42 protein-coding genes (1 of these 42 cut by a window edge) are annotated in these 55,264 nt (G+C 39.7%); 30 read left to right on the plus strand and 12 right to left on the minus strand.

Going from position 1 to position 55,264, the window contains the following annotated elements; translation table 11 throughout:
* The 5 genes from H514_RS0101990 to H514_RS0102010 all read left to right on the plus strand — a co-directional run.
* On the plus strand, nt 1–524 hold the 3' portion of the coding sequence (locus tag H514_RS0101990) for an exo-beta-N-acetylmuramidase NamZ family protein (RefSeq protein WP_027445430.1). The gene continues 628 nt to the left of window position 1, outside the view; 524 of the gene's 1,152 nt are visible here — the last part of the coding sequence; the start codon falls outside the window, past its left edge; it ends in the stop codon at nt 522–524.
* A gap of 9 nt (nt 525–533) precedes the next feature.
* The gene (murQ, locus tag H514_RS0101995) at nt 534–1,436 is read left to right on the plus strand and encodes an N-acetylmuramic acid 6-phosphate etherase (protein ID WP_027445431.1); all 903 of its coding nucleotides are present in this window, start codon (nt 534–536) and stop codon (nt 1,434–1,436) included.
* Between the two features lie 216 nt (nt 1,437–1,652).
* Nucleotides 1,653–2,945 carry an ABC transporter substrate-binding protein gene (locus H514_RS0102000; protein WP_051254987.1) on the plus strand — a complete coding sequence of 431 codons (1,293 nt, stop codon included), beginning with the start codon at nt 1,653–1,655 and terminating at the stop codon, nt 2,943–2,945.
* 134 nt (nt 2,946–3,079) lie between these two features.
* On the plus strand, nt 3,080–3,958 hold the full coding sequence (locus tag H514_RS22305) for a carbohydrate ABC transporter permease (RefSeq protein ID WP_036841680.1): 879 nt from the start codon (nt 3,080–3,082) through the stop codon (nt 3,956–3,958).
* A 6-nt stretch (nt 3,959–3,964) separates the two neighbouring features.
* A complete protein-coding gene (locus H514_RS0102010) occupies nt 3,965–4,900 on the plus strand; it encodes a carbohydrate ABC transporter permease (RefSeq protein WP_231566547.1) in 936 nt (311 codons plus the stop codon).
* A gap of 89 nt (nt 4,901–4,989) precedes the next feature.
* Here H514_RS0102010 and H514_RS25335 read toward each other — a convergent pair whose 3' ends face one another.
* Nucleotides 4,990–6,192 (minus strand): SEC-C metal-binding domain-containing protein, encoded by a 1,203-nt coding sequence (locus H514_RS25335; RefSeq protein WP_051254988.1) that lies wholly within the window; start codon nt 6,190–6,192, stop codon nt 4,990–4,992.
* 169 nt (nt 6,193–6,361) lie between these two features.
* Between H514_RS25335 and H514_RS0102020 the strand changes: the two genes are divergently transcribed.
* Nucleotides 6,362–7,708, plus strand: coding sequence for a DUF2252 domain-containing protein (locus H514_RS0102020; protein WP_027445434.1), 1,347 nt, complete (start codon nt 6,362–6,364; stop codon nt 7,706–7,708).
* A 20-nt stretch (nt 7,709–7,728) separates the two neighbouring features.
* Here H514_RS0102020 and H514_RS24530 read toward each other — a convergent pair whose 3' ends face one another.
* Together H514_RS24530 and H514_RS0102030 are read right to left on the minus strand one after the other, a co-directional pair.
* Nucleotides 7,729–8,451 carry a hypothetical protein gene (locus H514_RS24530; RefSeq protein ID WP_154657297.1) on the minus strand — a complete coding sequence of 241 codons (723 nt, stop codon included), beginning with the start codon at nt 8,449–8,451 and terminating at the stop codon, nt 7,729–7,731.
* A 75-nt stretch (nt 8,452–8,526) separates the two neighbouring features.
* Nucleotides 8,527–11,721 (minus strand): DEAD/DEAH box helicase, encoded by a 3,195-nt coding sequence (locus H514_RS0102030; protein WP_027445436.1) that lies wholly within the window; start codon nt 11,719–11,721, stop codon nt 8,527–8,529.
* A 324-nt stretch (nt 11,722–12,045) separates the two neighbouring features.
* Between H514_RS0102030 and H514_RS0102035 the strand changes: the two genes are divergently transcribed.
* The 9 genes from H514_RS0102035 (at nt 12,046) to H514_RS0102075 (ending at nt 21,656) form a co-directional block, all read left to right on the plus strand.
* Entirely contained in the window at nt 12,046–13,038 is a 993-nt protein-coding gene (locus H514_RS0102035; protein WP_027445437.1) for an ABC transporter ATP-binding protein, read from the plus strand.
* Nucleotides 13,035–14,024 (plus strand): ABC transporter ATP-binding protein, encoded by a 990-nt coding sequence (locus H514_RS0102040; RefSeq protein ID WP_027445438.1) that lies wholly within the window; start codon nt 13,035–13,037, stop codon nt 14,022–14,024. Before H514_RS0102035 ends, H514_RS0102040 begins: the two co-directional genes overlap by 4 nt.
* Nucleotides 14,025–14,087: 63 nt before the next feature.
* On the plus strand, nt 14,088–15,755 hold the full coding sequence (locus H514_RS0102045) for an ABC transporter substrate-binding protein (protein WP_036843433.1): 1,668 nt from the start codon (nt 14,088–14,090) through the stop codon (nt 15,753–15,755).
* A 183-nt stretch (nt 15,756–15,938) separates the two neighbouring features.
* The gene (locus H514_RS0102050; RefSeq protein WP_027445440.1) at nt 15,939–16,943 is read left to right on the plus strand and encodes an ABC transporter permease; all 1,005 of its coding nucleotides are present in this window, start codon (nt 15,939–15,941) and stop codon (nt 16,941–16,943) included.
* A 17-nt stretch (nt 16,944–16,960) separates the two neighbouring features.
* A complete protein-coding gene (gene nikC / locus H514_RS0102055; protein WP_154657298.1) occupies nt 16,961–17,866 on the plus strand; it encodes a nickel transporter permease in 906 nt (301 codons plus the stop codon).
* A gap of 102 nt (nt 17,867–17,968) precedes the next feature.
* Nucleotides 17,969–18,559 carry a DUF6305 family protein gene (locus H514_RS0102060; RefSeq protein WP_027445442.1) on the plus strand — a complete coding sequence of 197 codons (591 nt, stop codon included), beginning with the start codon at nt 17,969–17,971 and terminating at the stop codon, nt 18,557–18,559.
* A 17-nt stretch (nt 18,560–18,576) separates the two neighbouring features.
* Entirely contained in the window at nt 18,577–19,947 is a 1,371-nt protein-coding gene (locus H514_RS0102065; RefSeq protein WP_027445443.1) for a sensor histidine kinase, read from the plus strand.
* Entirely contained in the window at nt 19,931–20,533 is a 603-nt protein-coding gene (locus H514_RS0102070) for a response regulator (RefSeq protein ID WP_036843436.1), read from the plus strand. The genes H514_RS0102065 and H514_RS0102070 overlap by 17 nt, the downstream gene beginning before the upstream one ends.
* A gap of 88 nt (nt 20,534–20,621) precedes the next feature.
* Complete coding sequence (locus H514_RS0102075) at nt 20,622–21,656, plus strand: hypothetical protein (protein ID WP_027445445.1); 1,035 nt, start codon at nt 20,622–20,624, stop codon at nt 21,654–21,656.
* A 68-nt stretch (nt 21,657–21,724) separates the two neighbouring features.
* On the opposite strand, the gene H514_RS0102080 is transcribed toward H514_RS0102075, so the two are convergent.
* From H514_RS0102080 to H514_RS0102090, 3 genes are all read right to left on the minus strand, one after another.
* Nucleotides 21,725–22,060, minus strand: a complete 336-nt coding sequence (locus tag H514_RS0102080; RefSeq protein WP_027445446.1) for a hypothetical protein — start codon at nt 22,058–22,060, stop codon at nt 21,725–21,727.
* A gap of 38 nt (nt 22,061–22,098) precedes the next feature.
* Complete coding sequence (locus H514_RS0102085; protein WP_027445447.1) at nt 22,099–23,880, minus strand: glycoside hydrolase family 66 protein; 1,782 nt, start codon at nt 23,878–23,880, stop codon at nt 22,099–22,101.
* 277 nt (nt 23,881–24,157) lie between these two features.
* Nucleotides 24,158–25,576, minus strand: a complete 1,419-nt coding sequence (locus H514_RS0102090) for an APC family permease (protein WP_027445448.1) — start codon at nt 25,574–25,576, stop codon at nt 24,158–24,160.
* A gap of 279 nt (nt 25,577–25,855) precedes the next feature.
* Here H514_RS0102090 and H514_RS0102095 point away from each other — a divergent pair, with 279 nt between their 5' ends.
* The 6 genes from H514_RS0102095 to H514_RS0102120 all read left to right on the plus strand — a co-directional run bounded on the left by H514_RS0102095 (nt 25,856) and on the right by H514_RS0102120 (nt 30,986).
* The gene (locus H514_RS0102095; protein ID WP_027445449.1) at nt 25,856–26,515 is read left to right on the plus strand and encodes a hypothetical protein; all 660 of its coding nucleotides are present in this window, start codon (nt 25,856–25,858) and stop codon (nt 26,513–26,515) included.
* 42 nt (nt 26,516–26,557) lie between these two features.
* Entirely contained in the window at nt 26,558–27,859 is a 1,302-nt protein-coding gene (locus H514_RS0102100) for an efflux RND transporter periplasmic adaptor subunit (RefSeq protein ID WP_154657299.1), read from the plus strand.
* Nucleotides 27,860–27,945: 86 nt separating this feature from the next.
* Nucleotides 27,946–28,548, plus strand: coding sequence for a pyroglutamyl-peptidase I (locus H514_RS0102105; RefSeq protein WP_027445451.1), 603 nt, complete (start codon nt 27,946–27,948; stop codon nt 28,546–28,548).
* Between the two features lie 14 nt (nt 28,549–28,562).
* Nucleotides 28,563–29,297, plus strand: coding sequence for a 5-oxoprolinase subunit PxpB (pxpB, locus tag H514_RS0102110; protein WP_036842721.1), 735 nt, complete (start codon nt 28,563–28,565; stop codon nt 29,295–29,297).
* Between the two features lie 2 nt (nt 29,298–29,299).
* Nucleotides 29,300–30,061 carry a LamB/YcsF family protein gene (locus H514_RS0102115; protein ID WP_027445453.1) on the plus strand — a complete coding sequence of 254 codons (762 nt, stop codon included), beginning with the start codon at nt 29,300–29,302 and terminating at the stop codon, nt 30,059–30,061.
* Nucleotide 30,062: 1 nt separating this feature from the next.
* Nucleotides 30,063–30,986, plus strand: a complete 924-nt coding sequence (locus tag H514_RS0102120; RefSeq protein ID WP_027445454.1) for a 5-oxoprolinase subunit C family protein — start codon at nt 30,063–30,065, stop codon at nt 30,984–30,986.
* Between the two features lie 375 nt (nt 30,987–31,361).
* On the opposite strand, the gene galU is transcribed toward H514_RS0102120, so the two are convergent.
* A complete protein-coding gene (gene galU, locus H514_RS0102130; RefSeq protein ID WP_027445456.1) occupies nt 31,362–32,243 on the minus strand; it encodes a UTP--glucose-1-phosphate uridylyltransferase GalU in 882 nt (293 codons plus the stop codon).
* 118 nt (nt 32,244–32,361) lie between these two features.
* Here galU and H514_RS0102135 point away from each other — a divergent pair, with 118 nt between their 5' ends.
* From H514_RS0102135 to H514_RS0102160, 6 genes are all read left to right on the plus strand, one after another.
* Nucleotides 32,362–32,904, plus strand: coding sequence for a VanZ family protein (locus H514_RS0102135; protein ID WP_231566618.1), 543 nt, complete (start codon nt 32,362–32,364; stop codon nt 32,902–32,904).
* A 56-nt stretch (nt 32,905–32,960) separates the two neighbouring features.
* Nucleotides 32,961–33,098 carry a hypothetical protein gene (locus H514_RS24535; RefSeq protein ID WP_154657300.1) on the plus strand — a complete coding sequence of 46 codons (138 nt, stop codon included), beginning with the start codon at nt 32,961–32,963 and terminating at the stop codon, nt 33,096–33,098.
* A gap of 302 nt (nt 33,099–33,400) precedes the next feature.
* Complete coding sequence (locus H514_RS0102145) at nt 33,401–35,989, plus strand: phosphodiester glycosidase family protein (RefSeq protein ID WP_027445458.1); 2,589 nt, start codon at nt 33,401–33,403, stop codon at nt 35,987–35,989.
* Nucleotides 35,990–36,672: 683 nt separating this feature from the next.
* Nucleotides 36,673–37,362 carry an Ig-like domain-containing protein gene (locus tag H514_RS0102150; protein ID WP_027445459.1) on the plus strand — a complete coding sequence of 230 codons (690 nt, stop codon included), beginning with the start codon at nt 36,673–36,675 and terminating at the stop codon, nt 37,360–37,362.
* A gap of 19 nt (nt 37,363–37,381) precedes the next feature.
* The gene (locus tag H514_RS0102155; RefSeq protein WP_027445460.1) at nt 37,382–38,860 is read left to right on the plus strand and encodes a putative Ig domain-containing protein; all 1,479 of its coding nucleotides are present in this window, start codon (nt 37,382–37,384) and stop codon (nt 38,858–38,860) included.
* A gap of 16 nt (nt 38,861–38,876) precedes the next feature.
* The gene (locus H514_RS0102160; RefSeq protein ID WP_027445461.1) at nt 38,877–41,120 is read left to right on the plus strand and encodes an Ig-like domain-containing domain; all 2,244 of its coding nucleotides are present in this window, start codon (nt 38,877–38,879) and stop codon (nt 41,118–41,120) included.
* A 96-nt stretch (nt 41,121–41,216) separates the two neighbouring features.
* Here H514_RS0102160 and H514_RS23845 read toward each other — a convergent pair whose 3' ends face one another.
* The 3 genes from H514_RS23845 to H514_RS0102180 all read right to left on the minus strand — a co-directional run bounded on the left by H514_RS23845 (nt 41,217) and on the right by H514_RS0102180 (nt 47,700).
* Nucleotides 41,217–43,784, minus strand: a complete 2,568-nt coding sequence (locus H514_RS23845) for an RCC1 domain-containing protein (protein ID WP_051254990.1) — start codon at nt 43,782–43,784, stop codon at nt 41,217–41,219.
* A 12-nt stretch (nt 43,785–43,796) separates the two neighbouring features.
* Complete coding sequence (locus H514_RS0102175) at nt 43,797–46,211, minus strand: leucine-rich repeat domain-containing protein (protein ID WP_027445462.1); 2,415 nt, start codon at nt 46,209–46,211, stop codon at nt 43,797–43,799.
* A gap of 130 nt (nt 46,212–46,341) precedes the next feature.
* Nucleotides 46,342–47,700: a S41 family peptidase gene (locus H514_RS0102180; RefSeq protein ID WP_027445463.1), complete on the minus strand. Its 1,359-nt coding sequence runs from the start codon at nt 47,698–47,700 to the stop codon at nt 46,342–46,344.
* A gap of 276 nt (nt 47,701–47,976) precedes the next feature.
* Between H514_RS0102180 and H514_RS0102185 the strand changes: the two genes are divergently transcribed.
* The gene (locus H514_RS0102185; RefSeq protein WP_027445464.1) at nt 47,977–48,219 is read left to right on the plus strand and encodes a hypothetical protein; all 243 of its coding nucleotides are present in this window, start codon (nt 47,977–47,979) and stop codon (nt 48,217–48,219) included.
* A 64-nt stretch (nt 48,220–48,283) separates the two neighbouring features.
* Here the strand turns inward: H514_RS0102185 and H514_RS0102190 are convergent, their stop codons facing one another.
* Nucleotides 48,284–49,192, minus strand: coding sequence for an accessory Sec system S-layer assembly protein (locus H514_RS0102190; protein WP_027445465.1), 909 nt, complete (start codon nt 49,190–49,192; stop codon nt 48,284–48,286).
* Nucleotides 49,193–49,205: 13 nt separating this feature from the next.
* Nucleotides 49,206–51,572 (minus strand): accessory Sec system translocase SecA2, encoded by a 2,367-nt coding sequence (gene secA2 / locus H514_RS0102195; protein WP_027445466.1) that lies wholly within the window; start codon nt 51,570–51,572, stop codon nt 49,206–49,208.
* Nucleotides 51,573–51,900: 328 nt separating this feature from the next.
* On the opposite strand from secA2, the gene H514_RS23850 reads away from it, so the two are divergent.
* Both H514_RS23850 and H514_RS0102205 read left to right on the plus strand, forming a co-directional pair.
* The gene (locus tag H514_RS23850; RefSeq protein ID WP_051254991.1) at nt 51,901–53,124 is read left to right on the plus strand and encodes an N-acetylmuramoyl-L-alanine amidase; all 1,224 of its coding nucleotides are present in this window, start codon (nt 51,901–51,903) and stop codon (nt 53,122–53,124) included.
* 665 nt (nt 53,125–53,789) lie between these two features.
* Nucleotides 53,790–54,839 (plus strand): glycosyltransferase family 4 protein, encoded by a 1,050-nt coding sequence (locus tag H514_RS0102205; RefSeq protein WP_027445467.1) that lies wholly within the window; start codon nt 53,790–53,792, stop codon nt 54,837–54,839.
* Nucleotides 54,840–55,264: the final 425 nt, after the last annotated feature.

A 55,264-nucleotide genomic window follows, 5' to 3' on the forward strand; every position in this document is an offset into this window, starting at 1 on the left:
TTTTATGGGTACCTCCATCTCCAAATGTTACAAGTGAGGAAATGTGTTTATTGTATCCAGGAACCTGTTTGATAGAAGGTACAAATCTATCAGAAGGTAGAGGGACAACTCGTCCATTTGAATATATTGGGGCCCCTTTTATAAATGGGATGCATCTTGCGAAGGAGTTAAATAAAGCTCGTCTTCCTGGTGTAATTGCACGTCCAGTTTCTTTTAAACCCACCTTTCATAAGTTTGAAGATGAGCAATGTGAAGGTGTGCAACTTCATATCACGAATAGAAACGAGTTAAAAAGTCTTGAAGTAGGCGTACAACTTTTGGTTACAATTTCCTGGTTGTATCAAGAAGCCTTTCGCTTTGAAAAATATGAGGAACACAAGCATTACTTTTTTGACTTACTTGCTGGGACAAAATCGTTACGAAAGAGCATCTTAGCAGGAGAAGTGAATGACTATCTAGAGGAATTGGACAAGCAAAGCTTAGCTTTTAAAAAGCAACGAGAACCATACTTACTTTATAACTAGGATGATTGCATGGAGAAGTTATCAACATTAACGACCGAAATGAGTAATGACAAGACAACCAATTTAGACCAAATGTCGACTAGAGAAATGTTAACGGTTATGAATGAAGAGGATCAAAAAGTTGCATTAGCTGTACAAGATGAAATTGAGCCCATTGAAAAAACGGTTGAAGTTATTCATGAAGCATTCTTGAATGGAGGTAAACTCTTCTACATTGGTGCAGGAACTAGTGGTCGAATTGGCTTTTTAGATGCAGCTGAATGCCCGCCTACTTTTAGCTCACCTCCAGAACTTATTCAAGCTGTTATTGCTGGTGGTTATGGGGCAATGAAGGAAGCTGTTGAGGGAGCTGAGGATAACGAGGAACAAGGAGCAAAAGACTTATTGGATAGAGGGTTGGGGCCAAACGATGTAGTGATTGGGATTGCAGCCAGTGGTCGAACTCCTTATGTTATAGGTGCTCTTAAGTACGCTCAATCCATTGGTGCTAAAACGGTTAGCTTAACGAGTAACGAACAAGCTTTGATAAGTCAGTATGCGGATATTCAAATCGAAGTCATTACGGGTCCTGAAGTATTAACAGGTTCCACTCGTTTAAAAGCAGCTACAGCACATAAGCTTGTGTTAAACATGATTTCTACTACTGTCATGATGAAAGCGGGGAAAGTCTATCAAAATTTGATGGTAGATCTTAATGTCAGTAACCACAAGCTTATGGAGAGGGCTAAGTCTATTATCTCAAGTGTTACAGGTGCTTCTCGAGAAGTTTCTGCAGAGGCCTTAAATTATGCTGATCTAGAAGTGAAAACAGCTATAGTAATGATTCAGACAAACACTACAGCTGAAGTGGCCAGAAATCTTTTAGGCCAAAATAAAGGTTTTGTGCGTATGGCTATTCAGTCTTCAAAATGAAGTGACATTTTGAAATTAAATTTCAATAATTATGTTTGACTTTTAAAATTTAGTTTAATATACTCAATACAAATAGAAAATTAAGTCACTATTATCGTTCATTTAAGACTATGTAAAACTTAAAAATGAAAGGGGTTTCATTGGGGCGGAGAAGCTTTACTGCTTTGGTTTTGTGAATGTACTTTCAGAAAATAATAAAAAAGGGGAATGTTGAATATGAAGAATATCAAGTTATTTTCGATCATGATGCTTGTGACAGTACTGTTGCTCGCCGCATGTAGTGAAGATTCATCTAATGAATCTAGTTCCGATAATAATGATGGTGGGAAAAAAGAAATTGAATTCTGGACAATGCAACTTAAGCCAACTTTTACAGATTACATAGAAGGTGTAATTTCAGACTTTGAAAAAGAAAATCCAAATATCAGTATTAAATGGGTGGACGTTCCAGCTGCGGACTTAGAGAAAAAGATTCTTTCTGCTGTAAGTTCAAACACAGCTCCTGATGTTGTTAACCTTAACCCTACATTTGGATCGAAAATCGCTGCTCTTGATGGTTTGGTAAACATGGATGAAGCTCTATCAGATGAGCAGAAAAGTCGTTATGTACAAGGAGCTTGGAAAGCCAACCAATTAAACGGTAACACATTTGCAATTCCTTGGTATCTAAACACAGAAGTGACGCTTAATAATAAAGCAATCTATGAGGAAGCGGGTCTAGACCCAAATAAGCCTCCTAAAACATATGAAAAAGCGATGGAATACGCTAAGACTGTTAAAGAAGAAACAGGTAAATACGGTTACTACCCATCCCTTGACTTATCTTTAGTTCTACAACACATGGTGAAAATGGGAGCAGATCTTACAAATGAAGAAGGAACAAAAGCTGCTTTCAATACCCAAGAAGGGCTAAATACTTTTAAATATTTTACGGAACTATATAAAAATGATCTCATTCCACGTGAAGCATTAACAGGTGATCAGCGTGAAACAATTGATATGTATTCTTCCGGTCAAGTTGGGTTCTTCGCTGGATCTAACTTTATCACACAAATTAAGAAGAATGCTCCAGATGTTTACGATCAAACATTTGCCTCTCAATCTATCACAGGTAAATCTGGTAAAGTAACGTTAAGTGTACAAAACGTTGTTGTTCCTAACCAAACGAAGCATCAGGATGCAGCCGTTAAGTTTGCTTTATTCCTAACAAATGCTAAGAATCAACTGGCATTTACAAAACTAGTGCCGATCTTGCCTTCTGCTAAATCAGCACTTGATGACCCATACTTTAGTGAATTGCCTGAAGATGCAACAGCAACTGATCAAGTAAGAATTACAGCGGCTAATCAATTAGATAAAGCAGAAGTACTTATACCACCGATGGAAAACTACAATAAGCTGAAAGATGCAATGCACGATGCAATTTCCGCAGCGATGCTTGAGGAAATGTCTCCACAAGAAGCTTTAGATCAAGCTGAAAAAGAATGGAATAAAATTTTAAGTGAATAAAGGAGGAGGGGGGATATTCCCTCCTTTTTCTATTAATAGGGACAAATCAGAGAGGTTTAATATTCTGGAAGAGTAGCACCTTACTTGTAACGTACTAATAATTAACTTTCACCAAGGGAAGAAGGAGAGCGTATATGAATCGATTAAAATTTACGCCATACTTATTTTTGCTTCCGGGTTGTATCATTCTCGGGGCCTTCATCTTTTACCCTATGCTACAAGCTATATGGTTAAGCCTTACCGACTATAATATGGTTCAACAAAACCCGAATTTCGTAGGCTTTGATAACTATGTGAGATTGTTCCAAGATGATTTGTTCTGGAAGGTGTTAGGGCAAACCATCCTATATCTTGTTATTGTTGTACCGGGGCTCGTTTTTCTGCCAATCTTTTTAGCAATTCTAGTAAACCAGCAGATTAAAGGAATCTCATTCTTTCGTTCAGCCTATTATCTGCCCGTGGTAACATCTATGGTTGTTGTAGGGATCGCGTGGAAATGGATGTATGCGGAACAAGGGATACTAAATTATGTACTAGATATAATGGGGGTTATTGATGAACCTGTTCATTGGCTTACACAAACATCTACTGCTATTTTTGCTGTTATGGTAGTTACCGTATGGAAAGGTATGGGTTACTACATGGTTATATATTTAGCAGGTTTACAAGCTATACCTGATGACTTATATGAAGCAGCTCGCATTGATGGAGCTAGTAAGTGGAGGCAGATCATACACATTACCATACCATTATTAATGCCTTCTATTATGATCGTATCCATTATGTCTTCTATAGCAGCCATGAAGGTATTTGAGGAGATTTATGTTATGACAGGTGGTGGCCCATTAAACAGTTCATCAACGCTTGTTTTCTATATCTATGAACAGGCCTTTGATAACCTTGAGATGGGTTATGCTAGTGCTGCAGGTGTAATCTTATTCCTTATTACACTAATATTCTCGATTATCAACATTACCTTCATGAATAAAAAAGAAGAAGCAATGAAGGGGTGATAGTGAATGAAAAATGTTGAGGAAATTGAAAAGAACACAAATCCTAATGTCAGAACTCCAAATCCAAATAACCCTAAAAAAGATCCAACGATGCTCACGAAAAAGAAAAGGATTAAACCCAAAGAAGTTTTTCAAAAAGTGTTAACATATAGTATTTTAATTTTCGTTACAATCCTAATGGTAGGACCGTTTCTTTGGTTGCTATCAACATCACTAAAATCAGCTGATGCGAATATATTCCAATACCCTCCTAAGCTCATACCTGAGAATCCAACATTTAAATATTATGGAGAGGTTATGGAGTACTTCCCATTCGCAAGGTACTTATTAAACAGTACGATTGTAGCAGTGTTAACAGTTGGTTTTAATATGTTATTTTGCTCGCTGGCAGCTTATCCTTTAGCTCGTATGAATTTTAGAGGGAAAAATCTTGTGTTTATCTTAATCATTAGTACGATGATGATTCCGTTCCAACTACTCATGATCCCGATTTATATTCTTGCGCTAAATCTAGGATTGCAAAACACGTATATGGGACTGGTTCTACCGCATGCCACAACAGCATTTGGAATCTTCATAATGCGACAGGCCTTTCTCACAATTCCATACACATTAGATGAATCAGCTCGAATGGACGGAGCTAATACATTTCAAATCTGGTGGAGAATATTAATGCCACTTGTAAAACCATCCCTCGTTACCATGGCGATATTCACGTTTATGATGGCATGGGGAGATTTTCTGTGGCCATTAATTATAACAAATGATCAGAGTATGTACACGCTTCCACTAGGAGTTCAAGCTTTACAAGGAAGCTTCGCAGGAAACTGGAGAACGATAGCTGCAGGTTCAATCATTTCGATCATTCCAATCATTACTGTATTCGCAATCCTTCAGCGTCAGTTTATATCAGGTGCTATGAAGGGTGCTGTAAAAGGTTAATTAACAAATTATTCTCTCCTAAATTGTTATTAAAAAGCTGTTCCTAAGGTGGATCGTTATGATCTCCTTTTGGAACAGCCTTTTATATACTACTTCCCACAACACTTCTTATATTTCTTCCCACTCCCACAAGGGCAGGGTTCATTACGTCCAACTTTCGTGCTCTTTATAGGTTGCGTAGCCTGATTATTGGCTTTTTGTTTCTTAAACTCCTCAAACTTTGCTTGGATTTCTCTGTGCATCTGCTCCTCTTTTTCTGGAGCGTTTTCTTTATCTAGAAGGTCTTTCCATTCATCGAGTTTTGGATGATCAATTTTATTGATGACAAGGTTCGGGTATAACACTTCTTCTAGTAAAAGCATTTGTGTATCATAACCCGTCTCGATGAGTTGTTCTACTTTTGGAATGCCTTTAGTGGATAATTGGAAACATAGTGATTCAGCAATTGACGTTTTCGCCATAACTCCACTTACTTGGTCAAAACCGGATAAAAGTGCTTCTTCTGCTTTTTCTGTTTTGATCGCTTCTATAACACCTATGGGATGGAACCCTTTCGTGATAAGGGGCTGAACGTGTTCAACCACTTCATCTGTGCCTATTCGCTTCAATGCTTCAGCGATTAGCTCGACCGCATAATCTTCATCATTCTCATCATGGATTAAAGGTGCAATGTCTGGAATCAATTCTGTACAATTCGCTATTCCAGCAGCATACAGGTGGAGAAGACCATTAATATCAAACTCATCCTCTTGAATACAATCACGCACAGTTTCTGCGATCTCGGAATTCGATAAGATATTTCGTTGGACCATGTTTTCAATAACTTTCTTTCCGTACTGGAACTTCGTATCGTCGTATTCTTTTTCTAAGGCGTATGCAATGATTTCGAGGTTTTCATGCATCTCTTCTTCACTTTTATCAGGTAGTTTCGCATATACATTAATCATTTCAGGTGCAAAAAGTTCTTCTAGCTCTGAACGGAATGTGTGAAAGTGCTTAGCGCTAGATTGTAATACACGAGCTTTATACCAATCGTAATTCGCATCATCTTTCTTCATCCGTTCTAGCAAAGCTTTGAATCCTTTTTCGCCTATCGGAATGTTTTTCGTTCGAGGAATAATATTATTAAATATAGCTTTCGGTTCATTACGGTCGTTAGCTTCTAGCGCTAGAAAGAATGTCTCTTCATTACCAAGGTGTCCTTCATCAATCATACGAAGAACAAAATTTTGTACATGTGGATCGTTACTCAAGATATAAGGGTGAATTTTCTCTAAAAATGTTTGAGTCATTTACATGATCCTTTCTTCAACTAATCTTCTTCTCATTGTGATATATAAGGGGAGAATTAGCAAAGGTGAGAGTAGAAATTGGAAGTTATGTAGAGATAAAAAGGGGAATGGTTCTATAGAATAGAATTACGAAACTAGAACGGATTTTAACATGTCTGGAGGATGGATCATGGCGCAAAACGCTGAAGAACGCATTCATTATACGAAGAGCTATTTACGCAAACAGACGATTCATACGATTTTGGAACAATTCGATGGAACCATTATGGGATTAAGCAAGACGGATCGAAAAGCGAAATATAACAAAATGAAGCAGGATCCGTTTTGCTTTTTCCGAGGCAGTGCGTATCTATTTTACTACGACGTCATGAATATGCCGTTTACGTACCACACATCTGAGGATAAGCCCACGTGGATTATGGGTGACCTTCATTTTGATAACTTTAGTGCGTTTCAAAATGAGAGCGGTGATATCGTTTTTGACGTTGATGATTTTGACGAAGGATATTTAGGATCCTACTTATATGATGTACTGCGTATGGTTGTAAGTATTCGATTATTTGCTGAGCAACAAGGGTTTGAAAAAGAGGCGCAAGAAGAGTTCGTCGAGAAGTTTTGTAAGGCTTATCGCAAACAATTGAAAAAGTTCAATGAAGATGAAGAAGATCCAGTTACGACCCAATTCACAGTCGACAATACGAAAAGTGCTATTAAGAAGGCGTTGAAAAAGTTAGAAAAGCGTAAAGCAACACATGAATTAGATAAACAAACGGTTGTGGATGACGAAGGGAATCGTGCATTTGATCGTGAACACACAAAACTACAGTCCGTTTCGAAAAATGAGTATAGCGAACTTCAAAAGATTTGGAATCAGTACCTTGAAAGTATTGCAGAGGAAAGCTTTCAAGAGGATGAACACTATGAAATTAAAGATATCGTGAAGAAAAAAGGTGCAGGTATCGGCTCTACTGGCTTGAAGCGCTTCTATATTTTAATTGAGGGTCAGCATGATAATGAGCATCATGACGACATCATTTTAGAAGCAAAAGAAGCACGAACGCCAATTCCGGCTTACTTCTTCCCATATGACGAGCAATTTTGGAAGTCTCACAAGCATCAGGGTGAGCGCGTAATTACGACCCAACAAGCGATGCACCATATGGCCGATCCTTATCTAGGTTACTTTACGATGAAAGGTCGCGACTACTACGTGCGTGAACGTTCTCCTTATGAAAAAGACTTGAAGGAAAAGCATTTAGAAGACTTCAAATCCGTAAAGCAAACCGTAAAAACCATGGGCAAAATCGCTGCCAAAATTCACGCCCGTGCCGATGTGGATCTGGAGCATGGTATTCTGAGTTATCACAGTGAAGAAGAGATTCTAAATGTGATCGGTGATGATAAAGAAGGTTTCATTAAGGAGATGCAAGTTTGGTCTGGATTTTATAAAGAACGAGTGGAAGAAGACCATGCTCTGTTTAATGAATGGTTGAAAGAGTATTTTTATAGTAAGTAAGGAGGGAACCACCTTGGCGTTCAAGGTGGTTTTTTACGTGAGAAAAGCGAAAGCAGCTGTGACCCAGGGAAAGCAGCATCGACCCGAGGGAAAGCAGCACCGACCCGAGGGAAAACAGCATCAACCCGAGGGAAAGCAGCACCAACCCGAGGGAAAGCAGCATCGACCCGAGGGAAAGCAGCACCAACCCGAGGGAAAGCAGCACCGACCCGAGGGAAAACAGCATCAACCCGAGGGAAAGCAGCACCAACCCGAGGGAAAGCAGCATCGACCCGAGGGAAAGCAGCACCAACCCGAGGGAAAGCAGCACCGACCCGAGGGAAAACAGCATCAACCCGAGGGAAAAGAGCACCAACCCGAGGGAAAGCAGCTCCAACCCGAGGGAAAGCAGTGCGTACCCGAGGGAAAGCAGCTCGAACCCGAGCAAAAGCAGTGCGAACCCGAGCGAAAGCAGCTCGAACCCGAGCGAAAGCAGCTCGAACCCGAGGGAAAGCAGCTCGAACCCGAGCGAAAGCAGCGTCGACCCGAGCAAAAGCAGCTCGTACCCGAGCGAAAGCAGCTCGAACCCGAGCGAAAGCAGCTCGAACCCGAGGGAAAGCAGCTCGAACCCGAGGGAAAGCAGCTCGAACCCGAGCGAAAGCAGTGCGAACCCGAGCGAAAGCAGCGTCGACCCGAGCGAAAACAGCACCGACCCAAAAGAAAAAGCCCCCAACCCGAGAAACATCCCGAATCGAAAGCTTCAACCTAAATCTACAACGACAATATCTCCTTAATATCCTCCTCGGAAAGAGAATTCAAGTTCGTCTGACCTGACTTAATCAAGTTATCAAACAAGTTCTGCTTCTTCTCCTGCAAGGCTTGAATCTTTTCTTCAATTGTGTACCTTGGGCAATCATCTTCACAACCTGAACGGAATTCTTTTGACCAATACGGTGTGCACGGTCGGCTGCTTGTTGTTCTACAGCTGGGTTCCACCACAAGTCATACAAAACAACCGTATCGGCGCCTGTTAAGTTAAGGCCAGTTCCGCCGGCTTTTAAGGAAATTAAGAAGATATCTTTTTCCCCTTCGTTAAAGCGGCCGGACATTTCTACGCGCGATTCAGAAGGGGTATTTCCATCAAGATAGAAGTATGTTAATCCTTCTTCCTCCACAACTTTGGCGATCAAGCCGAGCATGGTTGTGAACTGAGAGAAGATGAGCATGCGTTGGCCATTTTCACTCGCTTCTCGAATAAAGGCGCGTAACTCTTCCAACTTACCAGATTCCCCTTCGTAATTCTCCACGAACAAGGAAGGGTGACAGCACAGCTGACGTAAGCGCGTTAAGTCACTCAGAATCTGCATACGGCTCTTTTGGAAGCCTTGTGTTTTCAACTGTGATTTAGTCTTAGCCTGAATCTCGTTCAAGTAACCAACATAGAGCTGACGTTGTTCCTTTGTAAGCTCGGTGTAACGTACGGATTCGATCTTATCAGGCAGTTCTGTTAAAACCTCTTTCTTCGTTCGGCGCAGAACAAACGGTGATATTTTTTTCTGAATGATCCCTTGATCTAGACCTTTAAACGATTTGCGGTCATACAACAACCCTGGCATTACAATCGAAAATAGGGACCATAGCTCTTCAGCACGGTTTTCAACAGGGGTACCTGTTAGACCAAAAGCTTGCTCAGAGCGGATACCGCGAATTGCTTTATACGTTTGCGAAGCATGGTTTTTAAAGGATTGAGCTTCATCTAAAAGAAGTCCTTGGAACACGTATGGCATATACAGGTCTGTATCGCGACGAATTAATGGATACGAAGTGATGCATAAGTCCACACCTTCAAGGTTTTCCATCTGTGCACGGCGCTGTGCCTTCGAACCTGAAATGACACGCACATTCAAGGATGGTGCGAATTTTTCAGCTTCCTTCTTCCAGTTATAAATGAGGGAAGAAGGTGCAACCACAAGATAAGGATGAGCTTCTGGTTTTTCTTTGCGACCAGCCAAAATAAAAGCTAGACCTTGTAGAGTTTTACCAAGTCCCATTTCATCAGCTAAAATACCGCCAAATCCGTGTTTCGCTAGCGCGCGCATCCATTGAAATCCTTGTATCTGATATTCACGTAAGTCAGCCTGTAGTTCATCTGGTGGTGTTTCGTTCGCAATCTCTGGATGCTTGATCGATTCAACAAGATCACGAAACGCTTCACTTTGTGTTACACCTCTGGCTTCATCCATTTGCAGGGCATGGTATTTCGGTAAATGCATGACGCCATCCTGGATATCATTCGACTGAATCTCTAGTTTTTCGAAAAGATTGCGGGCGTCACTCCATGCATCATCCTCCAACTGCAACACTTTTCCGTTATGAAGCTGATGGTAGGAATCTTTTTGCTGTAACGATTTGAAGAGATTCGCAATATCCTCATCGGACAGATCATCAGTAGGGAAGCGCACTTCAAACCATCCATAATTCTCATCTACATCAAATGTTAGTGGAATCTCAGATGGTATATCATTGAACATCTCATCCACTTCTGGGTCTTTAACAACTTCCGCACGCTGTTCAAGCTCAGGCAAAATGTTGTAGAAGAAACGCCCTAAATCTTGCCCGTTCACTAGAGATAACACTTCGCCATTCCAGTGGAAGTTCGCTTGTTCGATCAGGCTCATAATTTGGCGCTCTTTTTTCATGTTACGAGAGATAATTTGGTCCTCTTTGCTACGTCCTTGTTGGAAAGGATGGATGTGCTCATCACCATACCGGAATTGAAGATTTGCCTGAAGCGCCTGCCCATCTTTTTTCAATTCAAGAATCGGCTCACATTGGTGGCGCACCATGTTTTCTGCAATCGAAGAATCAGTCTCAAGTAAGTCATATGCCTCTAAAATAGGGAAAAGTGTTCCGGCCATTTGCTCTATGTGTTCTCGCGTGAAAAACTGATTGTTTCTCGTATATTGTTTCAAGTGGTTAAAAAGCGGAACCACATTTTGGTGTAAGCTTTCATTTAATTTGTACAGTTTGTTGTGCTTGCTAAAGTAGGGTGAATCCCCGACTGTATGCCCGAGAAATCCATTATCCTTGATCGATAGCGTATAATACATTCCTTCTTTAGAGAGGTAGAACTGTTCAGGAAAGCTGTCATGGATAACCTCAAAAGGCATTTCTTTTGATGCTACTTTTACTGTCACAGCATCGCAATTCTCTAATAAAGGAAAAACCTCTTTTATAAAATGGTTCGGTAGTGAAATAGCTTTTCCTGAAGATGAAGGGCTTCGAAAATAGGGATTTTCATCGAACCATTGCTGGCTTTTCACAAGAGGATAAAGCTGATCCATAACAGCCGCATCTTCTTCAGAAATAATTTGTTGACTCGGGTCGTAGGTGAAATTTTGCGTGAAGTAAAGTTGTTTTTGCTGCTTCCACGCATCGATAAAATCTGCTGGATCTTTTACTACATACAGCCGTGACGTACCAGCTTTCATGGATAACTCTACAGTTTCACTACGTCTTGCATCAGAATGTACTTTGCTGAGCTCGAACTGAATATAAAGGGGTTCCTTTGCTGCAGGAACCAAGTTCTCATCATCATTGGTAATCTGATCCATTAGTTGATCGACGAAAGATGAAGCGGTGTTGATTTGATAGCTAGAAGGTTGTGTCAGTTTTGGTTCTTCATTTTCTTGAGCTGATCTATCTTTTTTACTCCATACCGTTGTGTGGTTTGTATAACGTTCAATGGTCTCAAGCATTACGGCGATCATGTGCTTGCAAGGTGTGATGCCATCTGCAAAAGCAGGGCATGAGCAGGAACCTGTTTGATACATCCCACGTTCCGTAAATACCAGCTGCACCTCGTATGCAGTGTTTCGACTTCCTTCAACCTCAGCCACGATATGCGTTCCTTGGCCAGTAGGTCGGTATGTCGAGATATTAGACACAGCCCCGTCCTGGAAATACTGAGCTCCACGCTTATACATCAACCAACCACTACGCTCCAAAACTTCTGATGTAGAAAGATCTATCATAAAGTACGACCCCATTTCACCGAATCTCGTTATTACACAATACTCCTATTTTAACCTATATAGCAGTTGAAACGAAAGGCGAAGGGTAGAGGAGAGATTTGGGAGGACTAACACCCACCACCGATAGAACATGAAATTCTTCCATCTTAATTAAAAAAGCATTACAAGTATTACAAATGTTTTTCTCCTTTTTTACATATTTTTTTGAGAAAAATGAGAAAAAGTTCAAAATTGTCAGATAACGTGTATAATTAAGAGCAACACATTTTCAGTTGATTCAGAAAAGACAGACAATTCAATCCCGTTCTCGTAAGGGGGATACATATGGAACAGGAACCGATACTTCAAGTTGAAAATTTGCATACACATTTCTTCACCAAGTCAGGGGTTGTTAAAGCGGTTGATGGCGTGAGTTTTGACATCAAACCGGGGGAAACTCTTGGGATCGTTGGTGAATCGGGATCAGGTAAAAGTATCACCGCCATGTCCATCATGCGGCTGATCAAGGATCCTCCAGGAAAAATCGTGGATGGAAGAGTTCTTTTTAAAGGAGAGAACCTTCTTGAAAAGTCCAAAAAAGAAATGCGATCCATTCGAGGGAATCAAATTTCAATGGTCTTTCAGGATCCAATGACATCCCTCAATCCGGTTTTTACCGTTGAAAAGCAGATGGTTGAAACCATTCAGACACACCGAAAAGTTTCCAAAAAAGAAGCGATTGACCGTGCCGTTGAACTTCTTGATCTAGTTGGGATTCCATCCGCACGCAGCCGTCTCAAAAGCTACCCACATGAATTCAGTGGGGGGATGAGACAACGTGTAATGATTGCACTTGCTTTATCGTGTGATCCGGAAGTTCTCATTGCAGACGAACCGACAACAGCACTAGACGTAACGATTCAGGCGCAAATTCTTGAATTACTTGAGCGTCTTCAAAAAGAACTTGGTATGGCGATTGTAATGATTACACACGACTTAGGTGTTGTAGCGGAAGTTTGTGATCGAGTTATGGTTATGTACGCCGGGAAACCCGTTGAATTTTCTGAAGTAACCGAGCTATTCGATCATCCGAAGCATCCATATACGTGGGGGCTGATGAGTTCCATCCCACAAATCAAAAATAGACAAGATCGCCTGGAGGCCATTTCAGGTCTTCCGCCAGATTTACGTGATCTGCCGCAGGGTTGTAGCTTTGCACCTCGCTGTAAGCATGCGATGGATAAGTGTCATGAAGTCGACCCAGCGTTTAGAGAACACATACCAGCACACCATGTTCGTTGCTTACTGTATGAAGAGAAAGAAGAGGTGACAACATGAGCAATCTCTTAGAAGTAAAAAATCTAAAAAAGCATTTTCCGATAAAAAAAGGAGCAATTTTCCCGAAGCAAGTTGGAGCTGTTAAAGCTGTTGATGGCGTTTCTTTTCATGTGCGAAAAGGAGAAACACTAGGACTTGTAGGGGAAAGTGGTTGTGGGAAATCCACCACAGGCAGAGCGATATTGAATCTGATTCAGCCATCAGAAGGCGAAGTAATTTATAAAGGCGAGGACATTTCCCATTACAAAGGGGAAAAGCTTCGTAAATTGCGCCAGGATATCCAAATCATTTTCCAGGATCCTTATGCATCCTTAAATCCGCGTATGACGGTGGAGCAGATCATTGCTGAACCGATGAGAGCTTTTGGCACTCCTAAGAAAGAACGAGAGGAAAAGATTGATTACTTACTTGATGTGGTTGGATTAAGTTCATATCACAAACATCGTTATCCACATGAGTTCAGTGGAGGACAGCGTCAACGTATCGGAATTGCTCGAGCTCTTACGCTTGATCCAGAATTAATCATTTGTGATGAGCCAGTATCCGCACTAGACGTGTCTATACAGGCGCAGGTCATCAATTTAATGGAAGACCTGCAAAAAGAATTTGATCTCACATTTATTTTTATCGCCCATGACCTTAGTGTCGTGCACCATATAAGTGATCGCGTAGCGGTTATGTACTTAGGAGAAATTGTTGAGGTTGGGGAAGTAGAAGAGCTTTATGCTAACCCGAAGCATCCTTATACACAAGCTTTACTTTCTGCTATTCCAGAAGCCGATCCACACCTTAAGCGTGATCGCATGGTTCTTGAAGGCGACCTTCCAAGTCCGTCAAACCCTCCAGCAGGGTGTAAGTTCCACACGAGGTGCCCGTTTGCCGAGGAGATTTGTCGGACGGAACATCCTGAGCTGAAAGATGTCTCTACAGGAGATCATCAGGCAGCTTGTCATCTTGTTAAGGAGGTGGTTGGAAGTAACGGATAGCGCATTATCGGTACAGCCAACCAAGAAGAAACACAGATCCATAATCAATAGGGGGTAATTTTCTTGAAAAAACATTTGTTTCGCACGCTTCTAGCACTAAGTTTGCTAGTTGTGCTAGCTCTAGCAGCATGTAGTGGTGAATCAACATCGTCTGAAAATCCAGATGATAGCTCAGACCAGAGCAACGAAGAAGATAACAGCAGCAATAATAACGATGGTAACAGTGATGAAAATGCAAGTGAAGGTTCTGGTAAGGATACATTAGTATTTGGTCGTGGTGCTGACTCCAAGCAGTTAGACCCATCTAAAGTAACAGATGGTGAGTCCATCTACGTTACACAGCAAATTTATGATCAGCTTGTTACGTATGAGCAAGATAGCACAGAGGTAAAACCAGCTCTTGCTACAGATTGGAAAACAAGTGATGACGGCACAGTTTGGACTTTCACTCTACGTGAAGGTGTGAAATTCCACGATGGTACATCTTTTGAAGCGGAAGACGTTGTCTACAACTTCGAACGTTGGACGAAATCTAAAGACTACATTTACTACGGTTATATGTTCGGTGGTCATGAAGATGGCTTGATCGAAAAAGTTGAAGCTGTAGATGAGTACACAGTTAAATTTACATTAAAAGAACCAAACGCTCCATTCATTCAGACTCTAGCAATGCCTCCATTTGGTATCGCAAGTCCTGATGCAATTGAAAAACATGGTGAGAATTACTTCAAGAACCCAGTAGGAACTGGACCATTCAAGTTTGAAAGCTGGACTCGTGGAGACCGCATCGAACTTTCAAGAAACGACGACTTCTGGGGTCAAAAAGCAGGCGTTAAAAACCTAACATTCCGTGTTATTCCGGATAACGGAGCACGTTTCATGGAACTTCAGTCTGGCTCTATTGACTTAATGCTTGGTTTAAACCCACAGGATCTTGAACCAGCTGAAAATGCTGATGGTCTTCAAGTATTCCGTCGTCCTTCTATGAACGTTGGGTACATGGCAATGAACACAGATAAAGAAGGTCCACTAGCTGATAGAAAAGTACGTCAAGCAATTAACCTAGCAGTTGATAAGAAAGAGCTTATTAAGTTGTTCGAAGGTCTTGGAAAGAGCGCGAAGAACCCAATGCCTCCAAGCCTATGGGGTTATAACGATGACATCGATCCATACGGTTACGATGTAGAAAAAGCGAAAACGCTTCTAGCTGAAGCAGGATATGGTGACGGAATTGACATTACGCTTTACACAATGCCAAACCCTCGTCCATACATGCCACAGCCGAAAGTAACAGCACAAGCGATTCAACAAATGTTGAAAGAAGCTAACATCAACGTTGAGATCGTTGAAAACGATTGGGAAACACACCTAGAAGTAACCCAAAATGGTGAGCATGACATGGCACTTCTTGGTTGGACTGGTGACAATGGTGACCCAGATAACTTCCTTTATGTATTACTAGATAAAGATAATGCAAAAGTAGGTTCTGCTGGTAACATTGCATTCTACAAAAACGATGAAGTTCATGATCTACTGAAGAGCGCTCAGTCTGAAATGGAGCAATCCAAACGTGCTGAGAAATACAAAAAGGCTCAAGAGATCATCCATAAAGATGCTCCATGGTTGCCAATTGCGCACACAACTCCACCTCTAGTAGGTAAAGATAATATTAAAGGTTATGTGCCACATGCAACTGGTTCTGAGAAGCTTCACACAATCACTTTTGAATAATAATAGAATTTAGAAATTCATTGGGGGTCTGGTCCCGCAACAAGTGGGATCAGACCTTACATATGTAAACAACTCAAATAGGATAAGCCACTTCACTTTAACAGGGAGAAACCTGCTAGAGTGAAGGTGCTTATCCAACAAACGAGAACAATATCTTACATTTTCTACATAGGAGGGATCACTTTGTTAAATTACATCATTCGTCGCTTAGTCATGTTAATACCAGTATTATTAGGGGTGTCGATATTAACATTTTCCATGATTCATATGATCCCTGGTGATCCAGCGCGAAGCATGCTGGGAACAAAAGCTAATGAAAAGGCTCTTACGGAACTGCGAGAGGAACTTGGGTTGAATGATCCTTACCTTGTGCAATATGGAAAGTTTCTTGGAGATCTGGCGCAAGGGGACTTAGGTACTTCGTTCAAGACCAAGGCGCCTGTTTCAGATGAATTAGAGAGTCGACTGCCTGCCACCATTGAACTAACCCTTTTCGCTATGGCGATTGCGATGGTTGTTGGTGTTTTGGCGGGTGTTATATCAGCAGTTAAACAATATTCATGGTTTGATAATCTTAGTATGACCGGGGCCTTGTTTGGGGTCTCGATACCGATTTTCTGGCTAGGTCTAATGATGATCTGGTTGTTCTCCGTTAAGCTAGGCTGGCTTCCGGCTTCAGGAAGATTATCAAGCGGAGTAGAGATTGAAGCGATCACACACTTTTATTTATTAGATAGTATTCTCACGTTGAACTGGTCAGGGTTTGCAGATGTATTCAAACATTTACTCATGCCAGGTGTTGCACTTGCAACGATCCCGATGGCCATTATAGCTCTTATGACGCGTTCGAGTATGCTTGAAGTCATGAACCAAGACTATATCCGTACAGCAGATGCAAAAGGTTTAGCTACTTACTTAGTTGTCTTTCAGCACGCATTAAAGAATGCCTTCTTACCCGTTTTAACTGTAATTGGGCTTCAATTTGGATTTTTGCTTGGAGGAGCTGTTTTAACAGAGACGATCTTCTCTTGGCCTGGCATTGGACGCTTCGTTTTACAATCCATTCTTGCCAGAGATTACCCAGTTGTGCAAAGTACCATTCTAGTCATTGCGGTTATTTTCGTGTTTGTGAACCTAATTACCGATATCTTATACAAATACATTGATCCACGTATTAGTCTCGATTAGAAAGGGTGTGAGATAGAATGTCAGCACAAATGGATTTAGAGCAAAATTCGAAAGTAAAAGCAAAAAAGCCAAAAAAAGAATCCAGCTTATGGGGAGATGCTCTTTCTCGGATATTAAAGAGTAAAACCTCTTTCATTGGATTAATGATTATATTGTTACTTATAGTTGTTGCAGTCCTAGCACCAGTTCTTGCACCATATCATCCCATTGATGATGGTAGTATTATTGACCGCTATCAACCACCTTCTGCTGAGCACTGGTTGGGAACCGATCAGCTAGGTCGAGATATTTTGAGCCGTATCATTTATGGTGCTCGTATATCGATTAAGATTGGCGTTATAGCTGTAGGAATTGCTTTTGTTGTAGGTACGTTATTAGGTGGAATCGCTGGTTACATTGGCCGTTGGGTCGATAATGTAATCATGCGTATTATCGATATCATGATGGCATTCCCTAGTATTCTACTAGCGATTGCGATGGTTGCGATTCTTGGAAAAAGCTTAACAAATGCTATGATTGCCGTTGGGATAGTTGGGGTACCACAGTTCGCACGTATTGTTCGTTCAACCGTTCTCTCGATTAAAGAAAAAGAATTTGTTGAATCTGCTCGTGCATCTGGAGTGAAAAATGGTCGTATATTAATGCGACATGTTTTACCAAACTGTATGGCGCCTATTATCGTTCAGGCTACATTAAGTGTAGGTACAGCGATTCTTGATGCAGCTGGTCTAAGCTTCCTTGGCCTAGGAGCTCAAGGGGCTACGCCTGAATGGGGCGTTATGCTGAGTGATGGAAGAGCTGCTCTTCAAACATCACCATGGGTTATCACATTCCCAGGCTTAGCTATTTTCTTAGTTGTTTTAGGCTTTAATCTATTCGGTGATGGTCTGCGTGATGCACTAGATCCAAGGTTGAAGCAATAGTAGGAAATTTCGAAAAACAATTTATATCACATGGGTTATCATGTACACTAAAGGATAAAGCGACCGGCTTTATCCTTTTTTGCGTTTAATGAGGTGTGTCTAATGAAAAAATATTCTCTAGCAGCGTTTTTGCTTTTCCTATGTGTAGGCGTTATGCTCGTGAATCAGCGTACTAGTGAAGGGGAAAAGATGAATACATGGCCCAATTTGCCAGCGCCAATAGGTGAAGCACCTATGCTGATCACTTCTGCAGGGCAGGCAACAGAGGGCAAGGTTTTTTCTTTTATTACAAAAGACCTTCACTTAGAAGGGGATTATCGCCCAAGAGCACTCGCTTCAGATCTATATGATTACAGCACTCTCGTTATCGTTGCCGGATATAGCCCACACGGCTTAAACCAAACCTATCGTTCTATTAAAGAGGAAAAGAAACGTGTTCATCGTTTGCTGCATGAGGCTGAGAGAAGTTCGATCCCGACCATTTTGATCCATATGGGGGGAGCTGCTCGCGACGATGAGATCACTTGGTCCATCATGGAGGAATCGATGCATCACCTTGACTATGTGATTGGTTTTCGAGAAATGAAGCAGAAAAAAGAACTTGTGAAGCTTGCTGACGATTACGACGTTCCAGTAACGCTTGTAGATGAAATGGAGGATCTTAGGACCCCATTTAACTCTGTGTTCCGGTAGAGTCTGGGGGGAGACACATGTATGATGATAGAAGAATAGCTATTGGAGCAGTAGGCGCATTTCTATTATTAATCGGCTTGTTGTTACCCACTTATACAACAGATTGGACATCGTGGCTCTATGAAAATATTGAATGGAGTCTTCAATCCAATGATAGTGGCCGTTTAATGATCACCGCATTATCCTATATTTCATGGTATTTAATGACGTTTTTATTCATATATTTAGGCGGCATGGTTCTGGCCAATATTTTTGCTAGAGATCATTCGTCCTTGCTATATCAAGGTTTGTTTGTGCTTATTGTCTTAGGTAGTGTGTATGCTTTTAATGAATTATATAATGAGCATTACTCCTATTTAATTCATTTGCTCGTACTTAGCATCTTATTGTTTCTGCAAAACTTCATCCCACAACAGAAGTATTTTTATATTATGTACATCGTGATTCTCGCATTTATTCTATTTTCTGTGCAGTGGTTAAACCTAATCCCAGGCATGACAAAGTTTGGATTTGGTAGTGATGATTTTGCCGTAAGCATTAAACTGGCGGATGAATACTTAACTGATCATATTCTTTTTAACACATTATCAACCATTCTATTTGGTGTGTTTTTTGTGATCGCGATCATCGTCACAACGATTCTGCACTTATATAGTAAACAAGTTATGATCTCAAGACAGTTCCAGGAACAGACCCAAGAATTAAAAGAGACGCGTGGTGCACTAATTGAAACAAATGTGTATAAAGAAATCCATTCCCTCGTTCATGATTTAAAAACTCCTTTGGTAACAGTTGAGGGATTGCTTTCTCTGTTAGCGATGAAAATCCAAGATACGAAGTCTCAAGCTTACTTTCACAAAATAAATGGTTCCATCGAGAAAATGAAAGATATGGTATCCGAGATTTTATATGAGGAAACGAAACGGGCACTGCATGTTCAGGAGCTAATCAATTACGTAGTTAGTCACATTTCATTGGATGATCCGAATATTGATTTAAAGGTAAAGGTTGAAGATGATTTACCAATGGTCCGAGTGAACAAAATTCGGATGTCGCGCGCGATTTCGAACGTCGTGGAAAATGCCATACTTTCTCTTCAAGGTGAAGGGGGAGAGGTGAACGTGCGTTGCCAGGAGAGTGACGAAGGTGTTTTGATTACCGTACAAGATGATGGAATGGGCATTGATGCGGCCTACCTTGAGGATATTTGGGAGGAAGGCTTTAGCACCAAAGATTCGTCAGGAATTGGACTGCCTTTTGTGAAAAATGTCATTCATCAACATGGAGGAACAGTTCAAATTGAGAGTGAGCCCCAAGTGTACACTCGTGTAGACATGTTCATTCCATTTCAGTCTAAGGAGGATAACAAAGATGATTCTCGTCATTGATGACAACGAAGATATACGCTATACCATACAAGAGATATGTGATTTTGGAGGCTGGGAGGTAGAAGGCTGTTCAAATGGGAAAGAAGGTGTCGCACATTTTGACCCATTCAAGCATGACCTTGTCTTAGTTGATTATCATATGCCTGAGTGGGACGGCGTGAAGACGGTAAAGGAATTACGTAAAAAAGCTCCCCATGTACCTGTGATTGTTTTGACCGTCGATGAACGTCAGGAAGTCGCAGATCAATTCCTGCAGGCAGGTGCAACAGACTTTGCGCTGAAACCTTTAAAAGCTCCTGATTTGATCTCACGTATTCGATTGAATTTAAAAATGGCCAAGCTACAAAATGACCAACAATCCGCATTTGTGGATAAAGGAATTAAAGAGGATACACTAAAACAAATCCAATCCTACTTAGCTGGCCAGTCTGAAGCGAAAACCATTAACGAAATTCAAAAAGATCTTCCTGTTTCTTATCAAACGGTTCATCGTTACTTAAACTATTTGGTGGAGATGGGGGAAGTTGAGTGCCAGAGTCACTATGGTACGAAAGGTAGACCGAAAAATAAATATGCGAAAATTTAATTTTGTAAGGTGCTCTGCCCAGGTGTTTTGGGGGAGCATTTTTTGGTTGAATGCTGGTGGGTGGGGTGTTCAGGCGGTTTTATAATGAATGCAGGCGATTGTTCGTGAGATTCAAGCGATAGTTACAATTGATCAGGCGGTGGTAGTAGAAATTCAGGCGCTTTTGGTCAACTTTCAGGCGATTGATCATAATCACTTCTTTAAACCTTTTTCCTCATGTATGAGCTCTTCCTTTTTCGTCCAAAATATTGGTAAACATAAGAAAAGGGTCGATGAGGACATGAGGCGACGTATTGGAGGGTCATTATTTAGCTTGGCTCTTATTCTCTTTTTAGCCGGGATCTCATTTGAAGAAGATTTTTGGACGAAAGCACCTGGGGATCGATCACCTTTGCAGCAATCACAAGACGAGTCACCTGATTCGGCTGAAAGCTACGATCACGATAATCCTCGTGTTAGTCCGATCGATTTGGCGAAGGAACAGAAAGAAGGCAAGACCACTGAAAGCACAGTGGATAAAACAGCTCAACCATCTTTTATACATGAAAATGGCCTTTCGATTTTGATGATTCAAGATGTTGAGAAGACAAAAGCTCATTTACATTTTGTTACATACCAACCCGAAGAGCATGCAGTATATGTATCCACTATGAAAGATTACGATGCTCAAATCGAAACGAAGAAGATGGTTGAAAAACTTGAATCAGACTTGAATTATCCGCTTGATTACTACATTCGAATGGATAAAAGTGCGATGAAGAACATTTCCAAAGATGTGATGGAGAACGCTTTTGTCCAACAAACATTGGAAAAGCATGAAGACCAAGTTGTTGGCGATAGTAAAGAATCCTTGAATTTAGGGTCATTAGTAAAAGACATGAGTCAGTTGTCGATTGGGACGTTAATGTCCTTGAATAAGCTCGTTACGTCATTGAGTCAAAAAGTGGAGACGAATCTATCGGTGGCAGAAGTCCTTTCGTTAAGGAGTAAATATGGCGTGGATGCATTTTTAGAGCCTCTTGAAGTGAAGCGAGGTCTAGAGTTTCGGGATTCTGTTCCTGTTATGAAGGAAGAGAGAGCGGAGGATTCTAGAACCGTGTCTGAGATGATGGGTGGTTTGTAGAAGGGAGAGTCGATCTGTGGTGCAGATCGACTTTTTTTGTTTTTTCAAAAGAGGAGGGTGATTCGTACCTAGGCGAAAGTAGTGCGTACCCGAGCGAAAGCAGAGCGTACCCGAGCGAAAGCGGCGCGAACCCGAGCGAAGCCGGCGCGAACCCGAGCGAAAGCAGCGCGAACCCGAGCGAAAGCAGCGCATACCCGAGCGAAAGCAGCGCGTACCCGAGCGAAAGCGCCTTGTACCTGAGCGAAGGCGGCGCGTACCCGAGCGAAAACAGCGCGTACCCGAGCGAAAGCAGAGCGTACCCAAGCGAAAGCGCCTCGTACCCGAGCGAAAGCAGCGCGAACCCGAGCGAAAGCAGCACGTACCCGAGCGAAAACGGATCGTACCCGAGCGAAAGCAGCCCGCACCCAAGCAAAAATCCCCCCCCCCCCCGCACTCCCTCACACTAGTACTCAAACACAACCATATCCCAATACTTAATCCTCGGAACATTCACGTGAACTTCACCATCTTCCTGCTCAAACTCAAGCTTCTGGGGAAGTCCTTTATTCCAGTCAGGAGAGGCAACCCAAACGTTCTTCACTTCTTTAGTTTCATTAATATAAAGCGTTAAGTCACGTTTCATAGAAGGTTCCGATTGTGTCCCTTTCGCGTCGCGCCAATTCATGTGTCGAGCATTGAAGTAATTGATTAAATGAATGACTTTCTTCTTATCACTTTCCTTCGCAAAAGCATAGACTTTTCCTTTTTCAGGCCTGTCAGAAAGGCGTACCCAATTTGAGGTGGATACGGTTAATGGTGCTTCTTGCAAACCATCTCGCAACAGATTTTCGTAAGCGACCATAAAATCATAATAATGCTTAAGCGACTGTGTTAATTCGTCACTCATGTGGAGCGTGTGGTGAGGGAAATAATCTTTCGAAAGCATATGTTCACCAAGCTCAATATGCGCTCCGCCTTGGGCAAAAAGCAACGCATCTGTGTACAAAATACCAGGTGTATTGAACTTTCCATTTCCATTCGATTTTTTATTGTTCATATAACCTGCGATTACAGTGTTTTTCTCGCCATTTGATAATTTGTTGTTTTCTTTTATGACGTTTTCTATCTCAGTATAAGTGCGAGCTGGATCCCACAGCTCAGTGTACATAAACGGTACGGGGGATTGAGCGATTTGCTCTTGTCCGTATTGATTTACTGCATTCATCACTAGATCTTTGTCTTCAAAAGTTCGCCGGGCATTTTGTAAAAAGCTTTTGTAGGTGTTAGGTAATTGAATGCGCTCACCACTGGAGTCATATACTTTACCGCGATTTCCGAGTTGATCGATATGCCACCCGTCAAAAGGTAAGTGTTCAAAAGCTGTTTTCTGATTGTTGAATATATAATTTTGCCAAGCTCCATTGGCAGGGTTTGTTAAGTAAATATCACTTTTCCAATTATCGGGGAGGTTATGTGAATCCACGTTTTCTTGTTGTTTATCTCGGTACAAATACCACTCCGGCTGGACACCATCCTTTTCGGCGTCGTCTAACGTGCCATTGATCAAATTGTAGGACATGGCATTCATGTTTTTTTGATGAGCTAAGTCGATATAGGTCTTAATCGTTTTGGAGTTTACTTTTTGATTAGCCATGTTATTCCAGTTTTCGGATGCATCATTTAATGGTAGATGGTACTCATCGAGCCAACCGTAAAATTGTATACCATTGATATGGAATCTACTTAGCGTATTGATTACAGAACTTTGTTTCCCTTTATCCATCTTTTCAAAAGAAGAGAGGAACCCATACCGAGGGAACTTTCCCCATGAAGAGGAAACATCGACAGCAATGGTTTGAAAACTATCTTGATTATGAAGCGGGCTAACTTTTACAAGATAGCCTTGAAAATCCTCTTCAGGTGGAGTCCATGTCCAATCAAACTTTTTATTTGAGACCTGTATGATTTTCTCATGGATTTTGTCTCCTAGGTGATAAAATTCAACTTTCATATCGATTGAATGTTCAGGTTTGTTGGAGAGGAATGCTTGAAAAGAAATGTCTGATCCAGGCTTGTAGCGTGATTTATCCTTTTGAAGGGAAACAACTTCCACATCATGTTTGATAGGTGATTTCTCATTAGGTGGCTCAAAGGATTCTTGCTCTGACCATAAAAATCTTGCAGGGATAGTTAATAATATGAAGACGCCGATAAATATAAGCGGTAGGACAAATTTCTTTTTCACTGAATCCCTCCTTATGTTTTCACATTCCTTATTAAATAAAAAAGACTAACAGGTGACGAGGCTGTTAGTCTTAAGATGCCTTTAGGGAAGGCAAGATATTCTTATGAAATCTCCACTTAAAGTGATGATAGGTAGTATCTGCTCTACCTTGCTATATTATTCGACATATTTCGAGGTTTTTAGGGGTGTTATGTTCAATGAAATATTATTGTAAAATTTTTAATTAAAATGCATTAAAAGAGCCAACTCTTGGATAAAGAGCTGGCTCAATTTAGCTTTATACCTCTTCTTTTTCAAGAATAAGGTAGTTAAGTTCTTTTGTTGGAATTTTATTATAATCTTTTTGTTTAGAGATATAGAAAATAACACCTAGTAGCACCCAAATACCTAGTGCGATATAAGATGGTGCTGTTAAGGAAGAGTTTAACGGCCAAGCCATGAGTAAGATGAAGAAGCCGAGTGCACTCAAGATACCTAAGAAGGATAAAGTTTTCTTCCCTGGTGTTGAAAATTTCTTAAACGCTGTAGCACAGCAGTAGAAATACGCAATTGTAACACCGACAGAAGACATACTAACAACCCAACCTAAGGCTTCACGTCCAAACCAAGGAGCAATTAAAGTAATTAAGGCTGTGAAAATGATGCCTACATATGGTGTTTTGAAGCGTGGGTGAATGCGATGGAACATCTCTGGCAAGATGCGAGCTCGTCCCATAGCGAACATTAAACGACTGGACGATAGGAAGAAACCGTTAAGTCCAGTGAAAATTCCCATTGTTAATGCGGTTGCAATAACGAAGACGCCTGCGCGTCCTAAGAGCCCTTCGATCGCATAACCCGTACCCCAGCTAGAGTTTGTATCTTTTACCTGCTGGATTAACTCTTGCCAAGGTTGAATGCTTGCAGTGATTAAGATCATAGCTGAATAAGCGGCACCAGCTGCGATTAAAGCATATACAATTAAGCGGAATGCTTTTTCAGGAGGGAAGTTAAACTCCTCTGCAGCCTGCGGAATATTGTCAAAACCAACATAAGCCCACGGAGCAATTGCTAAAACAGCTATAATGGAAGCAATCGCTGGCTTTCCTGGTGCAAAAGCTGGCTGAATGTTACTAACTGTTGCTGAATCATTAAGAAATACTGATATACCTAATAGTGTAATACCACCAAGTAAAACCATCGTAAATATAAACTGTGTTCGACCTGAAAAGCTTGCACCGCGAATATTTAAGATAGCGAATATGATAATAGCGATTGTTGAAATAAGCACTTCACCAAGGTAAACGTCCCATCCGGCAACTGTGTAAAGATAACCGACTTTAACGATCGACGGGAACAGGAATTTACCGAGCAACGCTAATGCTGAAGCGTTCAGTGCTACGATACAAATATAACCTAGTGTGAGGAACCACCCTGCTATAAAGGCATTGGTTCGTCCAAAACCGATATATGCATAAGCGAATTCTCCTCCGGAAACAGGAAAGTGTTTGATTAGGAAACCATAACTTACACCAATGATTGTCATTAGTATGGCTCCTAAAATCAACCCGATAACAACGGCCAATGGTCCTTTACCATCCATCCAGTCTGTTGGAAGTACAAATGCTCCCCAACCAACAGCTGAACCAAATGCAATGGCCCAGACCCAATGGGGTTTAAGGGTTTTCTCTAACTTTTTCCTCTGTGGATTTCCCATAAATTAAAATAGCCTCCTATGTTTTAAGTCCTACCCATTATACGCAATTATTGCCGAACGATGTCAAATAATATTTGTAAATTGTTTTCTCAAGTGTTCCTTTTCTTTATCATCACCGAATTCTGGGGAAATATTTATTAGGAGAGATAAGAAAAAGCTTTTTCCATCATAAGTTTTTTAGCCTATTTTTTGAAAAAAGAGTTTAATAGTGGTGGTTTTAGGTTATATGATATACGCTATAACTATTTATTAGGAAACTCATATAAAAGGATGAAGTAAATGTCATACCACGTACAAGTAGCAAAGTTATTTTTTAGAAGAGAGGACAGTCTTTTCAGGATTCGACAGGCGGAACAATTGCACGGACTCTGGAAACGAGTGGCGTGGTTTTTTGTTTTTTCCATGTTGTTATTCGGTTTTTTAGCATGGAAAGGTCTTGGGATGGATCCGATTTCTGTGATAGCCACTGAACTTAGCTTTGCAGAATACGAGTCCTTAAAGCTCTTCTTCCTTTTGGGAAGGATAATCTTTGGAATCATTTTAGCTCTAGCCATTCTATTTTTTACACCACTAGTATTCTGGATATTCACCGATATCCCATATCGTAAACTTGTGACTGTGCAACTGAATGTGCTTTTAGTAATGTTTATTGAACGACTTACATGGGTGTTTTTCATTCATTACATAGGTCTTGATTGGTACGTATCTCCATTATCATTTGGTATTATTACGTCTTACATAACGCAAATCGATTGGTGGATCTACTTTTTTGGAGCTTTATCTATATTTCAGATTTGGATCATGTGGTTCCAATGGAAATCGATCACCGATTTTTCTGAAATGGCTAAATGGAAGGCATGGATTTTAGTTATCCTTCTCCATATTTTTTATTGGGCAGTAGCAGCTACCCTAGCGATATACGACCTTCAATTACTGTAAAATCTATACTTTAAAAAGAGTAAAAGAATGCGGGGAATCGAGATGAAGAAAAAGACAAAGCTCTGGCTGACGAGCCTATTGATTCTTTCTTTTGCTATAGTCAATTTGTTTCTCGTTTGGCTGGATGAAACGAACATTCAACAAAAATCTTACATACAAAAATGGGAGCAAACGTTTGAAGAGGATCTATATAACGAACTGTTAGCAGAAGGAACACTTAGAGCAACAACAGAAAATCACGTTTATTTTGATGAGAAATTGGGATCTTTTCAACGATTTTTAGTTAAAGAGGGACAATCCGTTGAATCAGGCACACCTATTTATGAATACGCGGTTCGTGACTACCAAAAAAGCATAGCTGAAACCGAAACAGAAATAGCTAAGATAGAAGGAGAACTTCTTGCTTTAGAGGACTATTTAATGAGTGTTGAATTTATTGATGTTCCGGAACCAGATCCAGAAGAAGAGAATCAACGACCATTTGCCGAAGCAGAGGTAGCCAAACAACAACGTATTGCAAAAGTTGAATCTCAAATTGCGCAAAAAGAAGCGCAGCTCACTGCACTAGAGGACCGATTAAGTGACCTGGAGAGCAGAGATCAAGTAGTACAGGTTGCCAGTCCTTATGAGGGAACGGTCACGAATCTTTCTCAGTCTCTTCAAGAACCTGTCGTTACCTTGAAGCAATCAGATCTTGTTATAAGAGGCTTAGTGGACGAAGGCGTTCATCAACAAATCACAACCGATATGAAAGCACGCGGAGAATTGTTGAACCAAGAATATGCATGGAAGGGAACCGTGGATACAATTGGTACGTACCCAGAGAAAGAAGAGGATGAGGTAAGTTACTATCCTTATGAAATTCAGGTTGAAGATCTGAAAGAGGACCTGAACCCTGGTTATCATACTACCGTTTCCTTCATTACGAATGAAGCGCAAAATGCCATTACAGCTGAGATAGGCTGGATTCAGGAGCGAATTGAGGAAGTAGAGCCTGCTAAGGAAAAAGATAATCCAACAGATGAATCAGACACGGAAGACCAAACAACCGATCAAGTAGATCCATTACCATTTAAGAAACAGCGCTTTGTTTGGGCTATGACAGACAAAGGCGAAACCGTGATTCAACCTATTGAACTTGGCATGACCATGGGCGACCTTGTTCAAGTTACGGATGGATTAGCCCTAGGGCAATGGGTTGCAGACGAAAAAGAAAGCCAGTTCCGAGAAGGAAGCCTATTCCTAACGCCAATCAACTTAGATCATTTATCACTCTTACAAACAAAAGAATCAAACGGCAAAACCATTTGGAATTATATGAAGATGGGAATGCTCGTACGATAAAACCTCCTGTCTCAGGAGGTTTTTCTATAAATATGTGGAGGGTATGATACGATTAAGGATAAACATGAATGTAAGGAGAGGTGTTTATGAAAAAGTTGCTGCTGACCGGGTTTGAACCATTCTTAGATTTCACAATTAACCCTACTATGAGCATTGTAGATGAATTACATGGAAAATACATAAATGGATATGAAATCGTAGGAAAAGTGTTAAAGGTAGATTATAAATCATCAGGAGAAGAGATGATCGAGCACATACGCTCTGAAAAGCCTGATGCTGTGATCGCTTTAGGTCTTGCGGGTGGTCGTTATAAGATTACTCCTGAGCGAATTGCTGTGAACTGTAATGATGGAGAGCGTGATAATGAAGGGAATCTACCTGAAGGGGAAAGGATTATTGAGGATGGTCCAGATGGGCTTTTTTCAACGCTACCTATAAGAGGGATTGTGGCAAGCCTGAACGAAGCGGGATACCCGTCAGACATTTCAAACACAGCAGGTACGTATCTCTGTAATCATGTAATGTATCAAGCGTTATATGAACTTAAACAGCAAAGTCGAACTGTACCAGCAGGGTTCATCCATATCCCAGCTTCACATGAACTTGCCATTCAACACAAGAAAGTTCCGAGTTGGTCTCAACATGATTTAACCAAAGCCATCGAAATCTCTATTGAAACGTTGTCGTAGGGAGGCTTTAACAAATGGGAAATGACATAAACATTCATCCTTTAGGTGACTCAGGTTTAACGATCGTTGTAGATGATACCATTTCTCCTGAAGTTAATCAGAAGGTACTGGCTTTAGCGAAAGCAGTAGAACAAAACGAATTTCGATCAATCATAGAGGTCGTTCCTGCTTATACGACGATTGCTGTTTATTTTGACCCGTTAGTTACGAGCTATGACTACCTTTCTAAATCTATCCATAAGACATGGAAAGACCTTGAAATAGGTGATGAAAGTATCAGTCGAGAGGAAGTTATTATTCCTGTTCTTTACGGTGGGGAAAAGGGCCCTGACTTAGAAACAGTTGCTCAACATAACGGGTTAACGCCAGAAGATGTGATTTCACGCCATAAGGCGAGTGACTACCTTGTTTATATGATCGGCTTTTTACCAGGTTTCCCATACTTGGGTGGTTTAGATAAAAAGCTCACTACTCCAAGACTAGAAACCCCGCGTCAAGAAGTTCAAGCGGGTTCAGTGGGGATAGCAGATCAACAAACTGGTGTATATCCACTCGACTCACCAGGTGGTTGGAATATCATCGGTCATACTCCTGTAAAACTTTTTGATCCAGAACGGGAGGAGCCTTTTTTATTAAAAGCCGGTCAGTCGATACGATTTAAAGAAGTTAATGAAGATGAATGGCACTCCATTCAAGAGCGTGTGAAGCGTGGCACTTATGAAATCGAAGTACGTCGAGGAGGAGGATAAGAATGACTCGAATTGATATCAATGCTGACTTAGGTGAAAGTTATGGAGCGTTTCAAGTTGGAGAGGATGAAAAGCTTCTTGAAGTCATCTCCTCAGCCAACATTGCTTGTGGTTTTCATGCGGGCGATTACAATGTAATGGATTCGACGATTCAGTTAGCAAAAGAGAAAGGTGTGGCGATTGGGGCTCACCCTGGTTTTCCTGATTTATTTGGATTTGGCCGCAGAGATATGAGCATGTCCCCGGAAGAAATTTATCGTGCTATGATCTATCAATTGGGAGCGATCTCTGGTTATTGTCGTGTGCATGATGTACAACTCAGTCATGTGAAGCCGCACGGAGCTTTGTATAATATGGCTGCTAAGCAAAAGGAAGTTGCTGAGGCTATCGCAAAAGCTGTGTATGATTTTGACTCCTCTCTTATTTTATATGGGTTATGTAACAGTCTCCTGTTAGATGAAGGAAAGCGCCTAGGTTTGCGTGTGGCTGCTGAAGCCTTTGCAGATCGTACGTACACAGATGAGGGACTCCTCACACCAAGAAGTCACGATCATGCTGTATTAACAACAAAAGAAGAAATTGAAAAACAGGTCTTAAACATGGTGGAGTACGGAAAGGTAACTACGTCGTCCGGAAAAAACATTGATTTAAATCCAGACACAATCTGCTTCCATGGAGATGGTCTATCTGCTTTTGATCATGCTGGACATATGAAGCGTGTACTTGAAGAAAAAGGAATAACTGTGCAGAGTGTGGGGGAGTAGCATGAGTGTACCGATTTTTTCAATAAAGAAAGAGGGCGTGTACACGTCCATTCAAGACCAAGGTCGTTACGGGTATCAATCAAAGGGCGTTCCCGTATCAGGTGCGATCGATCGTTACGCATGTCTAATCGCAAACCATCTTGTTCAAAATAGCGAGGAACAAGCATGTCTTGAAGTCACGTTTGGCGGAACCGAACTGATTGCGGAAAAAGACCATCGAATTGTGATCTGCGGTGCTGACTTAGATGCCAAACTCAATGGTGAAGTTGCTCCACTATGGAAAACGTTTGTGATTCAAAAGGGAGATACGTTGAAGTTTGGCGGTCCTATAAATGGGACGCGTGCTTATGTTGCTGTAGAAGGTGGGTTTGACGTTCCTTCTTATTTAGGGAGTTATTCTGTCTATGAACGTGGAGGACTTGGTGAGAAAGTATCCAAGTCTGACTCTATATATGTGAAGGAAGAATCTTATACTCTAGTTAAAAGGGGAGTAGTAGAGCAATATCTGCCCTCATATGAAAAAGAGATAGAGGTCGGCGTTATTCCTAGTCACCATCATCAAGACCTTTTTGAAGAAGATAGTTATGCTGCTTTTTTTGAAACGGAGTACCAAGTCGCAGGTGGCGATCGAATGGGGATTCAACTGAAAAACGATCATAAGCTGCGCTTCAAAAATCGCGGAGATATCTTATCGGAACCGACTACATTTGGAACCATCCAAGTTCCATCTAGTGGAAATCCCATTATCCTGATGGCTGACAGTCAAACGACTGGAGGCTATGCAACCATAGGAACTGTGGCGACGGCTGATTTGTGGAAAGTGGCTCAGTTACCGCCTGGGGGAAAGGTTTCATTTAAAGAGGTTAGTTTGGATGAAGCGGTTGAACGACATAAGGAGCAGCAGGAATTGTTGAAGTGGATATAGAGAAGGCATGTGATAGGATCTATCACGTGCCTTCTTTTTACTCAATCCAGAATTAAGAGGATGCTATCCAGAAAGGTAGGAGCTCAATCCAGAATTAAGAGGATGCTATCCAGAAAGATAGGAGCTCAATCCAGAATTAAGAGGATGCTATCCAGAAAGAAAGGAGCTCAATCCAGAATTAAGAGTGTTCTATCCAGAAAGGTAGGAGTTCAATCCAGAATTAAGAGTTTTCTATCCAAAAAGAAAGGAGCTCCATCCAGAGTTAAGTAGGCTCTATTCAGAAAGAAAAGAGCTCAATCCAGAACTATGACCATTCTAACCAAAAAAAGAGCACTCCAACCAAAGCCAGAGTGCCCGTTTCAAACTAATATAGTATTACCAATCCGTACGCTTATACCTTTCCAGCAAGTCCTCAATAAAGTGAATAAGCTCAGGACGAAGCTCATCACGCTTCAAAGCAAGTTCAATGGACGTTTTGATAAACCCTAGTTTCTCACCAACATCATAACGATCCCCTTGAAACTCATAAGCAAACACACGCTGAATTTCATTGAGTTTCTGAATCGCATCTGTTAATTGAACTTCATTACCAGCACCAATCTCTTGCTTATCCAAGAACATCATCACTTCAGGTGTTAAAATATAGCGGCCCATAATTGCTAAGTTAGATGGGGCGTCACCTGGCTGTGGCTTTTCGATAAAGTTGCGAACATGATAGCGATCACCTTCTTGATCAGAAGGGTCAATAATACCGTAACGGTGAGTTTCATCTTCAGGTACAGATTTCACGCCTACTACAGAAGAACGTGTTTCTTCATATTGTTCGATAAGCTGCTTTAAGCAAGGGGTTTCGGACTCTACAATGTCATCACCTAGTAACACTGCAAAAGGCTCGTCACCAATGAATTTACGTGCACACCAAACGGCATGGCCTAGTCCCATCGGTTCTTTTTGGCGAATGTAGTGAATTTCTACTTTTGAAGATTGCTTTACTTTTTCTAGAAGCTCTAGCTTTTCCTTCTTAACCAAGTTTTCTTCAAGTTCGAAAGCATGGTCAAAATGGTCCTCAATCGCTCGTTTCCCTTTACCCGTAACAATAATAATATCTTCAATGCCTGATTCAATGGCTTCTTCTACTATGTATTGAATGGTTGGCTTGTCTACAATTGGGAGCATTTCCTTCGGCATAGCTTTTGTTGCAGGTAAAAACCTAGTTCCTAGTCCTGCTGCTGGTATGATTGCCTTTTTAATGGTCATGGTTAGACTCCTTCCGCTATTACTTAATTACTTCTAATTATAATGTTATCGAAATGAAAAATAAAATGCGAGAAATGTAATGGAATTGTTATACCAGTTGTGATAGGGGTGTGGTAGAATGAGAGAAATATTTCAAGGAGCACTAGACATGAAAAAGATGTTCTATTGGTTTTTGCCGCTCACTTGGATGGGTATGATCTTTTACTCATCATCCACCCCATATCAAGAACAAGATATGAAGCCACTTTTAAGTAAATACACTGATTTATCCTTTTTAAAACCTTTTCTAGACTCCATTACATTTACGTATCATCACTCTGAGGTGAGTGTTGCCGCTTTAGGTGTAGAAGGGTTTATTGAGTATTTTATACGAAAAGGAGCACACGTAACCGTATTTCTCCTTTTGTTTTTATTGATTTATATAGCTTTTCGGAAGACAACGAGTCTGATGCTTCGTACATGTATAGGGTGGAGCTTTTTCATAACCGTGTTATATGCATCACTGGATGAGGTACACCAAGGATTCACTCCAAACCGAACCCCTTATTTCGGCGATGTTCTGTTAGATACAATTGGAGCTGTAATTGGAGTCTCTTTTGTTTATATGTATATGTTTGGAAAAGCGAGAATAGGGAAGAAAACAAATAAAGCTAGTCGTTAGGCATTTCACAGTGACGAAACATTTAACGAAGCATAAAATACATCGAGGTGGTCAACATGGAAAGACTAAACTCAGAAAAACTACAAACAATCCTTGAATCGCTTATTGATAAAACAGAACGTTATCATATTGATACATCAGAAGAAATGATTGAACAACTTATATCCCAATTGGGTCAGTTTAAAGCGCAATAATTAAATCGTGTAGAGAGACCGGCTAACATCAGCCGGTTTTTTTATTGCCAAAAATTTGTGTTTTCTTTTAATAGGAATTGGGAATCAGTATGTTGGGTTAAATTCTATTATTTGGAATATTTGAGAGAGTATGTGTCGAATTGAATGGAGTTATGTCATAAAAATTGGGTGGTGAGTGAAACTTTTCTAGGCCTGTAAACGTCTATAATTGTGTAGAATCGTTCATTTGTCCAGTGTATTTTTATATGCAAAAATTGTATAATTTTAGTAAGTAGAGAAAGAGATACTAAGGGAGGATCATTATGCTACATAAGAGACTAAGACATCAGTGGTTTGTTCGAGTCCTTTCGGTTCTAGTAATCTTTCAACTCATCGGCTCTTCGATGGAGTTGTCCTGGTTAAACTGGACTGATCAAGGAAAGGTAGAAGCAGCGGGTTATGATATTACAGAAACGAAGAAAATTTTGCCTAGTGCAACTTATAAAACTGAGAGATTAGATGAGGGTTATCTTGAGGAAAATGTGAACATTATGCAGGTTCATGTAGGTAATCCGAATACAACCATACAAATGAATTATCCAAAACCATTCCCTTCACTTGGAACGGTGACATCACAAGCGAAAAATGTGAGCAAAGAAGGTAATCGAGTAGTAGGTTCTATTAACGGATCTTTCTATCATACTACTAATGCAATGCCGGCGTACTTAATCTCTGAAAATCAATCTCTATTTAACTTAGGGGCGATTTCAGCTGGGTCAGACGAGTACATGAGTGTTCCTACAGCATTTGGAATGACTAACGATGGTAAAGCAATGATAGGAAAATATAATTTAGACATGCGTTTCCTCCATGATGGAGGCGTAATTAGCGTGGATTCCTTAAACCGTTCTCGTGGCGCGGGGGAAATTATTTTATACACCTCCTCTTATCATTTGGATTGGACGAAAACAAATGAATATGGAATTGAGATTACTGTTGAAAATGCAGACAAGTCCCTTGACTCTGATAACATTAAGTTTGGCGACCTGATTACCGGTGAGATTACTGATATTAGAGAATATGGGGAAGAGGGACGTACAAAGATTCCTGACGATGGATTTGTTCTTTCTATTCAAGGTGGACAGCTGGCTGAACAGTTTAAGTACACAGAGGTTGGAGAAGATATCACTCTAAGAGTAGATATCGATGATAAATGGAAAGACACCAAGTTTATGATGGCAAGTGGTCCTATGCTCGTTAATAATGGTGAAGTCGACTTAACGATTGATAAAGACAGTTACCGAGCAGACACACGACATCCTCGTACAGCTGTTGGGACAAACAAAGATGGATCAAAAGTTTACTTTATTACAGTTGATGGTCGTCAAAATGGCTTTAGTGATGGAATGACATTATCGGAGTTTGCGAATTATATTGAAAGCAAAGGAATCTATGATGCTATTAATCTAGATGGTGGTGGATCTACTACCATGGCAGCTAGACAGCCAGGTGATATGTACCCTACTGTCCTCAACAGCCCATCTGGTGGAACACAACGTGCTGTTTCCACAACTTTACATGCGGTGAGCACAGCACCAACTGGAGCTCCGGCTATTCTAGAAGCACACAGACGTGAAGATGGAAAAGTTGTAAAAGGGTCCACAACAAGAGTGGCTGTAGATTATCTATTAGATCAATACTACAACCCACTTAATATTGATCAATCTAAGTTAGAGTATTCGGTTGAAGGAAATGTTGGCCGGATGGAAGGCGAAACATTCTTCGCGGAAAATGAAGGCTCTGGACAAATTGTAATATCTTATGGAGATGCTGAGAAGAAGCTTCCGATTGAAGTTGTTGAAACGGTGGATCGCTTAGAAATTACACCTGGAGATGCGAACTTAGGTACAGGTGTAGAACAACAATTTGATGCTCAAGCATTCTCAAATGATAATTCCAAGCTCATCTTTAATGAAAGTACGATCGAATGGAAGACAGAAGGTGACATTGGAGAGATTGATCAAAACGGTTTATTAACAGCAGCCGATACCTCAGCTGAAGGTTCAGTTATAGCAGATCTTAACGGCTATGAGTATAAAACTTCTATTTCAGTTGGTGGAGAACGCGATGTAATTGATGAATTCACAAGTAATAATGCTTGGTATCTCGATACAATTCGAGCTCGTGGCTTAGATCGCATCAGTAAAGCATTCGAACCAGTAGCTTCTGGAGATACATCCATGCATCTCGAATACAATTTTGCAACTGGTGAAACTGGAACTGCTGCAACTTACATTGTTCGAGAAAATCCAATTGAAATCGATGGAAGACCAGATCACTTAGGTATGTGGGTTTACGGCGATGGCAAAGATCACTGGTTACGTGGCAAAATACAAGATGGTAATGGAGATACGTACTCTATTAGCTTCACGGAGAATGGTGAACTGAACTGGAATGGATGGAAGTACGTTAAAGCAGACATTCCAAATGAAGCCAAACTTCCACTTAAGGTAAGTAAACTATACGTTGCTGAACCTAGTGAAGATAACAAGGACTGGGGCACCCTTCATCTAGATCGCTTAAGTGCATCTTATAAAGACGAAGAGGAATCCCTTCATAACCTTGTCGATCATGCCTTTGTGAACAATAATAAAGAATGGACGATTACATTCAGTACAGAGTTAATGAATTCAAGCATCAATAACGAGAGTATTTACGTTCAAGATGTAAGTGGCAACAAGGTCGATGCGAATGTGTCATTAGACTCTAGTAAAACAAAAGTAACCGTTACGCCAGCAGGTGATGGCTACACAGGAAACAAATTCTATCAGCTCGTCGTCACCACAAAAGTAAAATCAAGTGGTGGAGCGAATATGAGACAAGAAGTTACAAAAGTATTCCAAGTAAAATAAAGTTGAGATAGGCCGTCCCTTATTGGGGCGGTCTTTTTTTAAGTAAAGAAAATTAGAGCTCATAGATGTCTAGCTCCAGCGCCCAGCAACGAATGGACTTCCCTCGCCTCCGTACGATAAGTCAACATCGATTCGTTTCTCTAATCGTGTTTCCTTTATACGTTTGTACCATGAAATTTCAACAAAGAAGGAGCCCGACGTAGTTAAATTTCTAGATAAAAGTACCACGGCAACTAAGCTTCTGTCTGCGCCTGTCGGCTTGTCAATCAGCAAGTTTGGTTAATCGTACTGCGGGCTCAGTCCAGTCCCTTCTTTGCTAAACGGGCGCTTGCGCTTTTCTTATTAGTGACTATAGTCTCATCTCTCGATTTATCCTAATTTATTCTTTATCTTCTATGAAAAATGTCCGATATAAAAGTATATATTGAACTGTCAGGATACGAGGTTTTAGTACATACTTCTACAATCTGAAAATATGAAAGGGGGGAAGGCACGAGCTGATACACCAAGGACCTGACATCGAAGTTGAAACCAGTTCGTGTCTAATTATGAAAAAGATGATGAAAACGTCAAAGAGAATGTGGTTTACACTCATCGCAGCTCTACTCCTGTTTACAGGTTTTATGAGCTACCCTTCAAACACGTCTCCAAAAATCGTTGAGGCGGCAAGTGGGGGGCAAGTGATGATTACATCAAGTTTTGAAGAGAGAAGAGGTCGCACAGTAAGTTTATCCGTGCTTGTATCGGATATTGAAGATGCAGATGCAGGTTCGTTCGAGCTCCATTATGATGCTGATGTAGGTTATGTTACTGAAGCGGAAAAAGGAGATGCAATGCCTGAAGGAGCATTATTTGTAAAAAATATTGATCAAGCAAGAAATGGTGTCATTAAGGCAGCATGGGCTAGTGATGACGGAGAGGTTAAAGATGGTGAATTACTTACTCTTGAATTCCGTTTAATGCACAGAAACCGAAAGAACAGCACAGATTTAGATCTATCAAATGTTCAACTGTTTGATGAAGATGGTGACCCTATTTCATTCAATGTGGTGGATGGAGACGTAAAACCATTCAATGGAAAGAAAAAGGCTAGCCAAAAGAACATCAATTCCAATAAGACTTGGACGATCAAGTTCAATACACCAATGAATCGCAGTACGTTAAACCCACATACGATTACCGTGACGGATGATCGTACAGGTGAAAAGATTCCAGTAAAGGTTAAAATGAGTAAAGATAAAAAGTCTGTAACAGTATCTCCTGTTAAGCACTATGTAAAAGGGAGTTACACACTAACAATTAATGATCAAATTCAATCCTCACACGGGGACAGCCTAAAAGAAGCTGTGCAACTTCCGTTTACCGTAAACTAACAAAAAGGTGGTGACCAACATGAGAAAATTGATGATGACCTTATTGGTTTTTGTATTAACAACAACTTTAATGCTTCCAGGAATGTCAGATGCAGCTTCAACTCGAAGTCCAATGATAGAAGTTGGGAGTGTAAGTGGATTAGATGGGGAAGTAAAAGTGCCAATCCGATTACATAATCTTTCTCGCATTTCCACAGGAAGTTTTAAAATTGATGATCCAACGAGTTCAGCTTTTGAACTAGAGCGTTTTGAGTTAACACCAATGTTCGATGGAGGCCAATTTAATACCACTCCTAGAAAAGATGGAGATGAGTTATATGTGGACTTTATCTCTAGTGATGAAGGAAACAATGTAAATGTAGAAGAAGCGACAATTGGCTATATCGTATATGATATCTCAGATTCAGCAGGAAAAGGGACACAATCTCTTTTATCCCTTGAGGAAGTTTCTTTGCAAGACCAGTCTGGCAGAGACCAGCGCTTTGAACGATTCAATGGCATGCTAACCAAAGAGCGTCCTATGGGGGATGTATTAGGAACCAATGACGTAAACGCAGCCCAAGCACTTCGCATTCTTCAGCATGTGAGTGGTGACAACCCACTTAGTGGTTATGATGTGAAGAATTCAGCTGATGTTGATGGGGACGGAAACATCGCTCAAGCAGATGCTATGAAAATACTACGAAATGTAGTCGGTTTGGAAGATAGCTTCATCCAAATCAAAACGAATAAATTACCTAATGTATTGTTGGAACAAGAATACCATGCTCAACTACAAGCAGACTTTGGTGCGGAACCTTACACATGGTCAAGAGGTCGCGGAAGTCGCTTACCATCAGGGATCAGACTAGACTCTGAAACTGGTGTTTTATCAGGTACTTCTACGAGAGAAGGGGAATACAGCTTTTCTATAGAGGTTACAGACCGAAATGGGAACTCTACCACTAAAGAATTTAAAGTGAATGCAATTGAAAGTAACGTAGAATCGATTGAAAGCTTAGATCCAGTTTCCGTTGAAGCGGGAGAAACACCTACGCTTCCATCTTCAGTAGAAGTTACCTACAAAGATGGATCTATAGCACAAGAAGACATATCTTGGGCTCCAGTAAATACATCTCAAACAGGAACCATTGTTGCTACAGGAGATGTTGGAGACACTGGTCTTACTGTATCTATTGAGGTAGTCGTGCACAATGATGACGAGGAGCCTTATATTGCAGAAGATCAAATTGTGAGTGTGGAGAATGATTATCTTGGACTCCTAAATGTTCACACAATTGAAGTGAATGTGAAGAAAGCTGTCTACAAAATGAATGTTGAGGCCCAAGTACGTACAGATTCTGGACGCACTCGAAAAGAAACAATTGCAATGCACTATGAAGGGAATAACAAGTTCAGTTTAGCCACGCCACGCTTAGCTGCTGGACAAACGATAACGCTTATTGCTTACGATGAATTTGGAGATAAGATTACAGAGAAAGAATATAGGCTTAAATAAAAGGGGGAGAAAAGAGATGAAGAATATGATGAGAAAGTCTATGACTCTTCTATCATTAGCTTTAGTGGTTTCCTTCATTACTAATATAGGAAATCCAGCTTTTGTATCTGCTGCAGCAACACTTGATGATGATATTACATCTATTGAATTTACAGACATTAACCAGAATTCAGCTACAATTGAGTTGGAAGCTAATACTACTAAAGAAGCGGATATGCTTTACTATCTTGTAACAGATAGCACAAAACCTATCAGTAACTATTTCGATGATGATTATGGGTTTTATTCAGGAAGTGGCAATGAACTAGAACAAATTGTTGTCGATCCTTATAAAGATCTGTACTCAAAATTTAGCACAGATGTTGATACAGACATTATAACTGGCAAGCAAGCGATTAACTCCGGTTCTACAATCACGCTAAACTTTAACAATAAGATTCAGCCTAATACGAATTATCAAGTCTATCTTGTAGCTGGCTATAATGAACCGGGTACAGCCCAACCTACAGTTAAAAATGGGGGGAACACTGAAGCTTTAATGCTAAGTTACAGTGGTTCTGATAATTTTACTGTTGTAGGTGAGGGTAGTAACACCTATGTAGCAGATAAGACAAATGATGACAAAATTCATATCTACAAAGATAGTATATCTTCTGCTAATGAATTACTTGTACTAGATATACCAGTAAATGAGTATAAACCAGGTGATCAATGGGTAATTGAGGATAACAGCAATAACAATAATGTTATCCCAAAACCACATGCACAATTTGTTGATACAACATCTGCAGCAAAAATTTCAAGCATGGTCAATGACGCAGATCTCACTCAAGGAGAAATCCGTTTCTCAACAGATTCATTTACACAAATTAAGGATGGTTTTGGATACGATAATACGAAAACTGGATTTTACGTAACTGGAACTCCTTCAAACATCCAGACTGAATGGAACTATACTCGTGGAGTACTTTCAGGAAACCTTGGGGATGTTACAATCCGATTTGAGAGTGATATTTCTTTAACAGACGGTGGGGAAGGTATTAAGGTACTAGATACATTAACGAATGAAAATTATCTAACTGGCACTCCAACTGTCTCTAATGGAAATGAGTTAATTATTGACTTCAAACCACTCAAGCCAAACCGTCAATATTTCGTTCATATTCCAGATGGTGCAGTTGCTACAGAAACAAATGAGTATGGCTTAGGTGAGTTCAACTCAGATGTATTCGATCGTTTAATTTTCTACACAGAGAAAAAGCCAAGTGTTGTAAGTGCTTATTTCAGCCCTGGTTCAGATCACTTTGATCCAGACTCTAGTCCATTCCGTATGAGCTCAAGTGATGAGATCTATCGAATTCCAGAATTAATTGGTGTTAACAAGATTGGTGTAGGTGTAAACCAGGCTTTAGTTATTCAGTTTGATGATAAAATTTCAAACTTAAATACTGGTAAAGTATCTGTTACAACGAATCCAGTTAACCCGGATCTTAATTATAGTGCAGAAATTAATGAAGATAATCCAACTGAACTACTTATTACATTTGATACATCACACCCAGACCGTTTGTTAGAGTACAACACGAAGTACACAGTAACGATTGAATCAGGAGCTTTAAAGGACCGTTACGGTGGTGGTGTTTACTCTGAGAACGACAAAATGATTTTCAAGTTTAAAACAGCAGATGGTTTCAACAATGCATTTATGCGTAAGACAGCACAGGAATTAAACAGCGGTATCTTACAAACTCCAAGTGAAAACATCGCGATTGATATACCGAAAGTTTATATTCAGCAGTTAGAAACAATTCACTACCGTGATGGTTTGATCTCAGATGAGCGTACTGCTCCTAACCTTACGAATATTAAAATTGATGCTGAAGAAGACGTTGATAAGATTAGTGTTGTTACGGACCGTGGGGTACGTCCTAACCTTACAAGAGGGGCAGGGGGACAGTTCTCCACTACATTTGCAGGTTTAAATGCAGATGTAACTGACATTGAAGTTACAGCTTATGATGCTTACGGAAAGGTTCTTGAGCGTCGTTCATTCCGTCTTCAAGGCGCACCAGGATCTGAGTTTAAAAATGACTATGTTCCAGAGATCACGGATAATTTCGGTAAGATCGTTTCACTGTATGAACTTATGAAGGATCCGGAAATCATGGAAGATGTACTCGAACAGATTCCTGTTAGTGAACTTGATCGAATTGGGGTATTCCAGCCTTACTTTGAACCATATGATCTAATTACAGATTAAAGAAAACATTAAGGATGAGTTCTCTTTTCAAAGAGAGCTCATCCTTTTTAATACATAAAAAGGGCTGACGATTAATAAACCGTCAGCCCAGTAGATTTAATATGTTTCAAATACCATCTTCGTTCCATTCTTTAATGGAGTTCCACTTTTCGATTTAATGGCATCTGTGATATATAGATAAAATATTGTATCTCCTCGAAGTTTCTCAATTGGTTTGATTGAAACGGTTTTACCATCATTATACAATGAGATATCTAGTTCAACTTCTTTTGAATAGATATCTTCTATATATACCGTATTTTCATTAACTGATTTTGGATCAAGTGCTGTATTAAATTGGATATCCCAAGTTTTTGTTCTAGATACATTATTTCGTTCTTTTTCTAGTAACCAGCCATCTCCATTTGGCCCAACTTGAACTTCAATCTCTTGCTTATAGCTTCTATCTGCTGTTCTTCCTACAATCGTTACAGTACCAGAAGATAATGCTTTTACATTCCCTTTAGAGTCAACGGTTGCAATATCTTCATCTTTGGATCTCCAATACACTTTTTTATTGGACGCATCACTAGGGAAGAATTCTGTTTCGATTTGTTTAGTATCTCTTGCTTTTAGTGACATGGAAGAAGGAATTTGAAAGCCTGATAACTTTTTATATTCCCCAGCTTCTACACGGACTCTGATCTCTCCACGTTTGCGTTTATCCTGGGTTGTAACGCTTATTGTCGCTCGGCCATTGTTTTTAGCTGTGATTTCACCTAATTGATTGACTTCTACCACATTTTCATTACTACTAGACCATTTATACACGTGTTGATTCGTAGCATTCATTGGATAAATGTAATAGTCTAGTTGATATTCTTGTCCTTCAATCATATCAAGTCCATCATCATCACCACGAATATGAATTTCATCAACGGGTATTGTGACATAGACTGTTATTTCATCCGTCCATCCACCATCGATAGAGGTAGCTTTTATTGTTGTTTTTCCTTCAGATTCAGCGGTAACAACGCCACGTGGATCGACACTCACGATACCTTCATCTTTAGATTCCCATATGATTCGTTTATCTGTCGCATTGAACGGATAAACCTGAGCATTAAGCTTGAAAGAATCGTCTTCCAAACCATCGTCAGTTAGTACTCTCTCAAGTGTTAGAACATTTTTAGTTATATCTATTCCTGTAACAGGAACCTTAATTGATACTTCAGCATGATCCGTATATCCACCACTTTTAGTCGTTACAGTGATGGTTGCTTCATTCTCTGTACTCGAATCAGCTACTGCTGTGATTTCGCCATTTTCATTAACGGTTACGACATCCTCGTTACTTGATGACCACACCACATCTTTAGAAATGGCATCAGAAGGGAAGACGGTAGCTTTTAATTGTGTGCTTTCATCTGGTTTTAATTCCACTGTGTGTTGATTTAACTTTACTCCTGTAACAAACGCAATGTTTACAGAAGTTGGTTTGTGGCGATTGGTATTTGTACCACTACCTAATTGACCATTTTGGTTTCGTCCCCAAGTATAAATGGTTCCATCTTCTGTCTTAGCAATGGAATATTGATCGCCTGCTGCAACTTCTGCAACATTTTCTAGTTCATAAAGTGGTTCTGGATTAGATACGATTTCTGTTCGTTGAGATATACCAACTTCACCAAAACTATTATTTCCCCATGCCCAAACTTGTCCACTGCTATCGATTGCTAGATTATGAGCATCTCCTGCAGCAATCGTTTCTATATTAGACAATCCAGGAACAAGGTAAGGCTTTGCATAATCTCGATCATCTTGGTTACGCTGGTTAAAATCATTCACGCCCCATGACCACACATTCCCATTTTCGTCTAAAGCTAAGGAATGAAAACTTCCCGTTGCTATAGATTTAATAGGAGGGAGGCCTTCAACTTCAGAGGGGTTCTTTGTGCTTTCTAAACCAGAAGACATTTGGCCGCCCCAGTTTTCTCCCCAGGTCCATACGGTTCCATCTTCATCAAGAGCAAGATTATGACTTCTATAGCTGTTGATCTCTACTATATTTTCAAGTCCTAGCACTTGTTCTGCAACTCGTTTGGTTCCTGTTGGAATGTACTGATGCTGCCCTAACTGATCAAACTCGTTGGATCCCCAACTCCAAACTGTACCATCAGCTTTTAAGGCAACTGAATGCTGATCCCCGGCTTGAATAGCAATGACATTTTTTAAGGTTTGTTCAGTGTATTGGGAGTCTGAACTACTTTGCTGATATTCTTTAACCTCTTGTGGAGTTGAATAAGAAAGTTCATGTTCATTATTACCAATTTGCCCCATGTTGTTAGCACCCCAAGCTAGGACTCTACCAGATTTGGTAATTGCTAAAGAATGTTGTTTACCAGCAGCTAAAGAGACAATATCTTCTTCGTCATGTTCAAAATCTGTAATCTCGATTGGTCTTAATTCATATGAGTTTTTCTCGTTACCAAGCTGAGTGAATTCATTCCAACCCCAAGCTAATATCCGTGGATCACCATCTGAATCATCTGTTAGGGCAAGCGTGTGTCCATTATTTATTGATATGGTTTGCTGGTTGTTATCTGCAGCTTGAACACTTACGAACTGTATCGCACTAACCATGAGTAATCCGATTAGTACTAACAGAGAAAATCTTTTATTCATCCTCAATCACCTCTATTCGTAATAAATCTTAGCCTTATTAATATCCTGTTCCGTGTAACCTTTAGGAACATCTGTAGCTCGGTAATAACCATTACCATCATCGTAAAACCGTATCTTTTCGTCACCAAGTCGGATAAAGATGCTTTGAGTGCTGGATAGATTTAGTCGGTCTTTCTCGATTATGATTTCAGAGGAACGATCAACATAATCGAGGACAACCCCACCAACATTTTCAATAGTTAATTCTGCATCATCTTGTTGATTAGGGACCACTGAAAACGTCATTTTAACTGGACGCTTTAGATTGGATTCTTTATGATAAAACGATATATCACGCTGAATATATAGTTGATAGGTTTCTCCGTTTTCGTAGCCTCCTGCAGGTGCTTTTACTTTAAGGTTATCTCCAACACTAGTTACTCGAACTGGAATATTCTCTCCTTCATCATTCATCACTTGTACTTTTCCTGAATAGTGTTTCGGTTCAGCATTAAATCGAATCGTCCAGGTTTTATCTTTTGCTACATTTCTTTTGTGACCAAAATCAAATATTTGCTGTTCAGCTTGGGGTGAAATAAGAACCTGATTTCCGGCTTCACGCAGCGAATCCACTGTTTGTTTTGTGTTGGATTCTCTTGTGATCAAAGCATTATATCTTAGGTCAATAATTCGATCACTTACTGAATTATAAGGGTCTGTTAAGTGATCCATTTTCATTAATGAATCAATCGAAGCTATTTGATTATGAGTAGCATATAGACGATCTAGCCTATTTAATCCTTCAATAGGGGAGAGGTCAGTGATGCTGTTATGAGAGATATCTAAGTTGCTTAATTCATCAAAATATCGAATAAAACTAAGGTCTTCAATTTCATTTCCTTGAACATATAAGTCTTTTAAATGGTAAAGATTTTTTATGTCTTCTAGAGATCCCAAACCATTACGATTTACATGAAGGGAGTTTAAGCGTGAATGACCATCAATTGGCTCTAATGATTCAATGCGGTTATCATCTAGCCAAAGGTCCTCTAAAGTATTTAGGTCTTCTAATGGTGAAATATCTTTTATTTGGTTGTTGCTTAACTGAAGTTCCTGTAAATCCTTTAATCTTGCTAATGTGTAGATATCTAATATCCCATTATTACTTAAGTTTAAGTGGGTAAGCTTTGTTAAGTCTTGCAAGAATGCTAAGCTCGTAATCTCATTATTGGATAACCCCAGAACTTTTAGGTTTGTTAAATCTTTCAGCCCCCATAAGTAATCAATTCTATTATTGTTTAAATACAGTTCTTCCAATTGTGTTAGATCCTGTAACGGGTTGATATTTGATATATCGTTATGAGATAGGAACAGTTTTTCAATATTGGTAAAGTACTTGATTGGTTCAATATTTCGAATACCATAGTGCTGTAAGTCTAACGTTCGAATTTGCTCTACATCATTTTTATAGATCGGTGCATCAGATTTGTTTAATTTATCCCTGATAGCTTCTTCAAAATTAACGTCTTCAAATTTGATGACTGAACTTTTTTGATTGTCTTTTTGCGGTGAATAGCGAACATCAGCATTGTTGTCCTCAAGGTTTTCTAAAAAGTTCATCGTACGACTTCCTGGATTTAATTCAATGCGGTTCTCTTGTAAATAAAGTTCTAACAAATTCCTTAATTCAAAAAGAGGTGAGAGATCTTCAATGTCATTTTGTTGTAGCCATAAAGATTGTAATTCATCTAAGTCTTCTAGTGCTGATATATCTTTGATTACATTTGCTTGTAAATGCAGACTTGTTAACTCGTCTAATGAGCGTAAAGGTTCAATAGACGTAATCATATTGTGATCGATCCACAAGCTTTTTAATGATGATAAGGATTTAATATGTTCTAAAGAAGAAATCAAATTATCATTAATATATAAGTTTTCTAGGTTTTTAAGCTCGTTTAAAGGTTCAAGGTCCTCAATTTCATTACTATTTAAGCGTAGAGTAGTGAGTTTACTTAAATTTGAAAGAGAAGAGATATCGCTTATTTGGTTTGCTGATAAGGATAACGTGTTTAGGTTTGATAAATACCTAAGAGGAAACACTTGATTGATGTTGTTATTATGTAGATACAACGATTGAAGACCTTCTAATTGGGCAAGAGAAGAAAGGTCTGAAATCGTATTATGAGACAAGTCTAACTCTTGCAAGTTTTTCATTTGTTCAATCCCATCAAGGTCCGATATCTTATAATTTGATGCATCAAGTTTTGTTATATCATTTAATTGTTGTTGAGTAAGGTCTTCCTGATCTATATGTAATTGATCCAAAACAGCTTTCTTAAGTCCCTCATCTGAAAATAACTCCTCAGCTTGAATGCTTGGAGAGCAGACTAAAAGAAAGGCAATAAAACTCGTGATAAAAAGTAGACGATAGTTATGTAGTTGCTTCACGAAAGTTCACCTCATTAAAATATCTAAATTATGCACATCTCTCTCTTATATCGGCAAAATAAGGGAGAAACATAAATGAAGTTTGGTATAAAAAAATCCCTCTCTGCTATTGCAGAAAGGGAAGTAGTTATTATTCAACGTCAACGGGTTGCATGACGCCTTGATTTGATGTTTTGCCGTCATTGTTTTCCCATCCAGGATGAATCATGATCATATAATCTTTATCAGAAGATAAGTCATCTTTAGGATCTAATAACAAAGTGTCTTCATCTTCTGAAGTAAGGCTGAATTCGACTTTTTTACCGCCAAGCTCAATTAATTCAACAGACGACTTCACTGATTGAGCTTTGACAGGACTGCTTAATTGAATTTCGAAAGTTTTGGAAGGAGAGACTCGATCTTCTTCAAACGTTTTATAATCATTAGACTCTACTAATGCAACTCTATGAGCATCTGCCAAAGGTTGTTCTGAGTTGATATCAGGTTTGATCCCAACATCTTGAATTTTATTATGATCAGGTGTGAAAAAGCGTGCTGTAGATAATTTAACAGCCCCGCCATCTGGTAGAGTTAACAATTCTTGTAGCAATCCTTTACCGAATGTTGTTGTACCATATAGAGTAGCAGCATCGTTATCTTGCAAGGCACCTGCAACGATTTCGGAGGCACTTGCACTATTCTCGTTAACTAATAGTGAAACGGGTTTATCAAACGCATAATCCTGCTGAATCGAATTAAAGGTGAGTTCACTGTTTCGATATTCAGCAATTATAGCATTTGACACGCTTGGGAAGAAGCCAAGAACTTGTTGAGAGGCAGTCAAATAACCACCAGGGTTGTTTCGTACATCGATAATCCATTGCTCAACTCCCTCTAAGTCTGATGCTACATCGTTCAATTCAGATGCTGTTTTTTGACTGAAGGTATATAATTGAACATATCCAATATTCCCTCCTAAACGCTCACCTTCTACGGAAGGAAGTTGGATTTGTTTTCTTTGAACAGTAACATCATTTAATTCCGCATCTTGTAAAACCGTTAAGTCAACAGAAGTACCTTCTTCACCTTTAATATAGGTTACAGCTTCTTCGATTGACTTTTCTTTTAAGGAGGTACCGTCTGCCGATAGAATAATATCGCCTGAGTGAAGACCAGCCTGTTTAGCGGGACTATCTTCAAACACACGGTTAAGTAGAATTCCTTCTTCAACCTTTTCAATACCTACTCCAATTCCTACGAATTTTTGATTGATGCTGTCCTTGAAGGTTTGATATTCATCTTTAGTGAAATAGGTAGAGTATGGGTCAAGTTGGTCAAATATGGTGTCTAAATCCTGTTCTAATAAGGAAGGATCGACTTCATCTACGTAGTAATCCTCTATGTATGACTTTACAGTGTCCTCATTAGCAGCCTGAATGGTTGGAGTAGACAAAGTAACGATTAATGTCGCTGGTATAAATAGGGTGGATATCAATTTCTTTCCGATCATGTAATAAAACTCCCTTTGAAGTAGCATTTCTATCAGTATATCATGACAATAGAGTACGATTTAAGGATTGTTTTCAAAAAATTGTTAAGAAAAGATTCATATGGTGATGATTTCACAACATAGAGGAATAGCCTTTTTAATGAAAGTTTTGATATGATAAGTTATAAAATTAGTAAATTAATGAAGGAATAGAATAAACTTTTCCGATTTAAATTGGAGAAGACCCTTTACAAGCAACGTTTTTGAGCCTTAAGATATTATAGGGAGGTTGGTGTCATGAAAAAGAAAAAGGTAAGTGTTTCTGTAGAAGAGGACTTATTTAATAAAATAGAGCAAAAGACAGAAGAACTTGGTATTAGTAAAAGTGCTTTTATCTCCTTTTCGACAAGCTTCTTTCTTCATCAATTAGAACATACTGAACTTGCAGCTGGAGATCGCGATGTGAATGTCTATGAATTGATTAAAAGTAACATCGAAGCTCAGCAAGAAGCAAAAGAAATGAGTAAAAACTCCAAATAATTCACATAAACATTTTACTAGACATAAAAAGTGCCATTCCTAACGGAATGGCACTTTTTTAATATTACTGTTTTGGATAAGCCTTCCAATTGCTAAGATCAATTTCTTCTTTATCAATCATAGCGCGAGGGAAGATGAAGGTCCAAGGTTTACTTGTGTTTGCTTTCACCTCAAAATCTTCTAACTGGAATCCACCTTTTGCAATGACTTCACCTGAAGCATCTTCAACATGTAAAGGTAATTGTTGGAGATTAATGCTTTTCTCGCTACCATTTCGAATTAACATAGTTACATGAAGATCTCCGTTATCATTTTGAACGGCTTTTAACCCTAAGAAGTTCACTTCACCAGATTTCGGTGGTTCTAATGATTCAGTGAATTTCTGTAAGGATTCTATTTCCTCATTTGCCATTGATTTCTGCCAGCTATCAGCCAGGTCAAGTGAGTGCTTTTGAGCGGGCTTCTTTAATTCAAAGGCTAGCTTCCACCCTTCAGCCGGAATGTCTTCAAGTGGAACAAATAGATCATTCTCTCCAAATATAAAGATAAATGGACGACTAGAGCGAGCAGGAAGCTCACCAAGCTTGGAAAGATCAAACTCTTTACGTCCTAGCTTAGTGCCGTTTTCATCAATAAGTAAAACGGTCGTGTTGTTGAAATTGATCTTTTTGCTTAGTGAGTTTCGAACAAAAGCTCCAACAGCTGCTTGGTTTTCAAGTTTATTAAGTTCAAATCCTCCTAGAGAAATCTGGTTAGGTTTTAAAGGAGGATGTTCATTATTCATAAATCGATAAACATACATTTGTTCTTCATCAAGTTTCCATGAAGGATGAAGGGATAATTCTGTTTCAACCTCTTCATTTGAAGATTCTTCTTGTACTTCATCTAATAATTCATCTGCACTTACTGTAGAATCATTTGTGCGAATTTCTTGTTTTTGTTCTTGTTTTTTTCGCTTAAAAGGGTTAAACATATGCTAGATCCTCCTACTTCTTTTTATTCCGAATGGCTTGTACGAAGCGAGCTAGTTGTAATACCATCTCTCTTTTCATTTCATGCATGGTATGTTCAAACACATCTAGTCCTTCATTTTGATAGAGGCGTAGCGGATCTTCTTGTTGATATTGTCGCATGCCAATACCTTCTCGTAGCCTATTCATCATTTCGAGGTGACGAATGTACTGACGATCAATGGTAGTAATGGCAACTTGCTTTAATCGGGATTGCAGCATTACATTTTTACCAAGTTTCTCAACTTGCTCCGTGTACCCATCAATAACTTTCTGTACATAATCTTGTACTTCTGTAATATCTTCAAACTTCTTCTCAGCAAGCTTTGTCTCAACTATCGGTGCTGCTCTATTAATTTCAGTTTCTAACCGTTCAAGGTTCCATTTTTCAGGAACAATTGTTTCAGGGCATTCTCTTTCGATTAGATTATGAATGTAATCGGAAAGATAAGGAATAACAAGCTCAAGAGCCTGGTTAGTTTCTAGGAATTGATTACGCAAGTTATAGATGACCTCACGTTGATCGTTAATAACATCATCTAATTTCAGGTTAAATTCACGGATGTTAAAGTTACTACCTTCAGAAATTCTCTGCACTGTATCGATGAACTTATGGATGTCTTTATTCGTAACAAGACCATCCTCATCTGTTTTGATATTCTTCATTTTTCGTTCTGTTTCTTCTTCAGCGAAACGATGGAGCATTTCATCTTCCATAGAGATGACAAATTGTGTAGAACCTGGGTCACCTTGACGACCGGAACGTCCTTTTAACTGATTGTCGATACGACGTGATTCATGTCGCTCAGTACCAAGAACATGAAGCCCGCCAAGTTCAGCTACACCTTCACCAAGCATAATGTCAGTTCCGCGACCTGCCATATTTGTAGCAATTGTAATTTGTCCTTTTTGACCGGCAAGAGAAATCAAGCGTACTTCCTGTTCAATACTTTTCGCATTTAACAGCTCATAAGGAATACCAGCTTCATCTAAGTAGTTGGCAATCGTTTCTGATTGAAGAATGGAAGTGGTACCAATTAAGATTGGTTGCCCTTTAGAGTGGCGTTCCTTAACTTCTTCTACCATAGACCTGTATTTTTGATCTTTTGTTAGATAAATACGGTCAGTTAGGTCTTCTCGGATAACAGGTTTGTTTGTTGGAATTTGAATAACTTCCATATTGTATGTGTGTTGAAATTCTTTTTCTTCAGTTTTAGCTGTCCCTGTCATTCCAGATAGGATCGGGTACTGTCTAAAGTAGTTCTGAATGGTGATATTTGCTTGTGTTTTATTTTCTTCTGTTATTTCTAAGCCTTCTTTAGCTTCAATTGCCTGGTGAAGACCATCAGATAGTGTACGACCTTCCATCATACGACCAGTAAACATATCAATCAACTTCACTTCACCCTGGTCGACAATATAATCCACATCACGCTCGAACATTACACGTGCGCGTACTGCTTGGATCATATAATGGTATAGGGTTTGGTGTTCTAAATCGAATAAATTATCAATTCCAAAAGCACGCTCTACTTTTGTAATACCAGGTTCATTTAAATTAGTAGATCGAGTTGTTTGATCATAAGTATAATCTTCTTCAGCTTTAAATGATTTAGCTAATTTCGAACAAACGCGATGCAGCTGTGCACTCGCCATTTGTTTTCCAGCTATAATTAAAGGGGTTTTTGCCTCATCGATTAATACACTATCAATTTCATCTATAATGGCATAATGGTATGGGCGCTGGACACGTTGGTTTGGCTGCTGTGCCATATTATCTCTTAAATAGTCAAAACCAAACTCTGTACCAAGACCATATGTGATATCAGCTTCATAGGCTTTCTTCTTTTCTGCAGGGGAAATCTGCGGGACATTTAATCCTACAGTTAAACCTAAGAATTCATGAATAGGTCCAATATGTTCAAAGTCACGACGAGCTAAGTATTCATTAACTGTAATTACGTGAACACCTTTACCTTCAAGAGCACGTAAGTAACTTGGAAGGGAAGCTACAAGCGTTTTACCTTCACCTGTGGCCATTTCAGATATATTTCCGTCAAATAACGCAAGTCCACCTATTAACTGGACATCGAAATGACGCATACCCAAGATACGTTTTGAAGCTTCACGAACAACTGCAAAGGCTTCTTCACGAATTGATTCAATAGATTGACCTTCTGCTAATCTATGTTTAAATTCTTCCGTTTTATTTTGTAATTCTTCATTTGTAAGCTTTTCAAAGCCAGGTTCTAGTTCATTGATGTATTCTACTGCTTTTTTATAGGGTTTAAGCTGCTTTTCAACTTTACGATCCCCATATTTTTGCTTTACGGTTTCAAGCATATTATACGCTCCTCAATTATATGATTACCGTTTATTAGTATATCACGAAATACTAGTCAATTCACCACTACACCTAGCAATTGGTAGATTTAGGCTGTGGGATTTTTCTGACTTGTGACATTTTTCTCTGTAATATTATGATAATATTCGAGTGATATTGTAATAGAATTGTAATAAAAGAATGCATGTTCCCCAAAAAAGATAGAATAATGTCGGATAAGCATTCCTTTTTTCCCAATTTTATCAAAAGCTATAGAATTTTTCCGTCATATCGTGCTATCCTTATGCATATGAGAAATGAGACAACCTATGTATTGGAGGAGCATGAATGACAGCTAGATTATTCGTAGGATCGCTTCTTAGTTTTTTGGTTTTGGTTTTTGCCCCCATGATGGCCCATGCTGAAACAAATTGGGTCGAGTTTCCGGACAAGTCAAATGTAGCTATCGACAAAGAATGGACTATCACTTTCAATACACCAATATCTCCAGACGCAGTAAACAATCAAAATATTTACCTTAAAAGTGTAAGCGGGAAGTTAAACCCAGAGCTTACATTAAGTAATGACGGTAAAAGAATCACAGTACAACCACCAGATGATGGCTATAAGCCTGGCGGGTATTATGCATTGTATGTAACACAAGAGGTTACATCACAGTTGGGTAAGAAGATGGAAAAAGGGTACAAGCAAATGTTCCAAATCGACCCTAATGCAGAAGTACCGGGAGGCGGTTCAGGTTCAGAACCAGGTGAAGAAGATACAACCGAAGAGCCTGAAGAAAAAACGGTATTGTCTACTGGAACTGTTACAGCTGACATTTTGAATGTAAGAGAAAAACCAACAGCAAGCAGTGACAAGGTAGGAGCATTAAGCCGTGGAGACAGTGTCAAAATTTACGATTTTGAAGATTATTGGGCAGAAATTGAGTACAATGGTAAGACAGCTTATGTCCACAAAACGTACATGAAATTACGAAAAGAAGGTGGCACAGCTGTAGAAGGTCAACGAATTGTAGTAGACGCAGGGCATGGTGATCATGACCCAGGAGCTCAATACGGAGGAGCAATTGAAAAAGAAATTAATTTAGATGTTGCTCAGCGAGTTGCAGAGCGGTTGAAGAAACTAGGAGCCACCCCGATATTAACTCGTGACAATGATCGTTTTCTCACATTAGATGGGCGAGTTAAATATGCAAAAGATGTAAATGCAGACCTATTCATTAGTATTCATGCGAATGCAGCTTACAAAGGTGCTAAAGGAGCAGAAGTGTTCTATTCTGCAGAAAAGCTAAGTAATGTTGAGGAAAGCAGAGTTTTAGCAACGAAGATCCAAAATCACTTAGTAGATGATGTTGGTATGTACGATCGCGGCGTTAAAAGTGAACGTTTCTATGTGATTCATCATAATACGTTACCAAGTGTCTTGGTGGAACTTGGTTTCGTTACAAATGATGGAGATCGTGCCAAGCTTCAGTCCAATTACTACCGCGACCTGTTCTCCAAAGCAATTACGGATGGCATCGTTGATTACTTTGAAGAACCAGTGAAATAACTTATGAATTTTCCAGGCATCCTATGATGGGTGCCTTTTTTATTACATCCAGCTCCAGCGCCCAGCAACTAGTATGCTTCCATCACCTCCGAAAGATAAGTCAACATCGAATCGCTTTGCTCTTCGTGTTTCCTTTATCTTACTGCGGCTCAGTCCAGCATATACGTTGCTAAACGGGCGCTTGCGCTTTTGTAATTTACATACCCGCAACGGACATAAACGAAACATACATAAACGAAAAATATAAAAATTTTATTTAAACATGCAACTTCATTCCATATTTCTTCGTCTAACTCACCGATGGACTTTTTTGCACTTTAAGAAAGTTTAACTTATTGTAAAGGTTCAAAGTATAAGAAAAGACATCGGTTTCACCATTTTGGCGATAACCGTGTTTTTCTAATATTTAAGCTAAAAAAGGGTCCAAAGGTCTATGGGATCTTTGTTTAACTGCTCAAAAATTAGGTTAAATATTAATACAAATCGCATGTTCTAGACGAGACAACATTATGGTATAATCTCTTGGGAGCTAAAAACCTTGTCTGAAATTTAGCTTTTAACCATAGTGTTACCTTGTTTTAAAAAGGTATTCAACGGAAAATGGAAAGTAATAACTGCTTCAATACATTCAAGAGTGGACATACTAAGAACCGAGGAGGGTCTTCATGGAATTCAAGGCCTTAATATTTTGCTTTATTGCTTCAATCCTCATCACACCATTAGTTAAGAAGCTGGCTGTGAAAATTGGAGCTACCGATCAACCCAATCATCGAAAAGTTCACAAGAAACTTATGCCCCGTTTAGGTGGCTTAGCTATATTTTTAAGCTTCATCATAGGCATTCTTCTTTTCTTCCCGGATAGTGGATATACATGGCCGGTGGTCATTGGAAGTACAATCATTATTATTACGGGAATTTTAGATGATATGCGTGAATTATCACCAAAACTGAAAATTGCTGGTCAATTAGCTGCTGCAACAGTCGTTGTGGTAGGTGGCGTGCAAGTTGAGTTCATTAACTTACCTTTTATGGATGATAAGTTAGAATTTGGCTATTTAAGTATCCCGATTACGATTGTCTGGATTATTGCTATAACCAATGCCATTAACTTAATTGATGGACTGGATGGTTTAGCTGCCGGTGTATCAGCAATTGCATTATTAACGATTGCCGGAATGGCGATTACAATGGGTAACTCATTCGTTGTTATTGTTGGATTTATTACATTAGGAAGTACGTTAGGGTTCCTATTGTTTAACTTTTACCCAGCAAAAATCTTTATGGGTGATACAGGAGCACTCTTTTTAGGATTTATGATTGGTGTTCTATCCTTATTAGGATTTAAGAACGTTACTTTCTTCTCGTTCATTATTCCAATCATTATTTTGGGAGTGCCGATTTCCGACACGATATTTGCGATCGTTAGACGTTTTGTCCAACAAAAGCCTTTATCGTCTCCGGATAAGTCACACTTACACCATTGTTTATTGCGTTTAGGATATAGTCATCCGGAAACGGTTCTAATGATTTATGCAATGGCTGCATTGTTTAGTTTAGCAGCTGTAATCTTTTCACAAGCCACGATGTTTGGCTCCGTGTTTGTATTATTCATTTTACTTTTACTGGTAGAATTAGTGGTGGAGGTTACTGGTTTAGTGAGCCAGGATTACCGACCAATTCTAAACTTAGTAAAAGATTACCGCACAAAACGATAAATTCATTTTTAGCACTGGATAATTTATATCCAGTGCTTTTTTATTGTATGGAATTATTATTTTAACCAATATTTATGTCCCTATTCAATTAAAGCCCCCTTATCTGGAAGACTTGATTTCGAGATAAAGTGTGGTGGAGGTCCGTTGCTTTTGTGCAGATCGGCGGGCTGGGGAACGGGGGGCGTTCCCCGGAAGACCGATCGAGCTTCCTCGTCACTACGTTCCTGCGGGATCTCGCTCGCCCTTTCTACCGGAGGAGTCAACCCGTTCCACAGCCCACCTTTGCCGAATGGTGACTAACGGAACCGCCGTAGTTCAGGGAGAGGATGTTCTAATTCCAGGTATAAGCCTATCATGACAAGGGTTTGAGCAACTTTTCTGAATATGATTTCCAATCAATATGAGATGGGAAAGCTAAATTATGG

The organism is Pontibacillus marinus BH030004 = DSM 16465 (assembly GCF_000425225.1).
GTDB classification, from domain to species: Bacteria; Bacillota; Bacilli; order Bacillales; family BH030062; genus Pontibacillus; species Pontibacillus marinus.

Bases quoted from the DNA above. Each gene is read 5' to 3' on its own strand.
- murQ (WP_027445431.1), top strand. From the start codon at position 534: ATGGAGAAGTTATCAACATTAACGACCGAAATGAGTAATGACAAGACA.
- H514_RS0102000 (WP_051254987.1), top strand. From the start codon at position 1,653: ATGAAGAATATCAAGTTATTTTCGATCATGATGCTTGTGACAGTACTG.
- H514_RS22305 (WP_036841680.1), top strand. From the start codon at position 3,080: ATGAATCGATTAAAATTTACGCCATACTTATTTTTGCTTCCGGGTTGT.
- H514_RS0102010 (WP_231566547.1), top strand. From the start codon at position 3,965: ATGAAAAATGTTGAGGAAATTGAAAAGAACACAAATCCTAATGTCAGA.
- H514_RS25335 (WP_051254988.1), bottom strand. From the start codon at position 6,192: ATGACTCAAACATTTTTAGAGAAAATTCACCCTTATATCTTGAGTAAC.
- H514_RS0102020 (WP_027445434.1), top strand. From the start codon at position 6,362: ATGGCGCAAAACGCTGAAGAACGCATTCATTATACGAAGAGCTATTTA.
- H514_RS0102030 (WP_027445436.1), bottom strand. From the start codon at position 11,721: ATGATAGATCTTTCTACATCAGAAGTTTTGGAGCGTAGTGGTTGGTTG.
- H514_RS0102035 (WP_027445437.1), top strand. From the start codon at position 12,046: ATGGAACAGGAACCGATACTTCAAGTTGAAAATTTGCATACACATTTC.
- H514_RS0102040 (WP_027445438.1), top strand. From the start codon at position 13,035: ATGAGCAATCTCTTAGAAGTAAAAAATCTAAAAAAGCATTTTCCGATA.
- nikC (WP_154657298.1), top strand. From the start codon at position 16,961: ATGTCAGCACAAATGGATTTAGAGCAAAATTCGAAAGTAAAAGCAAAA.
- H514_RS0102060 (WP_027445442.1), top strand. From the start codon at position 17,969: ATGAAAAAATATTCTCTAGCAGCGTTTTTGCTTTTCCTATGTGTAGGC.
- H514_RS0102065 (WP_027445443.1), top strand. From the start codon at position 18,577: ATGTATGATGATAGAAGAATAGCTATTGGAGCAGTAGGCGCATTTCTA.
- H514_RS0102070 (WP_036843436.1), top strand. From the start codon at position 19,931: ATGATTCTCGTCATTGATGACAACGAAGATATACGCTATACCATACAA.
- H514_RS0102075 (WP_027445445.1), top strand. From the start codon at position 20,622: ATGCAGGCGATTGTTCGTGAGATTCAAGCGATAGTTACAATTGATCAG.
- H514_RS0102090 (WP_027445448.1), bottom strand. From the start codon at position 25,576: ATGGGAAATCCACAGAGGAAAAAGTTAGAGAAAACCCTTAAACCCCAT.
- H514_RS0102095 (WP_027445449.1), top strand. From the start codon at position 25,856: ATGTCATACCACGTACAAGTAGCAAAGTTATTTTTTAGAAGAGAGGAC.
- H514_RS0102100 (WP_154657299.1), top strand. From the start codon at position 26,558: ATGAAGAAAAAGACAAAGCTCTGGCTGACGAGCCTATTGATTCTTTCT.
- H514_RS0102105 (WP_027445451.1), top strand. From the start codon at position 27,946: ATGAAAAAGTTGCTGCTGACCGGGTTTGAACCATTCTTAGATTTCACA.
- pxpB (WP_036842721.1), top strand. From the start codon at position 28,563: ATGGGAAATGACATAAACATTCATCCTTTAGGTGACTCAGGTTTAACG.
- H514_RS0102115 (WP_027445453.1), top strand. From the start codon at position 29,300: ATGACTCGAATTGATATCAATGCTGACTTAGGTGAAAGTTATGGAGCG.
- H514_RS0102120 (WP_027445454.1), top strand. From the start codon at position 30,063: ATGAGTGTACCGATTTTTTCAATAAAGAAAGAGGGCGTGTACACGTCC.
- galU (WP_027445456.1), bottom strand. From the start codon at position 32,243: ATGACCATTAAAAAGGCAATCATACCAGCAGCAGGACTAGGAACTAGG.
- H514_RS0102135 (WP_231566618.1), top strand. From the start codon at position 32,362: ATGAGAGAAATATTTCAAGGAGCACTAGACATGAAAAAGATGTTCTAT.
- H514_RS24535 (WP_154657300.1), top strand. From the start codon at position 32,961: ATGGAAAGACTAAACTCAGAAAAACTACAAACAATCCTTGAATCGCTT.
- H514_RS0102145 (WP_027445458.1), top strand. From the start codon at position 33,401: ATGCTACATAAGAGACTAAGACATCAGTGGTTTGTTCGAGTCCTTTCG.
- H514_RS0102150 (WP_027445459.1), top strand. From the start codon at position 36,673: ATGATTACATCAAGTTTTGAAGAGAGAAGAGGTCGCACAGTAAGTTTA.
- H514_RS0102155 (WP_027445460.1), top strand. From the start codon at position 37,382: ATGAGAAAATTGATGATGACCTTATTGGTTTTTGTATTAACAACAACT.
- H514_RS0102160 (WP_027445461.1), top strand. From the start codon at position 38,877: ATGAAGAATATGATGAGAAAGTCTATGACTCTTCTATCATTAGCTTTA.
- H514_RS23845 (WP_051254990.1), bottom strand. From the start codon at position 43,784: ATGAATAAAAGATTTTCTCTGTTAGTACTAATCGGATTACTCATGGTT.
- H514_RS0102180 (WP_027445463.1), bottom strand. From the start codon at position 47,700: ATGATCGGAAAGAAATTGATATCCACCCTATTTATACCAGCGACATTA.
- H514_RS0102185 (WP_027445464.1), top strand. From the start codon at position 47,977: ATGAAAAAGAAAAAGGTAAGTGTTTCTGTAGAAGAGGACTTATTTAAT.
- H514_RS0102190 (WP_027445465.1), bottom strand. From the start codon at position 49,192: ATGTTTAACCCTTTTAAGCGAAAAAAACAAGAACAAAAACAAGAAATT.
- secA2 (WP_027445466.1), bottom strand. From the start codon at position 51,572: ATGCTTGAAACCGTAAAGCAAAAATATGGGGATCGTAAAGTTGAAAAG.
- H514_RS23850 (WP_051254991.1), top strand. From the start codon at position 51,901: ATGACAGCTAGATTATTCGTAGGATCGCTTCTTAGTTTTTTGGTTTTG.
- H514_RS0102205 (WP_027445467.1), top strand. From the start codon at position 53,790: ATGGAATTCAAGGCCTTAATATTTTGCTTTATTGCTTCAATCCTCATC.